The sequence below is a fragment of the Rhizobium sp. P44RR-XXIV genome, assembly GCF_001999485.2.
Lineage (GTDB): Bacteria > Pseudomonadota > Alphaproteobacteria > Rhizobiales > Rhizobiaceae > Rhizobium.
The window spans coordinates 57,475-112,606 of the sequence record NZ_MPVZ02000025.1 but is presented as its reverse complement, the minus strand read 5'-3'; the positions used below and the strand labels follow the sequence as shown (position 1 = coordinate 112,606).

At 60.6% G+C, this 55,132-nt stretch carries 54 protein-coding genes and 5 pseudogenes (2 of these 59 running past the window's edge); 32 read left to right on the top strand and 27 right to left on the bottom strand.

What is annotated here, in order from left to right; translation table 11 throughout:
• Both BSK43_RS05910 and BSK43_RS05905 read right to left on the bottom strand, forming a co-directional pair.
• Nucleotides 1–67, bottom strand: the 5' end (the start) of a protein-coding gene (locus BSK43_RS05910) for an isoprenylcysteine carboxylmethyltransferase family protein (RefSeq protein ID WP_077471446.1). 431 nt of this gene lie to the left of the window's left edge; 67 of the gene's 498 nt are visible here — the first part of the coding sequence; the start codon lies at nt 65–67; its stop codon lies off the left edge, out of view.
• On the bottom strand, nt 67–1,119 hold the full coding sequence (locus BSK43_RS05905) for a 3-oxoacyl-[acyl-carrier-protein] synthase III C-terminal domain-containing protein (protein ID WP_077471365.1): 1,053 nt from the start codon (nt 1,117–1,119) through the stop codon (nt 67–69). The genes BSK43_RS05910 and BSK43_RS05905 overlap by 1 nt, the downstream gene beginning before the upstream one ends.
• A 196-nt stretch (nt 1,120–1,315) precedes the next feature.
• On the opposite strand from BSK43_RS05905, the gene BSK43_RS05900 reads away from it, so the two are divergent.
• Genes BSK43_RS05900 through BSK43_RS05890 form a run of 3 tightly spaced genes read left to right on the top strand, consistent with a single transcriptional unit; the run spans nt 1,316 to nt 3,358 of the window.
• Nucleotides 1,316–1,858 carry a hypothetical protein gene (locus BSK43_RS05900; RefSeq protein WP_077471366.1) on the top strand — a complete coding sequence of 181 codons (543 nt, stop codon included), beginning with the start codon at nt 1,316–1,318 and terminating at the stop codon, nt 1,856–1,858.
• Between the two features lie 59 nt (nt 1,859–1,917).
• Complete coding sequence (locus tag BSK43_RS05895; RefSeq protein ID WP_077471367.1) at nt 1,918–2,562, top strand: RNA polymerase sigma factor; 645 nt, start codon at nt 1,918–1,920, stop codon at nt 2,560–2,562.
• Nucleotides 2,555–3,358 (top strand): anti-sigma factor, encoded by an 804-nt coding sequence (locus BSK43_RS05890; protein ID WP_205910592.1) that lies wholly within the window; start codon nt 2,555–2,557, stop codon nt 3,356–3,358. The genes BSK43_RS05895 and BSK43_RS05890 overlap by 8 nt, the downstream gene beginning before the upstream one ends.
• Nucleotides 3,359–3,442: 84 nt before the next feature.
• Here BSK43_RS05890 and BSK43_RS05885 read toward each other — a convergent pair whose 3' ends face one another.
• Nucleotides 3,443–3,796 carry an antibiotic biosynthesis monooxygenase gene (locus BSK43_RS05885; protein ID WP_077471368.1) on the bottom strand — a complete coding sequence of 118 codons (354 nt, stop codon included), beginning with the start codon at nt 3,794–3,796 and terminating at the stop codon, nt 3,443–3,445.
• A gap of 126 nt (nt 3,797–3,922) precedes the next feature.
• On the opposite strand from BSK43_RS05885, the gene BSK43_RS05880 reads away from it, so the two are divergent.
• The 4 genes and pseudogenes from BSK43_RS05880 to BSK43_RS05870 all read left to right on the top strand — a co-directional run bounded on the left by BSK43_RS05880 (nt 3,923) and on the right by BSK43_RS05870 (nt 7,731).
• Nucleotides 3,923–4,810 (top strand): LysR family transcriptional regulator, encoded by an 888-nt coding sequence (locus tag BSK43_RS05880; RefSeq protein WP_077471369.1) that lies wholly within the window; start codon nt 3,923–3,925, stop codon nt 4,808–4,810.
• Between the two features lie 177 nt (nt 4,811–4,987).
• Nucleotides 4,988–6,566 (top strand): annotated as a pseudogene (locus BSK43_RS05875) (Ppx/GppA phosphatase family protein).
• Complete coding sequence (locus BSK43_RS35595) at nt 6,563–7,282, top strand: RlmE family RNA methyltransferase (protein WP_077471370.1); 720 nt, start codon at nt 6,563–6,565, stop codon at nt 7,280–7,282. Before BSK43_RS05875 ends, BSK43_RS35595 begins: the two are co-directional and overlap by 4 nt.
• Before the next feature lie 65 nt (nt 7,283–7,347).
• Complete coding sequence (locus BSK43_RS05870; protein WP_077471448.1) at nt 7,348–7,731, top strand: VOC family protein; 384 nt, start codon at nt 7,348–7,350, stop codon at nt 7,729–7,731.
• A 22-nt stretch (nt 7,732–7,753) separates the two neighbouring features.
• Here BSK43_RS05870 and BSK43_RS05865 read toward each other — a convergent pair whose 3' ends face one another.
• Nucleotides 7,754–9,178 carry a DHA2 family efflux MFS transporter permease subunit gene (locus BSK43_RS05865; protein WP_077471371.1) on the bottom strand — a complete coding sequence of 475 codons (1,425 nt, stop codon included), beginning with the start codon at nt 9,176–9,178 and terminating at the stop codon, nt 7,754–7,756.
• A gap of 346 nt (nt 9,179–9,524) precedes the next feature.
• Here BSK43_RS05865 and BSK43_RS05860 point away from each other — a divergent pair, with 346 nt between their 5' ends.
• Complete coding sequence (locus BSK43_RS05860) at nt 9,525–10,397, top strand: MBL fold metallo-hydrolase (RefSeq protein WP_136686769.1); 873 nt, start codon at nt 9,525–9,527, stop codon at nt 10,395–10,397.
• A 48-nt stretch (nt 10,398–10,445) separates the two neighbouring features.
• Here BSK43_RS05860 and plsY read toward each other — a convergent pair whose 3' ends face one another.
• A complete protein-coding gene (plsY, locus tag BSK43_RS05855) occupies nt 10,446–11,126 on the bottom strand; it encodes a glycerol-3-phosphate 1-O-acyltransferase PlsY (protein WP_077471373.1) in 681 nt (226 codons plus the stop codon).
• Between the two features lie 83 nt (nt 11,127–11,209).
• Nucleotides 11,210–12,238 (bottom strand): phosphotransferase, encoded by a 1,029-nt coding sequence (locus BSK43_RS05850; RefSeq protein ID WP_077471374.1) that lies wholly within the window; start codon nt 12,236–12,238, stop codon nt 11,210–11,212.
• A gap of 161 nt (nt 12,239–12,399) precedes the next feature.
• On the opposite strand from BSK43_RS05850, the gene guaB reads away from it, so the two are divergent.
• The 6 genes and pseudogenes from guaB (at nt 12,400) to BSK43_RS05825 (ending at nt 16,812) form a co-directional block, all read left to right on the top strand.
• Nucleotides 12,400–13,884 (top strand): IMP dehydrogenase, encoded by a 1,485-nt coding sequence (gene guaB, locus BSK43_RS05845; protein WP_077471375.1) that lies wholly within the window; start codon nt 12,400–12,402, stop codon nt 13,882–13,884.
• A 3-nt stretch (nt 13,885–13,887) separates the two neighbouring features.
• A complete protein-coding gene (locus tag BSK43_RS35590; protein ID WP_246662504.1) occupies nt 13,888–14,088 on the top strand; it encodes a hypothetical protein in 201 nt (66 codons plus the stop codon).
• Nucleotides 14,073–14,477 (top strand): hypothetical protein, encoded by a 405-nt coding sequence (locus tag BSK43_RS05840; RefSeq protein ID WP_246662503.1) that lies wholly within the window; start codon nt 14,073–14,075, stop codon nt 14,475–14,477. The genes BSK43_RS35590 and BSK43_RS05840 overlap by 16 nt, the downstream gene beginning before the upstream one ends.
• Before the next feature lie 42 nt (nt 14,478–14,519).
• Nucleotides 14,520–14,942, top strand: a complete 423-nt coding sequence (locus BSK43_RS05835) for an MAPEG family protein (protein ID WP_077471449.1) — start codon at nt 14,520–14,522, stop codon at nt 14,940–14,942.
• A 146-nt stretch (nt 14,943–15,088) separates the two neighbouring features.
• A pseudogene (locus BSK43_RS05830) lies at nt 15,089–15,969 on the top strand (dienelactone hydrolase family protein).
• Between the two features lie 210 nt (nt 15,970–16,179).
• Nucleotides 16,180–16,812 (top strand): TetR/AcrR family transcriptional regulator, encoded by a 633-nt coding sequence (locus BSK43_RS05825; protein ID WP_077471377.1) that lies wholly within the window; start codon nt 16,180–16,182, stop codon nt 16,810–16,812.
• A 34-nt stretch (nt 16,813–16,846) separates the two neighbouring features.
• Here the strand turns inward: BSK43_RS05825 and BSK43_RS05820 are convergent, their stop codons facing one another.
• On the bottom strand, nt 16,847–17,800 hold the full coding sequence (locus BSK43_RS05820; RefSeq protein ID WP_068396924.1) for a LysR substrate-binding domain-containing protein: 954 nt from the start codon (nt 17,798–17,800) through the stop codon (nt 16,847–16,849).
• A 200-nt stretch (nt 17,801–18,000) separates the two neighbouring features.
• On the opposite strand from BSK43_RS05820, the gene BSK43_RS05815 reads away from it, so the two are divergent.
• The 3 genes from BSK43_RS05815 (at nt 18,001) to BSK43_RS05805 (ending at nt 20,822) form a co-directional block, all read left to right on the top strand.
• Nucleotides 18,001–18,300 (top strand): DUF1127 domain-containing protein, encoded by a 300-nt coding sequence (locus tag BSK43_RS05815; RefSeq protein WP_077471378.1) that lies wholly within the window; start codon nt 18,001–18,003, stop codon nt 18,298–18,300.
• 189 nt (nt 18,301–18,489) lie between these two features.
• Nucleotides 18,490–19,068: a dienelactone hydrolase family protein gene (locus BSK43_RS05810; protein ID WP_077471379.1), complete on the top strand. Its 579-nt coding sequence runs from the start codon at nt 18,490–18,492 to the stop codon at nt 19,066–19,068.
• A 149-nt stretch (nt 19,069–19,217) separates the two neighbouring features.
• Nucleotides 19,218–20,822 carry an ABC-F family ATP-binding cassette domain-containing protein gene (locus tag BSK43_RS05805; protein WP_077471380.1) on the top strand — a complete coding sequence of 535 codons (1,605 nt, stop codon included), beginning with the start codon at nt 19,218–19,220 and terminating at the stop codon, nt 20,820–20,822.
• Between the two features lie 94 nt (nt 20,823–20,916).
• Here BSK43_RS05805 and BSK43_RS05800 read toward each other — a convergent pair whose 3' ends face one another.
• From BSK43_RS05800 to BSK43_RS05790, 3 genes are all read right to left on the bottom strand, one after another.
• Nucleotides 20,917–21,795, bottom strand: coding sequence for an aldo/keto reductase family oxidoreductase (locus BSK43_RS05800; protein ID WP_077471381.1), 879 nt, complete (start codon nt 21,793–21,795; stop codon nt 20,917–20,919).
• 148 nt (nt 21,796–21,943) lie between these two features.
• Nucleotides 21,944–22,813, bottom strand: coding sequence for a DUF937 domain-containing protein (locus tag BSK43_RS05795; RefSeq protein ID WP_077471382.1), 870 nt, complete (start codon nt 22,811–22,813; stop codon nt 21,944–21,946).
• Between the two features lie 137 nt (nt 22,814–22,950).
• Nucleotides 22,951–24,324, bottom strand: a complete 1,374-nt coding sequence (locus BSK43_RS05790; RefSeq protein WP_077471383.1) for a glutamate--cysteine ligase — start codon at nt 24,322–24,324, stop codon at nt 22,951–22,953.
• A 244-nt stretch (nt 24,325–24,568) separates the two neighbouring features.
• On the opposite strand from BSK43_RS05790, the gene BSK43_RS05785 reads away from it, so the two are divergent.
• On the top strand, nt 24,569–25,183 hold the full coding sequence (locus tag BSK43_RS05785; protein ID WP_077471450.1) for a LysE family transporter: 615 nt from the start codon (nt 24,569–24,571) through the stop codon (nt 25,181–25,183).
• Nucleotides 25,184–25,187: 4 nt separating this feature from the next.
• On the opposite strand, the gene BSK43_RS05780 is transcribed toward BSK43_RS05785, so the two are convergent.
• The 3 genes from BSK43_RS05780 to BSK43_RS05770 all read right to left on the bottom strand — a co-directional run bounded on the left by BSK43_RS05780 (nt 25,188) and on the right by BSK43_RS05770 (nt 28,165).
• Complete coding sequence (locus tag BSK43_RS05780; protein WP_077471384.1) at nt 25,188–25,925, bottom strand: 16S rRNA (uracil(1498)-N(3))-methyltransferase; 738 nt, start codon at nt 25,923–25,925, stop codon at nt 25,188–25,190.
• A 109-nt stretch (nt 25,926–26,034) separates the two neighbouring features.
• On the bottom strand, nt 26,035–27,570 hold the full coding sequence (locus tag BSK43_RS05775) for an inorganic phosphate transporter (RefSeq protein ID WP_077471385.1): 1,536 nt from the start codon (nt 27,568–27,570) through the stop codon (nt 26,035–26,037).
• Nucleotides 27,571–27,667: 97 nt separating this feature from the next.
• A complete protein-coding gene (locus BSK43_RS05770) occupies nt 27,668–28,165 on the bottom strand; it encodes an NUDIX hydrolase (protein ID WP_136686767.1) in 498 nt (165 codons plus the stop codon).
• A gap of 264 nt (nt 28,166–28,429) precedes the next feature.
• Here BSK43_RS05770 and BSK43_RS05765 point away from each other — a divergent pair, with 264 nt between their 5' ends.
• Entirely contained in the window at nt 28,430–29,332 is a 903-nt protein-coding gene (locus tag BSK43_RS05765) for a LysR substrate-binding domain-containing protein (RefSeq protein WP_136686765.1), read from the top strand.
• Between the two features lie 141 nt (nt 29,333–29,473).
• Nucleotides 29,474–30,637, top strand: coding sequence for an adenosylhomocysteinase (locus BSK43_RS05760; RefSeq protein ID WP_077471387.1), 1,164 nt, complete (start codon nt 29,474–29,476; stop codon nt 30,635–30,637).
• Between the two features lie 14 nt (nt 30,638–30,651).
• Here BSK43_RS05760 and BSK43_RS05755 read toward each other — a convergent pair whose 3' ends face one another.
• Nucleotides 30,652–31,548, bottom strand: a complete 897-nt coding sequence (locus tag BSK43_RS05755) for a LysR family transcriptional regulator (RefSeq protein WP_077471388.1) — start codon at nt 31,546–31,548, stop codon at nt 30,652–30,654.
• Between the two features lie 121 nt (nt 31,549–31,669).
• Here BSK43_RS05755 and BSK43_RS05750 point away from each other — a divergent pair, with 121 nt between their 5' ends.
• From BSK43_RS05750 to glcF, 3 genes and pseudogenes are all read left to right on the top strand, one after another.
• On the top strand, nt 31,670–33,109 hold the full coding sequence (locus BSK43_RS05750) for an FAD-linked oxidase C-terminal domain-containing protein (protein ID WP_077471451.1): 1,440 nt from the start codon (nt 31,670–31,672) through the stop codon (nt 33,107–33,109).
• Nucleotides 33,106–34,308 carry a glycolate oxidase subunit GlcE gene (gene glcE / locus BSK43_RS05745; RefSeq protein WP_077471389.1) on the top strand — a complete coding sequence of 401 codons (1,203 nt, stop codon included), beginning with the start codon at nt 33,106–33,108 and terminating at the stop codon, nt 34,306–34,308. Before BSK43_RS05750 ends, glcE begins: the two co-directional genes overlap by 4 nt.
• A gap of 16 nt (nt 34,309–34,324) precedes the next feature.
• Nucleotides 34,325–35,649, top strand: a pseudogene (gene glcF / locus BSK43_RS05740) (glycolate oxidase subunit GlcF).
• Here the strand turns inward: glcF and BSK43_RS05735 are convergent.
• The 4 genes from BSK43_RS05735 to BSK43_RS05720 form a co-directional block, all read right to left on the bottom strand.
• Nucleotides 35,641–35,988 carry a hypothetical protein gene (locus tag BSK43_RS05735; RefSeq protein ID WP_077471390.1) on the bottom strand — a complete coding sequence of 116 codons (348 nt, stop codon included), beginning with the start codon at nt 35,986–35,988 and terminating at the stop codon, nt 35,641–35,643. The pseudogene glcF and the gene BSK43_RS05735 overlap by 9 nt on opposite strands.
• Nucleotides 35,989–36,065: 77 nt before the next feature.
• Nucleotides 36,066–36,737: a porin family protein gene (locus BSK43_RS05730; protein ID WP_077471391.1), complete on the bottom strand. Its 672-nt coding sequence runs from the start codon at nt 36,735–36,737 to the stop codon at nt 36,066–36,068.
• 313 nt (nt 36,738–37,050) lie between these two features.
• Nucleotides 37,051–37,749 carry a L,D-transpeptidase gene (locus tag BSK43_RS05725; RefSeq protein WP_077471392.1) on the bottom strand — a complete coding sequence of 233 codons (699 nt, stop codon included), beginning with the start codon at nt 37,747–37,749 and terminating at the stop codon, nt 37,051–37,053.
• Nucleotides 37,750–37,972: 223 nt separating this feature from the next.
• On the bottom strand, nt 37,973–38,755 hold the full coding sequence (locus tag BSK43_RS05720) for a L,D-transpeptidase (protein WP_077471393.1): 783 nt from the start codon (nt 38,753–38,755) through the stop codon (nt 37,973–37,975).
• Nucleotides 38,756–39,057: 302 nt separating this feature from the next.
• Here BSK43_RS05720 and BSK43_RS05715 point away from each other — a divergent pair, with 302 nt between their 5' ends.
• Both BSK43_RS05715 and BSK43_RS05710 read left to right on the top strand, forming a co-directional pair.
• Entirely contained in the window at nt 39,058–39,687 is a 630-nt protein-coding gene (locus BSK43_RS05715; protein WP_068396867.1) for a DNA-3-methyladenine glycosylase I, read from the top strand.
• Entirely contained in the window at nt 39,684–40,205 is a 522-nt protein-coding gene (locus BSK43_RS05710; RefSeq protein ID WP_077471394.1) for a hypothetical protein, read from the top strand. The genes BSK43_RS05715 and BSK43_RS05710 overlap by 4 nt, the downstream gene beginning before the upstream one ends.
• 3 nt (nt 40,206–40,208) lie before the next feature.
• Here the strand turns inward: BSK43_RS05710 and BSK43_RS05705 are convergent, their stop codons facing one another.
• On the bottom strand, nt 40,209–40,913 hold the full coding sequence (locus BSK43_RS05705) for an HAD family hydrolase (RefSeq protein ID WP_077471395.1): 705 nt from the start codon (nt 40,911–40,913) through the stop codon (nt 40,209–40,211).
• Between the two features lie 307 nt (nt 40,914–41,220).
• Here BSK43_RS05705 and BSK43_RS05700 point away from each other — a divergent pair, with 307 nt between their 5' ends.
• Nucleotides 41,221–42,270 (top strand): aldo/keto reductase, encoded by a 1,050-nt coding sequence (locus BSK43_RS05700; protein WP_077471396.1) that lies wholly within the window; start codon nt 41,221–41,223, stop codon nt 42,268–42,270.
• A 49-nt stretch (nt 42,271–42,319) separates the two neighbouring features.
• On the opposite strand, the gene BSK43_RS05695 is transcribed toward BSK43_RS05700, so the two are convergent.
• Nucleotides 42,320–43,348, bottom strand: coding sequence for an NAD(P)-dependent alcohol dehydrogenase (locus BSK43_RS05695; RefSeq protein WP_077471397.1), 1,029 nt, complete (start codon nt 43,346–43,348; stop codon nt 42,320–42,322).
• Nucleotides 43,349–43,457: 109 nt separating this feature from the next.
• Between BSK43_RS05695 and BSK43_RS05690 the strand changes: the two are divergent.
• Nucleotides 43,458–44,359: pseudogene (locus BSK43_RS05690) on the top strand (LysR family transcriptional regulator).
• Between the two features lie 86 nt (nt 44,360–44,445).
• On the opposite strand, the gene BSK43_RS05685 reads toward BSK43_RS05690, so the two are convergent.
• From BSK43_RS05685 to BSK43_RS05675, 3 genes are all read right to left on the bottom strand, one after another.
• Nucleotides 44,446–44,814, bottom strand: a complete 369-nt coding sequence (locus BSK43_RS05685; RefSeq protein ID WP_068396853.1) for a DUF305 domain-containing protein — start codon at nt 44,812–44,814, stop codon at nt 44,446–44,448.
• 73 nt (nt 44,815–44,887) lie between these two features.
• Nucleotides 44,888–45,265, bottom strand: coding sequence for a hypothetical protein (locus BSK43_RS05680; RefSeq protein WP_077471452.1), 378 nt, complete (start codon nt 45,263–45,265; stop codon nt 44,888–44,890).
• A gap of 69 nt (nt 45,266–45,334) precedes the next feature.
• On the bottom strand, nt 45,335–45,862 hold the full coding sequence (locus BSK43_RS05675; protein WP_077471398.1) for a 2'-5' RNA ligase family protein: 528 nt from the start codon (nt 45,860–45,862) through the stop codon (nt 45,335–45,337).
• A gap of 125 nt (nt 45,863–45,987) precedes the next feature.
• Here BSK43_RS05675 and hisS point away from each other — a divergent pair.
• From hisS to hisG, 3 genes and pseudogenes are all read left to right on the top strand, one after another.
• Nucleotides 45,988–47,500: pseudogene (gene hisS, locus BSK43_RS05670) on the top strand (histidine--tRNA ligase).
• Entirely contained in the window at nt 47,500–48,618 is a 1,119-nt protein-coding gene (locus BSK43_RS05665; RefSeq protein ID WP_077471399.1) for an ATP phosphoribosyltransferase regulatory subunit, read from the top strand. The pseudogene hisS and the gene BSK43_RS05665 overlap by 1 nt, the downstream one beginning before the upstream one ends.
• Complete coding sequence (gene hisG, locus BSK43_RS05660; protein ID WP_077471400.1) at nt 48,618–49,313, top strand: ATP phosphoribosyltransferase; 696 nt, start codon at nt 48,618–48,620, stop codon at nt 49,311–49,313. Before BSK43_RS05665 ends, hisG begins: the two co-directional genes overlap by 1 nt.
• 72 nt (nt 49,314–49,385) lie before the next feature.
• On the opposite strand, the gene BSK43_RS05655 is transcribed toward hisG, so the two are convergent.
• Nucleotides 49,386–49,829 carry a DoxX family protein gene (locus BSK43_RS05655; RefSeq protein ID WP_077471401.1) on the bottom strand — a complete coding sequence of 148 codons (444 nt, stop codon included), beginning with the start codon at nt 49,827–49,829 and terminating at the stop codon, nt 49,386–49,388.
• A 212-nt stretch (nt 49,830–50,041) separates the two neighbouring features.
• Between BSK43_RS05655 and BSK43_RS05650 the strand changes: the two genes are divergently transcribed.
• Nucleotides 50,042–50,749: a glutathione binding-like protein gene (locus tag BSK43_RS05650; RefSeq protein WP_077471402.1), complete on the top strand. Its 708-nt coding sequence runs from the start codon at nt 50,042–50,044 to the stop codon at nt 50,747–50,749.
• A 263-nt stretch (nt 50,750–51,012) separates the two neighbouring features.
• Here BSK43_RS05650 and BSK43_RS05645 read toward each other — a convergent pair whose 3' ends face one another.
• The 3 genes from BSK43_RS05645 to groES all read right to left on the bottom strand — a co-directional run bounded on the left by BSK43_RS05645 (nt 51,013) and on the right by groES (nt 53,944).
• Nucleotides 51,013–51,513: a hypothetical protein gene (locus BSK43_RS05645; protein WP_077471453.1), complete on the bottom strand. Its 501-nt coding sequence runs from the start codon at nt 51,511–51,513 to the stop codon at nt 51,013–51,015.
• A gap of 423 nt (nt 51,514–51,936) precedes the next feature.
• On the bottom strand, nt 51,937–53,574 hold the full coding sequence (gene groL / locus BSK43_RS05640) for a chaperonin GroEL (protein ID WP_077471403.1): 1,638 nt from the start codon (nt 53,572–53,574) through the stop codon (nt 51,937–51,939).
• Nucleotides 53,575–53,650: 76 nt separating this feature from the next.
• Nucleotides 53,651–53,944 carry a co-chaperone GroES gene (gene groES, locus BSK43_RS05635; protein ID WP_034488329.1) on the bottom strand — a complete coding sequence of 98 codons (294 nt, stop codon included), beginning with the start codon at nt 53,942–53,944 and terminating at the stop codon, nt 53,651–53,653.
• Between the two features lie 433 nt (nt 53,945–54,377).
• Between groES and BSK43_RS05630 the strand changes: the two genes are divergently transcribed.
• Nucleotides 54,378–55,132: the 5' portion of a TIGR01459 family HAD-type hydrolase gene (locus tag BSK43_RS05630; RefSeq protein ID WP_077471404.1), read on the top strand. The gene runs 94 nt beyond the window's last position; 755 of the gene's 849 nt are visible here — the first part of the coding sequence; it begins with the start codon at nt 54,378–54,380; the stop codon falls past the right edge of the window.

Here is a 55,132-nt window from a genome sequence, read left to right as displayed (position 1 = left end):
CATAGACCAGTTCGGCGAGCCGCTGCAGCGTGACGAAACTCAGAAGCGCGATCGATGGCCACAGCATCATGCGACCCTCCTCAGGGTGATGCAGCTCGCCGTGAACCCCGGGCCCATCGCAAGCAATGCCGAGCGCGCCGGCAATCCGGCGGCGATCGCCCGCTCCAGCACGAACAGCACCGTCGGCGACGACATGTTGCCGTAGTCGCCGATCACGTCGCGTTCGATATCGAGCAAGCCGGGCTCAAGACTGAGTGCACTTTCCAGCGCTGCAAGCACCTTGGCGCCGCCGGGATGGCAGATGAAACGATCGACGTCGGAAAGCAAAAGCCCGGCGCGGTCGAGAATGCCCGTGATGGCGGCTCTCAGATGCGTCTCGGCAAAGACCGGCAGGGATTGTTCGAGGATGATGCCGAAGCCCGTATCGTCGATCTTCCAACCCATGATGCCGAGGCTGTCGGGGAAGAGATGTTCGCCCGTCGATTCGATCTCGGCGATGCCGCCGTCTCCCGCTCTCAGGACGCAGGCAGCCGCCCCATCGCCGAACAGGGCCGTGGCGATGATGTTGGGCCTCGTCAGCTCATCCAGACGGAAGGCCAGCGAGCAAAGCTCAATCGCAACGAAGAGAACCACGGCGCCCGGCCGGCTCCTTGCCATCTTCGAGGCAATGGCAAGACCTGAGACGCCAGCCGCGCAGCCGAGCCCGAAGACCGGCACCCGCTCGATATCGCAGCGAAAGCCCATCTCGCCGGCGAGCCTCGCTTCAAGGCTGGGTGTCGCAACGCCTGTCGAAGACGCGGTGACGATGCAATCCACCTGATGGGCTTCCAGGCCGGCGCGTTTGAGCGCTCTTGTCGCGGTCTGCCGGAAGAGATCGGATGCGACTTCGGTATAGGCGCTCATGCGGTCCTGCCAGCCATGCGGCTGTTCGAACCAGGAAAGCGGCCGTGCCGCGTGACGCTTGCGGATGCCGGCGCTGTCGAACACACGGGCCAGATATTTGAAGTCGCGAAAGCGCTCGGAAAACAATCGGCCGGCCGTCTCCGCGGCGTCCGATTGGAGGATGATGTTGTCCGGGGTGGCGACGGCGAGGCTTAGAAGTTTGACGGTATCGATCACGGGTTTCTCCTGCGGCCCTTGGAGGGCATGCGGAGTGAAACACGCAACGATCGATATCTATTCGATGCACGGGCGTCACGAAAGAGTGACGGTAGCCGGGGATGTGCGCGCAGAAAATATTATTGGGCAATTCGAATAAAAGCGGCAGACGGTGTGTTCTCTCCTCGCAACGTCCATTTTGCCAAGGAGACATTCCATGACCACCAATGCATTCCGCCTGGCTTCCATCGCCCTCGGCGCAGGCCTTGCCTTCAGCGCGTTCGCCGTTCCGGTCTTTGCAGCCGGCGACGATTCGAGCACGACGCCGACCTGCAAGAAAGGCGAGATCTACGACCAGAAGTCCAAGAAATGCGTGAAGCAGCAGGGCGCCAATATCACCGACGAAAACCGCGCCGATTATGCCTATTCGCTGGCCAAGAAGGATCATCGCTACCAGGAAGCGTTGGCGGTTCTCGATACCATGAAGAACCCGAACACGGCTGAAGCGCTGAACTATCGCGGTTATGCCACCCGCAAGCTTGGCCGCACGGATGAGGGTATTTCCTACTACACCAAGTCCGTCGCCATGGACCCGAAATACTCGCTGGTGCGCGAATATCTCGGCGAAGCCTATGTCATCAAGGGCCAGATGGACCTTGCCAAGGATCAGCTGAACACGATCAAGGCGCTCTGCGGCAACACGACGTGCGAGGAATACCGTGACCTCCACGCCGCGATCCTGAATCCGTCGAGCCTTTGAGGCCCGGTTCGGTTCACCGCTGACGACAAGCAGGGAGCTTTGCGAGGGATATGGGAGTGATGCCGGTCGCTCGTGGCGCGATTTCTGCTTATAGTCCGATAGCATCGGAGCCGCCGAAAAGGTCGGCGGCTTCCCGAAACGCTGAAGTCGCGGAGGATGCCATAGCGAGCGAAGAGGATATCAGGGCAGGCCTGTCCCAACATCTGACGCGGCTGTGGCGCTATGGCGTCGTGCTGTCGCGCCAGCGCGATGTGGCTGATGACCTCGTTCAGGCGACCTGTGTCAGGGCGCTGGAGCGAGCAGCGCAGTTTACAGCGGGCACGCGTCTGGATCGCTGGCTGTTTGCGATCCTGCATTCGATCTGGCTGAACGAGGTCCGCTCGCGCAAGGTGCGCATGGGGCAAGGCTTCGTCGATGCCGACGAGACGCTGGTCTTCGACGGTGCGCGCGAGACCGAGACGCATATTCTCGCCGGCCAGGTGTTGCAGCAGGTGCAGGCGCTGCCGGAAGCGCAGCGCACCGCGGTGTTCCTCGCCTATGTCGAAGGGCTATCCTATCGTGAGGTGGCGGACGTCCTGGATGTGCCGATTGGCACCGTCATGAGCCGGCTGGCGGCGGCGCGGGCAAAGCTTGCGGAAGGCATGGGGGTGACGGCGGACGGACGGTCTGCCGGAGGCGGACGACTGGGGAACGGAAATGACTGAATTGGACAAAGGACAGATGCCCTCGGACGAACTGCTCACCGCCTTCATCGATGGCGAGTTGAGCGCGGCCGACCGCGAAAGGATCGAACGACTGATCGCCGGCGACGAGCGCGTGGCGGAGCGTTTTGATTTCCTGTCACGCAGTTCCTTGGCCTTCAGCGAGGCATTCGCGCCGATGCTTGCCGAGGCGCCTGCTGCGAAACTGGATGCCATGCTCGCAGCTATTCCCGCCGCGGGCGAACAGAAGGTTGGCGCCGCCGGTATCGGCCGTCGCGGTTTCCTTGCGGCTGTTGCCGCGAGCTTCGTGGCCGCCATTGCCATCGACCGCGCCGTCACGGCCATCGGCCATCGCCTGGCCAAGCCGGATGAGGATAGCGAATGGCGTGCCGTGGTTGCCGAATATCTCTCGCTCTATACGACGGATACCCTGAGCGCGCCGGCCGGTGACCGCACGCAGCAGGTAGCACAGTTGAACCAGGTCGGTTCCAAGCTTGGCCTGTCGCTGGCGCCGGAAACGGTCGCCATACCCGGTGTCGAATTCAAGCGCGCCCAGATCCTGAACTATGACAGCAAGCCGCTTGCACAGATCGCTTATCTCGATCCCGAGAGCGGTCCCATGGCGCTTTGCATCGTCCAATCCGCAAAGGGCACGGCCGCGCCGGACATGGAAAGTCGCCGCGGCATGAATGTCGTCTACTGGTCGAGCGCCACCCATGCCTTCATGCTGATCGGTCACGCGCCGATCGACCGTATGCAGCAACTTGCAGCCGATGTGCGGAATAGGTTGGTGGCCTGAGCTGCCATCGGCGCAATCGTCACCGTTGCGCTGATGGCTTCGACCCTTACGATCGTCAGTGCTTAATCGAAAAGGCGAGAATACCTATCCTGTAATCTGACCCGGAAGCACGAGGTCGGAAACCTTATAGATGTGGAATTCGCTGTCCGAGACGGTATCGAGCTTCTTGAATTTTTCGAGAAAGGCCGGATCGGAGAAGAATTCGTCGACATTGTTCTCGTCGCGGATCGCCTCGATATTTACGACGGTCTTGCCATCAGTGCTCTTCGACAGGTTGCTCCATAGGAATCCTTCTTTCCGTTCAGCAACATAGTGCACGACATCCTGGATGATTTTGAATGCTTCCTCCTGCTTGCCCGGATGTGCGTGAATGACGTTCACGACGAACACGGTGGGCTCGGGAGCAAATTGGAATTCGGCTTTATGGGACTGGGTCATGCGATCTCCGTTCAAATGTCAGGCGGAATTTGCCGCCGCTGCGGGAGATAGCCGGCGACAAAGGCCGAAAAAATAGGCTAGTACTCCGCAGATAACGGACATTGGCGTCCGCAATTGGATCCTGCCATGGACAATATCGCTGCGTTGAATGTGTTCGTGATTGCCGCAGAAACCCGTAGTTTCGTGCGGGCTGGAGAGATGCTCGGGGTTTCCTCATCGGCCGTCGGCAAGACCATGGCTCGCTTGGAGAAAAGGCTCGGCGTACGTCTGTTTCATCGAAATACCCGCAACATCGCGATCACGGCCGAGGGCATCATGTTCCTAGAGCGTTGCCGGCGCATTTTCTCCGAGATCGAGGCAGCGGAACAGGAGTTATCGCAAACCATCGCCGCGCCTCGTGGCTGGCTCCGCGTGAGCCTGCCTCTCGCCGGCATGCTTTTCATGCCGACGATTACCAAATTCATGTGCGCCTTTCCGGAGATCATGATCGATCTCGATTTTACCGATCGGTTGGTCGATGTCATCGAAGAGGGATTCGACGCCGTGGTGCGAACGGGCGACATTGCCGATAGTCGCTTGATGGTGCGAACCCTGGGACGATTTTCCCACCGTGTCGTCGGGTCAAAGGAGTATTTCGACCGCTTCGGGATTCCCCAGAAGCCGGAGGATCTTTCCGCGCACAGATGTCTTCATCACAAATACCCGTCAACTGGCAGGCTGGAGCGTTGGGCATTGCGCTATGATAGCGGGGTGGGAAAATTGGAATTGCCTGTAGCGTCGATGGCAAGCACGCTTGAGCCGCTGATAAATATGGCCGAAGCCGGGCTTGGCATTGCCTGTCTGCCGCTCTTCACCATCGATCGCCAAATCGCGGATGGGAAGCTGATCTCCATTCTGGGAGATTATGTCGAGGACGTCGGTGAATTTCGCATACTTTGGCCCTCAAGCCGTCAATTGTCTCCCAAAATACAGGCCTTTGTGAAGTTCATGGCGGAGAATTTGTTTCGGGCCTGACGGTGGTCATTTGCAGTGAGAAGAGCGTCGGCAGCGGCGCAGCCGGATAGCCTAAAATGGCGCTTTTCAAAAAGAATTTGGCGAAAACCCATCCTGCTGGTATTCTCCACCCAACGAAAATCAAATGAGCGCCTGCAGCATGCCGATCGGCGTCGCGCGGTGCGGTGGAAAAGATACGTGAGTGACCCCGACAGCGGCAAAGCGCCGCAGGCAGACGGGGCGTCGGAAGCAGAGCGCAGGAAGGCTAAATCCTCCCGGCGCGCGAAGCGTAAGCGCAGCCATGGCCGCCCGAACGCTCATTCTGCAGAGGCCGGTCAGGCAAACAAGCCCGACCCGGCGGCGACGCGCCCAGCAGAGGATGAGGCCGGTTCTCCGGCGAAGAAACGTAAGCGCCGACGCCGTGCGCGTGGCGGAGCCCAGAGCGGTGGGCAGCATCCTTCCACAACACAACAGCAGGCCCAGTCCGCGCCGGAACTTCGCGCTGCGGCAGATCATGGTCATGTCTCATCGCACAAGAGCGGCAAGAACCGGCGCAAGCACCGCAGCAAGCGCGGTCTGCAGGGCCGGCCGCTGGCGCATGAGAAAACGCCCCATATTGCCGCTCCCGCCAATGCCGCCGAGGCTGGTCAGCCGCAAATCCACGGCGATCATCGCCACGATCGTCAAATGCCGCCGCAACGTGAGGGACATGCGCACCAGCAGCGCGGTGAAGCCGAGTTCCGGCCTGCCGACCTCTATGCGGCGCTTGATCTGGGCACAAACAACTGCCGTCTGTTAATTGCGCAACCGACACGTCCGGGCCAGTTTCGGGTGATCGATGCGTTTTCGCGCATCGTGCGGCTGGGCGAGGGCCTTGGCGCCAGCGGACGGCTGTCGGGCGATGCCATGGACCGGGCGGTCGAGGCGCTGCGCATCTGCGCCGCCAAGCTGAAGACACGCGAGATCCGCCGCATGCGGCTGATCGCGACCGAGGCTTGCCGTGCGGCCGATAACGGCGAGGCGTTTCTTGAGCGCGTGATTGCCGAAACGGGATTGCAGCTTGAGATCATCGATCGCGAGACCGAAGCACGGCTTGCCGTCTCCGGCTGCTCGTCGCTTGTCGGGCCGGAAGCGCGTTCGGTTGTGCTGTTCGATATTGGCGGCGGCTCTTCGGAGATTGCCGTCATCCGCATCGGCGAAAATCGCTCCAGCCGGCTTGCCAACCACATCACCCATTGGACCTCGCTGCCGGTCGGCGTCGTGACGCTTTCCGAACGCCACGGCGGACGTGACGTGACGCCGGAGCTGTTCGAAACCATGGTCTGCGAAGTTCAGCGAATGCTCGAGCATTTCGATTGCCCGCCTGTACAGGGCGCTGCGCGCGACAGTGCCGATTTCCATTTGATCGGCACCTCAGGCACCGTGACGACGCTCGCCGGTGTCCATCTCGACCTGCCGCGCTATGACCGGCGCCGGGTCGACGGCGTCTGGCTGTCGGATGACGAGGTGAGCGCAATGCAGGCCAAGCTGCTGTCGTGGGATTTTGCCGGCCGTGCCGCCAATCCCTGCATCGGGCCTGATCGTGCCGATCTCGTGCTGGCCGGCTGTGCCATTCTGGAGGCAATCCGCCGCCGGTGGCCGAGCCCGCGTATGCGCGTTGCCGATCGTGGCCTGCGTGAGGGGCTGCTGACTGACATGATGGCGGATGATGGCGTTTGGCGGCGGGCGCTCGCGTCGCGGCCATCGACCGAGAGACATAAAGGGACCGCAGGCATGACCAAGCCAACCATCGCGGGCAACCGCACAGGCCGCAAGCTCGGCCAGCGCGTCAAGAAAAAGAAGCTCAAGGCCTCCTCGCGGCAGTGGCTGCATCGGCACATCAACGATCCCTATGTGCAGCGCGCCCAGCTCGAAGGTTATCGCGCCCGCGCCGCCTTCAAGCTGCTGGAGATCGACGAGAAGCACGATATTCTGAAGGGCGCCCGCCGCATCATCGATCTGGGCGCTGCACCCGGCAGCTGGTCGCAGATCGCCGCCAAGGTGACCGGATCGACCGAGGATGACATTCGCGTTGCCGCCATCGACTTTCTGGAAATGACGCCTCTGCCCGGCGTTACCGTTCTCCAGCTCGACTTCCTGGAGCCGGATGCGCCGCAGCGGCTGATCGATGCCGTCGGCGGTGCGCCTGATGTTGTCCTCTCGGATATGGCCGCGCCGACGACGGGTCATCACCGCACGGACCATCTGCGCACGATGCATCTCTGCGAAGTTGCCGCGCATTTCGCCGTCGAAGTGCTGGCGGAAGGCGGGCATTTCCTTGCCAAGACCTTCCAGGGGGGCACCGAGCGCGATCTTTTGACATTCCTGAAGCAGAATTTCCGCCAGGTCGTTCACATGAAGCCGGGCGCATCCCGAGCCGAATCGGTCGAAATGTTCCTGCTGGCAAAGGGCTTCAAGGGACGCAAGGCCGAAGAGGAAGTAACCGAGGCTTGATCTGGCTGTCTTTTTCGTCGGATGATGCCCGCTCCCAAGGCATCGCAGACGAAAAAGACTCAATCATGCTCCTCTACGTAACGCTCGGTTCTAACGACATTCCACGCGCGCAAGCGTTTTATGACGCTGTTCTGCCCGTGCTCGGCTACCGACGCCAGCGCGAATCGGATGAGGAAATCGGCTATGCCGCCGATGGCGATACTCGTTGCCGGTTCTGGGTGGTCGTGCCCTACAATCATCGGGCGGCAACGATCGGCAATGGCTCGATGGTTGCCTTGCATGCGGAAAGCCGCGCCGATGTCGACGCCTTCCATGCTGCGGCCTTGGCCCACGGCGGCACGGATGAGGGCAAGCCCGGCCTACGCTCGTTCCACGCCAATTTCTATGCGGCTTACATCCGCGATCCCGATGGCAACAAGCTGAGCGCCGTCTGCGAGAGACCGGAATAGGTCCGGTTGCTCTACGGCATCATCATTTGACGACGGGCTGCTGCACCTGCGGTGTGGCCACGCGCTTCAGGCCAGCTTTGTGACCCGAGACCATGGCGCCGGCGTTGCGATCCATCCGGATGAAGGGAATGGTGGCAATCACGGTCAGCGCCGAGATGCAGAAGAAGGCAATGTGGAAATCGATGACCTGCAATTCCGCGCCGCGGAAGAAGGTGGAGGTTTCCAGGATCATGGCGGCAACCGCCACGCCGAGCGCCAGGCTGATCTGCTGCATGACGGAGCTCATCGACGTCGCCTGGCTGGCCTGCTTGTCACTGATATCGGCAAAGGCGAGCGCATTGACGCCGGTGAAGAAGAATGATCGCGAGAAGCCGCCGACCAACAGCACGGCAATGATGATGAGATGCGGCGTCCACGGCTGGAAGAGCCCGGTGGAGATCGTGGTAATCGTCGTTACGGCCGCGGCCGAAAGCAGCGCGGTCTTGAAGCCGACGGCGGTAAAGACCCGGCGTGCGATGAATTTGGTGCTGATCGCGCCGATCGCGCCGGCAAAGGTGATCAGCCCCGACTGGAACGGGTTGAGGCCGAAGCCGAGCTGTAGCATCAGCGGCGTCAGGAACGGCATGGCGCCGATGCAGATGCGGAAGAGCGTACCGCCCGTCACCGAGGCGCGGAAGGTTGCGTTTTTCAGAAGCGACAGATCGAGGATCGGCGCCGGGTGGCGGCGCGCATGGCCAATATAAAGGAAGCCGCAGATGAAGCCGGTGACGACAGCCGAGATACCGATATAGGGCGGCAGCGCCGGCAGGCTGATGACGGACATGCCGAAGACCACGCCCGCCGCCGCGAAGGACGTCAGCAGAAAGCCGACGACATCGAGCTTCGGCGGCCTGGTTGCCTCGACTTCCGGCAGAAATATCGTGGACAGGATGACGCCAAGAATGCCGACCGGCACGTTGATCAGGAAGATCCAGTGCCAGGAGGCATAGGTGGTGATGAAGCCGCCGAGCGGTGGGCCGGCAAGCGGGCCGACAAGTGCAGGAATGGACAGCAGTGCCATCGCCGAGACCAGATCACTCTTTTGCGTGGTGCGCACCAGCACAAGTCGTCCGACCGGCGTCATCATCGAGCCGCCGACGCCCTGCAGGAAGCGGGCGAAGACGAACTCCAGCAGGCCGCCGGAGAAAGCGCACATAATGGAACCGATGACGAAGACGCAGATGGCGATGCGGAAAATGTTCTTCGCGCCGAAGCGGTCCGCCATCCAGCCGCTGATCGGGATGAACACCGCCAGCGACACCATGTAGGAGGTGAGAGCCAGTTTCAGGGTGATCGGGCCGACATGGAGATCGTTGGCAATTGCGGGCAGCGCCGTCGCAATGACCGTGGAATCCATCTGTTCCATGAAGAGGGCTACGGCGAGGATCAAAGGAACGATGCGGTTCATAGGCGCTTGCCCTGATGGCTTTTATCTTCGGGAAGGCTTCCGTCCTTCGGGCGGTTAGCCGCTCTGTAGTCCTATGCGAGGCCGCTGCCAATCCCGGATTCTGCTCCGTGCGCGCCTGAAGATCACGTCTTCGTGATACCTGTCGACGCACGCAGTGGAAAGCAGGATTTGACATATGCTAAGAGCATGGAAATGCTAAACGCATAAAACGTTGCCGGTGTATTAGCGGAATTGGATAGCATTGTCATGATCAAATTATCTGTCGGGCAGGATCATATTCCCTGCCGTTGCTGCCGGCTGCGATGATAGGCGCAGCTTACGCTGCCCCAATACAAGGAGTGAGACTATGACCGCTGTTCTGCCCCCGGACACGCATCAGTTCAAATTGGGATCCTGCACTGTCACCGTCGTCAAGGACGGCGCCAATGTCATGGACAACCCCTGGGAAACCTTCGGCACGAACCAGTCGCCCGATACGGTCCGCAAGCTGCTTGAGCAGAATTTCCTGCCGACGGAAAAGTTTGTGAACAGCTATGCACCGGCCATCATCGAAACCGGCTCCGACCTGATCGTCGTCGATACCGGTTTCGGCGCTGCGGGTCGTGCGCGCGGCATGGGCCGCCTTCGTGACGGCTTGAAGGCCGTTGGCTATGCGCCAGAGCAGGTGACGATCGTCGCCTTGACGCATCTGCATGGAGATCATATCGGCGGTATGCTGGAAGACGGCGCTCCCGCCTTTCCGAACGCCCGCTACGTGACCGGCGAGATCGAATATGGCTTCTGGACGGACAAGGCGCGCGAAGGCACGCCGGCAGAAGGTGGCCACAAGGCCGTGCTCGCCAATGTCGTGCCTTTCGCCGAGAAGATGACCTTCCTCAAGGACGGTGATCAGATCGTCAGCGGCATGACCGCCATGCTGGCTCCGGGCCATACGCCTGGTCATCTCGTCTTTCACCTCGAATCGGATGGCAAGCAGCTTGTCATGACCGGCGATACCGCCAATCATTATATCCTGTCGATCGGCCGTCCGGATTGGGAAGTTCGTTTCGATGTGGACAAGGCACAGGGCGCCAAAACCCGCCGGCGGATCTTCGACATGATTGCCGCCGACCGCATTCCCTTCCTCGGCTTCCACATGCCTTTCCCGGCCGTGGGCTTCGTCGAAAAGCAACAGGAAGGCTTCCGCTACATTCCGAAAAGCTATCAGTTCGATCTGTGAGCTAGTCGAGGCAGCAGGGGTCGCACATGCTAAGAGTGCGGCCTCGTTTTAATTCCGAGCCACCGCACTTTGCCCAAGGCGAGGTTCTGTTCCCGCCAACAGCCGCTGAATGTTGGCGCGATGGCGTATTATGACATAGAGGCCGCCCGCAATGACCAGCAACCGGTAAGGCAACGGTTGCTCCAAGCTGCTGATGAGGGCGATGGCAGTCAATGCAGCCAGGATTGACCCTAGAGAAACGATCCGAAATATGGCGAGCATAATCCCAAAAACCGCGAGGGCGCCCAAGCCGACCGGCCAAGCGATCGCCAGCAACAGGCCCAATCCGGTCGCGACGGACTTGCCGCCCCTAAAATTCAACCAGATCGGCCGGCTATGCCCCAGCAATACGGCGAGCCCGGCCAAGCAAACCGCCCAAGGCACCCAGGCTTGTAAATTTTGAGGATCAAGCGCAGTCGGCAACGAGACGAATGAAAACGTGTCGAGCCAAGGATAGAACCAACGGGCAAAGATGATCGCTCCGGCGCCCTTCAATATGTCGATCAAGAGCACCACCAATGCGGGCCATTTCCCGAGGATTCGCAACACATTTGTTGCGCCGGTGGATTTGGAGCCATGCTCGCGAAGATCGATGCCTTTAAGCAGTTTTCCCGCCAGATAGCCTGTTGGCAGGGAGCCGAAGAGATAGGCGACCGCCAATCCAATCATGCTCGCTATCCAGAACGTCATAGATGTCACCTCGTCTATGTCTCTAACGGTTGGCGATCACGTGCCGGAATCGCGATGTCGCAAATTCTTCAATTGCGCAACGATCACGACCGCACAAGCTTGAGAGTGCATTCGAGCGCACTCTGCATCGTTGCCCGTAACCTTAATGTGGACGGAGTTTCGTTACCGTTGAGGGCGTGACCATGCCCGGACATCAGGTCCAACAGAAGGACGCTTGTGTAAAGGCGAAAAAGCTGGTCGTCGGCATGCCCAGCGTGCCGAAGCCATGCAGAGACATAACTCACAGGGCCGCCATAAGCCATCAAAGCGGCCAGCGTCAAAGCGGCGGGATAACGTGGATCGCCAAAGCAAAGATCATCTACATCGACAATGCCGCTAAACACACCTTCCGGCGTCACAATCACATTCTTTGTCGTGGTGTCATGCAGGAAAGGCGTTGCTTTAATCCTGTCGATTTCTCCCAGTCTGGCAGTGACTTCATTTTGCACCACATCAACCAACTCAACGTCAAACAGTCCAGTAGACTGAATTCGCGCGCGAGAACGGGCAAGGTTGGCAAATATCACCTGCGACCATCTGTCGTGTGGCGCTTGCTCCGGGCGCGCGGCATAGCCGTAGCGCCCTGCGGAAACCGTTTTTGCGGTGATGACCTGAGCATGCGCCACTCTCGAAGCTATACCGTTCAGCGTTTCCTCCGTCAGACCCGAGATGACTGAACCCAGGTCCGTTCCGCGAAAACGCTCTAGCAGAAGCCAAGGAAACTCCGCGTCAATATCCACGGCTAGAATGGAGGGAAGTGGCACACCTTGGGGTCGCAGGAGTCCGGAAAGATAAATTGCTCCAGCCATCTCCGCTCGGGCGACCGGATCACCGATGCGCACGACGGCTGGTGGACGGTCGGCAAACTGAAGGTCGAAAACATAGTGCTGTGTCCCGGTCTTGAACCGCCGGACGGCAACCGGGATGCAGCCAAGGGCTTGCGCCGCGATTGCCGCGGCAAGTTGGGCATTCGGTGTTTGCTTTTGGACCATCGCGAAACAAGCCTTTCCAGGCGATCGTGCTTCAGAACAATGTGCATGAAAATATTTCAAAGCGAAGATCCGATTCATCATTGAGGCTGAGGGTCAGCATATCTGCCCTTCGCTTTTAGCTATTCCCTTCCTGTCATGAACGTGTTACCAGCCCTCGCCAACTTCCAAGCAACACTTGCAAGATCGCCCGGTAGACGATTCGTTCCGGGCCTTCCTGTTTTTCACAGACGAAGGAATTGGCCATGGCTCGCATTATTGAAACGCCAACCGGGTTGGATGCTCTGACATTCGACGACGTGCTCCTGCAGCCGGGACACTCCGAGGTCATGCCCGGCCAGACGAATGTCGCCACCCGGATCGCCCAGGATATCGATCTCAACCTGCCGATCATTTCAGCGGCAATGGATACGGTGACCGAAAGCCGTTTGGCGATCGCCATGGCCCAGGCCGGCGGTATCGGTGTTATCCACCGTAACCTGACGCCGGTGCAGCAGGCCGAAGAGGTTCGCCAGGTCAAGAAGTTCGAAAGCGGCATGGTGGTCAATCCGGTCACCATCGGCCCGGACGCTACGCTTGCCGAAGCACTCGCCTTGATGAAGGCGCACGGCATCTCCGGCATTCCGGTCGTCGAGAAGAGCCATCGCCTCGTCGGCATCCTCACCAATCGCGACGTACGCTTTGCGTCTGACCCCTCGCAGAAAATCTACGAACTGATGACCCGCGAGAATCTCGTGACGGTCAAGGATGGCGTACAGCAGCAGGAAGCCAAGCGCCTGCTCCACACGCATCGTATCGAAAAGCTGCTCGTCGTCGACGGCGATAGCCGTCTGGTCGGCCTGATCACCGTCAAGGACATCGAGAAGTCGCAGCTCAATCCGAACGCTTCCAAGGATGCGCAGGGCCGCCTGCGCGCTGCCGCCGCCATCAATGTCGGCGACGATGGCTTCGAGCGTGCCGAACGCCTGATCGAGGCCGGAGTCGATCTCCTGGTCGTCGACACCGCCCACGGCCATTCGCAGCGCGTTCTCGATGCCGTCGCCCGCGTCAAGAAGCTTTCCAATTCCGTCCGTATCATGGCCGGCAACGTTGCCACCTATGACGGCACGCGCGCGCTGATCGATGCCGGCGCCGACGCCGTCAAGGTCGGTATAGGCCCCGGTTCGATTTGCACCACCCGCATCGTTGCCGGTGTTGGCGTGCCGCAGCTTGCCGCTATCATGTCGGCGGTCGAAGCGGCGCGGGAACAGAATATCCCTGTCATCGCCGATGGCGGCATCAAATTCTCCGGCGACCTTGCCAAGGCGATCGCCGCCGGAGCATCGGCTGTCATGATCGGCTCGCTGCTTGCCGGCACGGACGAAAGCCCCGGCGAAGTCTTTCTTTACCAGGGCCGCTCCTTCAAGGCCTATCGCGGGATGGGCTCCGTCGGCGCCATGGCGCGCGGCTCGGCCGACCGCTATTTCCAGGCCGAGGTTCGCGACACGTTGAAGCTCGTTCCGGAAGGCATCGAAGGCCAGGTTCCCTACAAGGGGCCTGTCGCGGGTGTGCTGCATCAGCTCGCAGGCGGCCTCAAGGCGGCCATGGGTTATGTCGGCGGCGCCGATCTCAAGCAGTTCCAGGAGCGCGCAACCTTTGTGCGCATCTCCGGCGCGGGCCTGCGCGAAAGCCACGCCCATGACGTCACCATCACCCGCGAAAGCCCGAACTATCCGGGCGCAGGCGCCTGATCGATGGACGATCGCGCTCAGGGCAATGCCAGGTCCTTGCAGGGCCTGGCGGCGATCCTTGCGGCTCTCTGCCTGGCATTGTTTGCCTGGATCCAGGCCGGCTTCGTCGCCGCCTTCAGCAATGCCGCGGCCGGGCAGCGGATGCTCGACGTCCGCATCGAGGGCTATGAGCAGGCTGATATCATCGCATGCTGGGTTACCTGAAGGATCATCCCGATCCGGCGATGATCCTTCATTCCATGTATCTCGGGCCAGAGCTGGTGTTTCCGCTGATGTTGGCGGGCCTGCTGTTCTGCCTGCTGCGGCTGGTCGGCCCCGGCGGCGCCTTTTTCGGCCGGCCGATCCCACCGGGCGCGACAATCGTCATTTTCTGCCTGCCGATCCTCTATGGGATTGTCGACTATGCAGAGAATATCGCCGGCCTGATGCTGTATCCACCGGCCACGCCGTCGGATGCCACGGTGACGCTGCTGTCGAGCGCGCTGCCGATCATCGTAAGGCTGAAGTTTCTGACATTGATTGTCATTGTTATTCTTCTGGCCCGGTTCGCGATTTTTCGCTACCTCTCGCGGGACGGCTCCGAGCCGTCCTGATTGACCGTTTCGGCTTTCGGAAATTCCAAAGGAGTTGATGGCGTGACAGGCTATGAAATGTTCTGGCCCATGGTGGCGCATGCGGTGCTTGTCTTCGTTCTCTACGCACTTTTGGGATGGCGCCGCAATACGATGGTAAAGGCCGGCCGGATCAGGATCTCGCAATTTCGCGAGAACCACGCCGCCAACGAGCCGGCGGAAAGCCTGGTGGTGCGCAACAGCATTGCCAATCAGTTCGAACTGCCCTTGCTCTTCCATGCCTGCTGCATCGTCCTCTATGTCACCCAGGCGGATAACCTGCCGGCGGTAATCCTTGCCTGGCTTTTCGTCGCAACGCGCTATGCGCATGCCTTCGTGCATGTGACCAGCAATAACCTGCGCTATCGCAGTTCGCTTTTTGCCCTCGGCTTCATAGTGCTCGCCTGCATGTGGATCTGGCTTGGCGTCTGGCTCGCCTTCTCCTGACCGGCGTGCGTTTCCGCGGGGAGCAACCTGCAGTAACGTAATCGTGTTCTTCCTTTACCCCGCCCTGCGCCCCTTTGACCTATCTTGTCTGCGGGTGGTCTGGCGCATGGCGTGGGCTGCCGGGGAAAAATGGGGAGAGCAACATCATGAGCACGGAAAAGCCAATCGTGACGCAGGCGATGATCAACGCCTATGACGAATATACGCACCTGACGCTCGATCGTCGGGGTTTCATGGAAAAGCTGACGAAGCTTGCGGGTTCGGCGGGAGCCGCTGCCGCCATCGCGCCGCTGCTTGCGGCCAACACGGCCAGCGCGGAAGTCATTGCCGCCGATGACGGCCGGGTGGAGGCAAAGGATGTCACCTATGCCGGCAGCAAGGGCGAGATGAAGGGCTACCTTGCCCGTCCCAAGGATGCGGCCGGCAAGCTCGGTGGCGTCATCATCATCCACGAAAACCGAGGGCTCAATCCTCATATTCGCGATGTCGCCCGCCGGGTAGCGCTGGAAGGCTTCGTCGCCCTGGCACCGGATTTCCTGTCGCCGCTCGGAGGCACGCCTGGTGATGAGGACAAGGCGCGCGATATGTTCACCAATCTCGACCCTACATTGACGGCTGAGAATGCGAGGCGAGTCTCTCCTTTCTTGCCAAGCTCGACGGGACCAACGGCAAGGTTGGTGCAATCGGCTTCTGCTGGGGCGGCGGTCTTGTCAATCGTTTCGCGACCATCTCGCCCGAGTTGAAGGCAGGCGTCGCCTATTACGGCGCGCAGCCGCAGGCGAGTGCTGTTCCCAATATCAAGGCGGCGCTGCTGTTGCACTATGCCGGCCTCGACGATCGCATCAACGCCGGTACCGATGCCTATCGCAAGGAGTTGCAGGCGGGTGGCAAGACCTTTGAAATTTTCGTCTATGACGGCGTCAACCATGCCTTCAACAACGACACATCCGCTGCCCGCTATGACAAGAAGGCGGCCGATCTTGCCTGGGGCAGGACCGTGGAATTCTTGAAGAAGTACGTGTCCTGAAACGATACAAACCAGCATCTCCAGCGCGTCGGCCATGTGGTTGATTACGGGGCCGAAACTATGTTTCGGCCCTATTTGCGGAGTTCGTTGCCGGCTCCTAAGTAATGATTAAAATTGAACTTTTCCCGTTTACGCGCATTGAACGCGTCTAGTGTCATAGCGTCTCCCGCGCTTGAGCGCCGTTCAGTATGATAATGAAACGGGAAGAGAATGAATCCGGAAAAGCCTGATCGCGTCACGTTCCGAAAACGACCACAGCAGGAGCGCAGCATCCAACGTGTCGATGCGATCCTCTCGGTTGCCGCTGCGCTGATCGCCGAGAAGGGCGTGAGCGCGATGAAGATGACGGAGCTCGCCGCGGTCGCGGGAATTCCCATCGGCTCGGTCTATCAATATTTTCCGGACAAGGCCGCTATCGTCGGTGCCCTGCTCGACCGGCATTCCAGGCGTATCCAGCAAAAAGTAGAAGAAGCCTTTTCCACGGTGACGTCGCTCAATGATGCCATCGAACTCGCCTGCGGTATGATCGATTGGTATTACAGCGAATTTCGCAGCGATCCGGCCTATCTCGGCGTCTGGCTCGGGACGGATATAGACAGGGATATCCTGCGGCTCAACATCCAGCACAGCAATCGCGTCGCCGAAATATTCCTCGCGAGCATTCAATCCTTCCTGCCGGCCGAAAGCCGCATCGACCTGAAAGCGCGCACGCAACTCTTCAGCCATCTGATCGGCGCGTCGGTGCGTTTTGCCATCATGAGCGATGACGACATGGCACGGCGGATGCTGCACGAATGGAAGCAGGTGATCCGCGTCACACTGCTGGCTGAGCCTGCGCCATAAGCACGGCGAGGGTGATTGACCTCGAGGTGGCGGCTTACCAGCCGGGCAGGATATGCCCGGCACGCAGCCGCGGATATTGGCGCGTATAGGTCTTCACCTCGCCATCGAGATCGTCATCCACGGCAGCCGGCGTGATGTTGTCAAGGCACGCCGAGATATGAGCGGTGATAGCGTTCATCAGCGACGCAGACAGGCCCGCGCGCTTCATGATGCCGATCTGCACCGGGGGCAGGGGCGGGAAACCGTCGGCCTGGGTCAGCACCTTCATGCCAGTTCGGAGCGCCGATTCAGGCATGACCGAAACCGCCATGCCGGCCAGCACGGCTGCTGCGACAACGGTACAGGACCAGCTGGTGAAGAGGATCTGATAGTCGCGGCCGCCGGCATCAAGCGCTGAACAGGCAAGCTGGCGCCACTGGCAGTCGCGTCGCCCAACGGCGAGCGGAATGGGGGCATCGTCGCGCAGAGGATGGTTGGCCGAGCCGACCCAGCAGAGCGGCTCGGTCCGAACGACATCAGACATTCTCTCGCGCGGATTGTGGGTGACGAGCGCGATATCGAGCTCGCCGCGATGCATGCGCTCGGCAAGATCGACGGAGGGCTCGCAGACGATATAAAGCTCGACATTCGGATGCGTTTTGGCGAAGCGGCCGATGATCTCGGGCATATAGCGATCGGCATAATCGTCCGGCGTACCGATGCGCAACGTGCCCTCGAGGCGGTTGTCATCGAAGGCGGCCATCGCCTCGTTGTTCAGGCGGATGATGCGGCGGGCATAGTTCAGCAGCTTTTCGCCTTCGGCCGTCAGGCGGTTGCCGCGGCCATCCTTGATGAAAAGCTGTTTGCCGACGCGCTCTTCCAGCCGGCGCATTTGCATGGAAACGGCAGACTGCGTCTTGAATACCCGGTCGGCGGCCTTGGTGAAGCTGCCGGAATCCACGATTGCGATGAAGGTCTGCAATTGATCGAGGTCAAGCGGGGCTGACATGAGCTCACCTATAAAAGAGTTTGATAGTTATCATTAGAAACATTCGTTGGACTGATCAATAGGGCTTTGGCATCTTCTGGATGCAATTCAGCATACCAATCGAACAGACACTCCAGTCGAACTCCTCCCGGCTTCGCCCCTTCTCCGGAATACCGGAAAGGGGCTTGGCTCACGTGTGCCTCAAGGAAAGGACTACGGAAATGCGCACGACAGATCGGACCCTTGATCTTTGCATTGCAACGCCAGCGCCGTCGCTAACGACACGCATGATGCTTGCCGTCGCAAATGTGGCCTCCATCTGGCGCGCAATCCGAAATCGCCAGGAGATCCACTATCTGAATGAGCTGAACGACAGCCAGCTGCGGGACATCGGCCTGAGCCGCCAGGATGTGAACGCCGCGTTGACCACCTCGACCTTCTTCGAGGATCCGTCCAGCCATCTGACCAATTCCGCGCGTCGCCGCACGCGCCCCTCCGCCTTCAGCAGCTTCCGAGGCTGATGTCGGACAACAGTTTCCCCGCAGGGTGATAGCCAATAAGCCCTGCCTCTTTCCCGGTGTTCGGCCCAAGGGCCAACACCGGGTTTTTTCTTTTTAGGAACGTCGGCCGGCGGGCAGATCACGCGCGGACAAGTTGCCTAAGGCGGCAATTGGCTTATCTTAGCCTGGCGAAAACGTGGGGATTCGACGATGGCAACAGTAATCTTCTTCCACTCCGTCTATGGCTTGCGTGCTCTTGAAAACGAGGCGGTCGAGCGTGTGCAGGCGGCTGGGCATAGGGCTTTCGCACCGGATCTCTACGAAGGGTTGATTGCCCGATCAATCGAAGAAGGCTTCGAATTCAAGGATGAGGTCGGCTGGCAGACGATTTGCGAGCGGGCGGAATGGGCGCTCGCTGGCCTACCAGCTTCCACCGTTCTGGCCGGCTTTTCGATGGGCGCCGGCGTCGCCGCGAGCCTTTGGCCGAAGCGGCAGAAGACGGCCGGTATTCTTTTCCTGCATGGCATTGCCACCATTGCCGACAATGCCCGCAAGGGCTTGCCGCTGCAGCTTCATCTGGCCGATCCGGACCCGTTCGAGCCGGCGGAAGAAGTCGCCAGCTGGCGGCAGGCGGTTGATCGATCCGGGATATCGGCTGATATCTTTACCTATCCCGGTGGCCGCCATCTTTATACCGATGCCAGCCTGCCCGACTATGATGCCAAGGCGGCCGATCTTACCTGGAAGCGTGTCATCAGTTTCCTTGATATGATCGATGCCAGCGCCTGAAATATCAGCACTGCAACTTGCAGGACTTGAACTCAAGCCGCTCGTCGCCTAGTTTACCGTTATTCGCAATGCCAACAGGATGTGTGCCGCAATGAAAATGAACCCGACTGCAATGCCGCTTAGCCTTGCCATCGGGGAAATTCTTGCTCATGCCCATATCCATCACTCTCTCCAATCTTTCGTGGTCCACGCCTGACGGCCGGCCGCTTCTCTCCAAACTTGATCTGAGCTTCGGTGCCGAGCGCACCGGCCTTGTCGGACGCAATGGCGTCGGCAAGACGACGCTGATCAAGCTTGTCTCGGGCGAACTGCAGCCGCAGTCCGGAACCGTATCCTTCAACGCCAAACTTGGTATCCTGCGCCAGAGCGTTCAGGTGGAGGCCGGAGAAACCGTCGCCGATCTCTTCGGGGCCAGCGAAGCGCTGGCCGTGCTGAAGCGTGCAGAGGCCGGCGAGGCAACAAATGAAGAACTCGCTTCGGCGGACTGGACGCTGGAGGTGCGCATAGCCTCGGCACTTTCTCGCGTAGGGCTCGGCGTATCGCCAGAGACCCGCCTTGTCACCCTGTCTGGCGGTCAGCGCACACGCTGTGGCCTTGCGGCTCTCATTGTCGATGATCCCGACTTCCTCATTCTGGACGAGCCGACCAACAATCTCGACCGCGATGGCCGTCTTGCGGTGATCGATCTGCTTGCTGGCTGGAAGGCAGGCGCGATCGTCATAAGCCATGACAGGGAGCTGCTGGATACCATGGACGCCATCGTTGAGCTGACCTCGCTCGGCGCGACACGCTACGGCGGCAACTGGACGCAATATCGCGAACGCAAGGCGTTGGAGCTGGCGGCGGCGGAACACGATTTCACCGAAGCCGAAAAGCGCGTCGCCGAGGCTGCGAGAAGCGCGCAGGCGACGGTCGAGCGGCAGGCGCGGCGGGACAAGGGGGGCCGGAAGATGGCGGCCAAGGGCGGCACACCGCGTATCATGCTGGGCGCGATGAAAGAACGAAGCGAGACGACGAGCGCCGAGAATACCCGCCTTGCCGAGCGCCGGCGCGCCCAGGCCTTGCAGGAGGCTGCGGCTGCCCGCGAAAAGATCGAGATCCTGCAGCCCCTGACGGTCAAGCTTCCGACATCGGGACTGCCGGCCAATCGTATCGTCCTGAAGATGGAAAAGGTCACCGCCGGCTATCAGCACGAGCGGCCGGTCATCCGCGATTTTGATTTCGTCATCATGGGGCCTGAGCGGGTCGCAATCACCGGACCGAACGGCTCCGGCAAGACGACGCTGCTGGCTCTGATCTCAGGCGCACTGCAGCCCTGGAGCGGAAAGGTGAAGGTTGTCTCCTCAGCCATTCTGGATCAGCGCGTCAGCCTGCTCGATCCGTCGCTTTCGATCCGCGACAACTTCCGGATCATCAATCCGGATGCGGACGAAACGGCCTGCCGTGCGGCGCTTGCGCGTTTCATGTTCAGGGCCGATGCCGCATTGCAGATCGTTTCCAGTCTGAGCGGCGGACAGCTGCTGCGCGCCGGCCTTGCCTGTGTGCTTGGTGGAACGACCCCACCCGAATTGCTCATCCTCGATGAGCCGACCAATCATTTGGATATCGATTCGATTGCGGCCGTCGAGGCGGGGTTGTGCGCCTATGACGGCGCGCTGCTGGTCGTCAGCCATGACGAGGTCTTCCTGGAAGGTATCGGCATATCGCGACGGCTGGAGATGTCTTCGCTAACGGTCGAAAGACCCACGGAATGAGGAAAGACCACGGCGAGCGGCCAAGCTCCTGATGACGAAGCATCCCGGCTCTGTCACGAGCCGGAATGCTTCGTCACAATCGGATTGGGGCGCCTCAGGCGGCGCCCGCACCTGCGATCCGGTCCAGTTCCGCGATCTCGTCCCTCGACAATAGGAGGCCGCCGGCCGCGAGATTCTGCTCAAGATGCGTCAGAGATGACGTGCCGGGGATCAGCAGAATATTCGGCGCACGATGCAGCAGCCAGGCAAGTGCCACCTGCATCGGCGTTGCGCTCAGGCGCGCGGCGGCATCGGAGAGCGTCGAGGATTGCAGCGGTGAAAATCCGCCGAGCGGAAAGAACGGCACATAGGCGATGCCGTCGCGGGCAAGCTCGTCGATCAGCGTATCGTCGGCCCGGTGCGCGAGATTATAAAGGTTCTGCACGCAGACGATCTCGACAATGCGGCGGCCTTCGGCGATCTGGCTGGACGTGACGTTGCTGAGCCCGATGTGACGCACCAGGCCCTGCCGCTGAAGATCCACCAGGATTGTCAGAGGTTCTTCGATCGAGCCTTCGGCGGGACCATGGGTGCCGAACATGATGCGGAGATTGACGACATCGAGCACATCAAGCCCCAGATTGCGCAGATTGTCATGGACTGCCTTCGTCAGCTCCTCACGGGAGAAGGCCGGCAGCCAGGACGCATCCGCGCCGCGCCGGGCACCGATCTTGGTGACGATAACGAGATCGTCGCGATAGGGGTGAAGCGCTTCGCGGATCAACTGGTTGGTGACGTGCGGGCCGTAGAAATCGCTGGTGTCGATATGGTCGACACCAGCCTCGATCGCTGCACGTAGCACCGCGAGTGCCGCACTATGATCCTTGGGCGGACCGAACACGCCGGGGCCCGCAAGCTGCATCGCACCATAGCCGAGCCGTTTGACGCTAAGGTCGCCGAGGGTAAAGCTGCCAGATTGGTCGAGGTTGGACATCGTTCTCTCCATTCAAGATGGAGCAGAGATATGCGCAGCCTTGCTGTCTGATAACGGGGTACAATCCGCACGGGCTGTGCGGATTGGCGAACAATAGATGTCGAGTATATTCGAAGCTGAGTCGTATCTTGAGGAGCTTTCCCAGACTTCAGCCCTGTTTAGGCGCAGGCTTGTCGTCTGCCTGCGCGTAGCTGTCGAAGATCGCTTCCATGTTCTTCTGATAGTTCTTCTGCACTTCCAGGCCACTGTCGAACATGGCGTTGAGCATGTCTGTATAGGCGGCCATGTCGACCCCGGCGGCAGGCTTTGCCTTGGGCTCTTCCTTCGGCGGTTCGGCCGGCATCGGGAAGTTCCGCATCATGTCCTGAAATGCTTTGGCAAAGGGATTGTCGAGGAAGAGATTGGTCGGCGTTGCCTTACCGTGCTTGACCGGATCGGCGCCGAACATCAGTTCCATCGCCTGGGTAAAGGGATTGTCGAAGATGCTCGCCTGCGGCGTCGGCTGCTGTTTCGGTGCGAAACCGATCGTCTGCAGCCAGCCTTGCATCATCTCGCCCATGGCCGTGTTCAGGAACGGATTGGCCATTGGCGGCATCTGACCACTGGTCTCCTTGAACAAACCGCCCATCAACGTGTCGGCCATGGCGGGCAGCATGCGCTTGTAGATTTCCTGGCCGATGCCGGTCATCTGCGCGGCCTGTGCCGCAACAGCACGCGAGACCTCCTTGGAGCCGAACAGCCGCGCCAGCACATTATTGCCGTCCGCGATGCCTTGCGGCGTGAAGGCCTTGTTCATGTCCTCGAAATATTTGGCGTAGCTGCCTGACGTGATGTCCTGCATTACGCCCATGAAGTTATAGGGGTCGGTCGCGCTGCGCTTGAACCCCGAGGAAAAGGCCGGCATCAGAGCAGCCATCGCCTTGGTCGCCTGTTCCTGCGCGAGGTTGAACTGCTTGGCCATGGCCTCGGTGGCGGCGCCGTTCTGTGCCTGCATCATCATGTCGAAGAGTGGCAGCATCGAAGTCCCTTTCCCCACAATGAGGCCGCTTCGGAATCAGGCGGCGCTTGATTCCGATAGTATAGCGGGAAAAAAGAGAGCGCATACCGGTTTCTGCCGTCATGCCGTCGAGGCAATGAGGGCAGGAATCTCCGCTATCAGTACTGATATTCCTCGAAGATCGGCTCGGCTGACTGGTTCCAGCGGCCGTTGTAGAGCATCAGCAGATCGTCGGCGAGCGTGCCCTTCTTGGCAAGCACTTCGTCGAGCGGCGCGAGGAAGACGGTTTCGTCCTGTCCGTCGCCGTTCAGGCGATTGCGGTTCTTCAGCCCGAGGCGGGAAATGCCGACCGCTTCGCGCGCCACATCAAGCAGGCTGTGCCCCTTGATCGTGGCTTTCAGACCCTGTGCCGGCACGACGGCACGCAGTGCGTCGACCTCTTGGAAGTTCCAGTCCCGGGTCAGTTCGTCGGCGGCCGTCAGTGCCGCATCATCATAGAGCAGGCCGACCCAGAAAGCCGGCAAGGCGCAAATGCGCCGCCACGGACCGCCGTCGGCGCCGCGCATTTCGAGGAAACGCTTCAGACGCACGTCGGGGAAGAGGGTCGAGAGATGGTTCGTCCAGTCGCCCATCGTCGGTTCCCAGTCGGCGATTTCGCCCTTCAGCGCGCCATCCATGAACTGACGGAAGGTGACATGCGTACAGTCGTGGTAGCGACCGTCGCGAACGACGAAATACATGGGAACGTCGAGCGCCCACTTCACATAGTCTTCAAAGCCGAAGTCGTCGCGGAAGGTGAAGTCGAGCAGGCCGCCGCGGCGGTTGTCGGTGTCCTTCCAGATCTCGCCGCGCCAGGAGGAAAGCCCGTTCGGCTTGCTTTCGGTGAAAGGAGAGGAGGCAAAGAGCGCAGTCGCCAGCGACTGCAGCTTCATCGATACGCGCATCTTGCGGCGCATGTCGTCTTCCGACGAAAAGTCGAGGTTAACCTGGATCGTACAGGTGCGGTACATCATGTCGAGACCCTGGGTGCCAACCTTCGGCATGTAGCGGGTCATGATCTCGTAACGCGACTTCGGCATGCGCGGCGTCTCGGCCAGCGTCCATTTCGGGCTGCCGCCAACGCCCAGAAAGCCAATGCCCATCGGCTCGGCGATGCCGCGCAGCGTTGCGAGGTGGTTGTTGGATTCCTTGCAGGTCTCGTGGATGGTTTCGAGCGGCGCGCCCGACAGTTCGAACTGACCGCCCGGCTCGATCGAGATTGCGCCCATCCCGGTGGGTTCGGCGAGCCCGATGATGTTACCGCGGTCCAGGATCGGATCCCAGCCGCTCTTTGCCTGCAGGCCCTTCAGAAGTGCGGAAATGCTCGCATCGCCGTCATAAGGCACGGGGCTGTTGTCAGCGCGGAAGAACACGAATTTCTCATGTTCGGTGCCGATGCGGAACTGGTCTTTGGGCCTGCTGCCGGCGGCCAGATAGGCCGTCATTTCCGAGACCGAGGAGAGCGGAGTCTGGTCGGTGGTGTCGCGCGCCATGGTAGTACCTTAGATCTCGGAAAGAGAACCCGCGCCAGCCGCAGGCCAATAGGAAGGGTGATTGACGCGGAATGAGGTACGGTGCAAGTGAATTTCTTTCAAGGGTCGTTCAAAAAAATAGGATTTTGTGTCCGGAAGGCCACTGCATTAGCGTCATTATGCGGCTTATTTGCACAAGCGTTCAAGACGCACAGATCCTGCTCCGGATAATCTCGCTTCGACTGACAACTGGCGGAGCATGTCGATGTTCGGAGAGAACGGTCTCTATTATCCTATCCTGACATTATTGTTGGCATCACTGGTGATCATGGGAAGCCCCGGTCCGTCGACGATCAGCGCGACGGCGATGGGCGTGGCCTATGGCTTCCGGCGATCGCTCGGCTATGTCTCCGGCCTCATCGTCGGCACCGTCGCGGTATTGTTGGCGGTGGCGGTAGGCGTCGTGGCGGTGTTGCTGTCCGTTCCGCACGGCGCCTTGGTGCTGACGGTGGTTTCTGCCGTCTATATCCTCTATCTGGCTTTCAAGATCGCCACGGCGCCGCCACTCTCGCGCAGCGACGATGCGGCCGCAGCGCCGGCTTTTTCCGGCGGCTTCCTACTGGCCGTCGCCAATCCCAAGGCCTATCTGGCAATCGCAGCGGTCTTTGCCGGCGTCAGCCTGTTCCAGGATCGGCGGCTGCTGGATGCCACCGTCAAGATCGCGCTGCTGACGGCGATGATCATCGCCATCCATATGATCTGGCTTCTGGTCGGCGCTTCCCTCTCGCGCTTCCTGCAGCATCCGACGGTTTCCAGGGTCGTCAACATCTCGCTGGCGATCCTGCTGATCGTTGCAACCATAGTGGCCGTACTGGAGTAAGGCTTTAGTTCCAGTCGCCAATCGCGGCCTGGATCAGCGCCATGGCGGCCACTGCCGCCGTATCGGCGCGCAGGATCCGCGGTCCAAGAGGAATGGCGGTGACGAAATCGAGGCTGCGTAGCAGCGCGCGTTCCTCGTCCGAGAAGCCGCCTTCGGGGCCAACCAGCAATGCCAGATGCTTCTCCTGGACCTTCGCCAGCAGCGGCAGCGGGTTCTGGCCGGCATCGCCTTCGTCGCAATAGATGATACGCCGCTCGCGCGGCCAACGGGCGAGCAGATCGGCAAGCTTCACCGGCTCGGCCACATCGGGAATGCCGAGGATGCCGCATTGTTCGGCCGCCTCGATGACATTGGCTTTGACCTTGTCCAGGTTGGTGATCTTGCCCTGCACATGCTGCGTCATGACCGGCTGCAGCAGGCCCGCGCCCATTTCCACGGCCTTCTGCACGAGATAGTCGAGCCGCCCGACCTTAAGCGGTGCGAAGAGGTAATGCAGGTCGGAAGGGGCGGGCTGCGGTCGTGTTTCCTCGACCGGCGTCAACAGGATGCGCTTGCGCGAGGGAAAGGAGAGGCTGACTTTCCATTCGCCATCGCGGCCGTTGAACACCAACAGTTCCGCCCCGTCCTCCATGCGCAGCACGTTGGCGAGATAGTTGAACTGATCCTGGTCGGCCTCGATGGAAAGACCGGCCTTGATGTCTGAAGTGACGAACAACCGTTGCATGCGGAAATTGGCGCGCATGGATAACCCCCTAAAGCAATTTCAGGAAAAGTGCGCAGCGGTTTTCCTGGAATTGCATAGAAACAAAGAGATAAAGCGGTTCAGAGATTCGGTGGAAAGCTGAACCGCTCTAAATGAAGAGCGCGACCATAACCCAATACACGGCGGCGGCAAGCAGGGCCGCGACCGGAACGGTGATCGCCCAGGCGGCGATGATGGTCATGAAATGTGAGCGGCGGACAAGGCGCCGGCGATGGATCTCATCGGGATTGCGCTCGTCGTTATTGTCGGCCTCGTGCCAGGGAATGCCGGCAGCTTCGGCCTTGCTGCGCATATAGGCAAGCCGTCGCCGCGAATGGCTGGTGTACCATTCGCGGAAGAAGCCGACTCCGAAAACTGCCCCGACGGCAATGTGGGTCGAACTGACAGGGAACCCGAACCAGGCAGCAACGATGACGGTGAGGGCTGCCGAGACCGCCACGCAATAGGCCCGCATCGGATTGAGCTTGGTGATCTGCTCGCCGACGAGCCGAATGAGCCGTGGGCCATAGAGCAGTATGCCGACGGAAATGCCGCATCCACCGATCATGACGACCCAATAGGGCGCCTTATGCGTGGTGGTTTCGGCAATGACGTTGAGAGAGCCGCCGATGCCGATGTCGCGGACGATCGCAGCAAGCGGACCGATGGCATTGGCAACGTCGTTGGCGCCATGCGCAAAGGACATCAGCGCCGCCGAACAGATCAGCGGCAGGCGAAAAAGCTGGCGCAGCGAGCTGTTCTTGTTCTCCAGCCCGGCAGACTGCGCCGCCACCAGCGGCCGCGCGCCGAGCCAGGCGATGATGCCGACGGCGATGCCGATGGCAAGGTTCAAAAGGGGCGGGATCGCATCCTTGGGTTCGAGCTGTACGACGAGATAGGCCGAGAAAGCGCCGGCCATCAGCCCGATCAGGATGGGAATCCAGTATCGGGCGGCTGCAATCTTGTCGTCGCGATAGACGATGAAGGTCTTGATGAAAAACAGCATGCCGGCGGCGATGGTGCCGCCGAGGAAGGGTGTGATGACCCAGCCGGCGGAGATTGCCGCCAGCACATTCCAGTTAATGAGGTCCGGGCCGACTGCTGCGGCCCCTGCGCCGACGACTGCGCCGACGATCGTATGGGTGGTCGAAACAGGTGCTTTCAGCCAGGTAGCAAAGTTGATCCAGAGCGCTGCGGCCAGAAGTGCGGCCATCATCAGCCACGCCAGCTTGCCGATGCTGACGATGCGATCGGTATCGATGATGTGCGTCGAGATGGTGTTTATGACGGGGCCGCCCGCAACCGTCGCGCCGAGGATCTCGAAAATGGCCGCCATGACAAGGGCCTGCGTCATGGTGATCGCACGTGCGCCCACAGCGGCGCCGACATTGTTCGCCACATCCTTGGCGCCGATGTTCATGGCCATGTAGCCGGCAAGTGCGACAGCGGCGAGGATCAGCGTCGCGCGCGGCTGGTCAAGCACATAGATGCCGGCAAAGACCAGGGCGAGACCGAGGAAGATCAGGCCTATGCCCGGCGCCACCAGGCGCTTCGTGACGTGATAGGTCGCGTCCTCGACATAGGTGACTTTGTCGAGGTCCTTGTCGAGCGTCCGTTTTACAGGTGTGGCCGGTCGGTCGGGCATGCAATTCTCTGAAACAAAAACTCTCGTATTGCGCCGCCCGATAGGCCACGCAATATCCACTATCCATCCTGACACAATTTCTTGTGAGTAATATGGCTTACTTCGCCTGTGCGATGGCGCCGGTTTGCGTCATACGCTGTGCGAAGGCAAGGATGAGATCCCGCAGTTCCGGCTCGCGGACACGCTTGACCGCTTCGTCGCAGGAGACCCACTCGATGGAGCGCTCGCCCTTTTCCTTGAAGTTCTTGGCAAGCTCGCTAACTTCGAGCGCATAGACCTGTACGCGGCACGGCACCTGAATGCCGTCCTTCAGTACCTTGTCATAGCCAAAGCTGCCCAGAGCCTCGGTCTCCACCGTTCCGCGCACGCCGGCCTCTTCATAGGCCTCGCGCGCCGCCACCTCATGGGAGAGCTTGCCCGGCATCGGCCATCCCTTCGGAATGACCCATCGGCCGGTGTCGCGGCTGGTCAGCAGCAGCACCTCGAGATCTCCCGTTTTCTTCTTCACCCGATAACAGAGCGCGGCATACTGCTGTCGCGGCGGACGCCGAAACATGAGTTGCACATCATTTGCTATACGGCTGAGTATGGCCAATTGTCGGTTCACCTTTAAGGTTTGGAGTGCAGCGTCGATTCAATCATAACATTGTGTGGAAAAAAATTGCGTCCCATATGCGGCTGTATGGTATTTCCCCACAAATTTATTGAGTGGTGAGTAGATAAAAATGCGAGGGTTTGTCCCCTGATATTCGCCAGTGATTGTGCTGAAAGCGACAGTCAACAGCATTTTGATGCCGCAGATGGCGCAGTTGCTTCGAATCGCCTGCTATTGCCTTGGAAAGAAAGATAAAACCTTGCCATGTCCGACCGCGCTCCGCCCAAACGCCTGCCGCCACTGAACGCATTGCGCGCCTTTGATGCTGTCGCGCGTCGCGGCAGCATTCTGCAGGCAGCCGATGAACTTGGTGTCGTGCGCGGTGCCGTGAGGCAGCAATTGAACCTGCTCGAAGCCCATTTCGGCGTGACCCTGTTCGATCGAGAAGGCGGCCGGCTGGTGTTGACGGCGAAGGGCAGGGCGTTCGCCGATTCCATCGGTGTCGCCTTCGGCATTCTCGCCCGAGCTTCGGTCGAGCTGTCGGAGGGGAGTCGACGGACCATCCGGCTCGGCGTCCCCTCGGCTTTCGCCGTCTGGTGGCTGATGCCGCGCGCCGCCGATCTCCAGGCAGCCCTTGGTGACGTGGACATAGACATCGTACCGATGGCTACAGTCGAGCCTCTGGCCAGGCGCTCCGATCTGGAAGCGGTGATCATGGGCGGCGAATACAGGCCGACCCGCGATATCACGGCTATTCGCTTTATGGAGGATGAGTTCGGCCCCGTCGCTATGCCGGATGTCGCTGATCGTCTCGGCCTTAAGGCCGGCGTCGCGGCTCTGGCTGGCGCAACCGCCTTGGGTAGCCGTTCCGCACCAAGTCTCTGGAATGACTGGTTCGCGGAAAGTGGCCGCGCACCCGTCCGGTTTGCCGGCAGTCGTGAATTCGAGGATTTACTGCTGGCAATCGGCGCCGCCCGGTCCGGCCTTGGGGTTGCCATTGCACCCCGTACGGCCGTTGGTGATGATCTCGAACGCGGTACGCTGATTGCGCCCTACGGCTTCATTCGCCGGCCGGCCGGCTACAGTCTCAGCATCCGCAGCAGCGACACAAAGGATCCGGCACTTGTCCGGCTGGCCGATTGGTTGAGTAAGGCCGGAGCCGAGTGATCTCGGCGCGCTACCTGGCTTGATCACGACAATAGGCGAGTATGGCATATTTTCTGCCATGGGGCGCATTGCAATGTCCATCGACAGCCCGCCGCCCGTCATGCCAGATCGCCGCATCGAACCAGCCGCCAGGAGCGCATCATGGACCAGCCTTCTTCTCTGTCCCGCATCGATTGGGTTGCCGGAAGCTGCCGGTTGCTGGCCGCGACGGCCAAGGAATTTCTCGAGACGAAACCCTTTGCCGGCCTGACCATCGGCACTGGCATTCATCTGGAACCGAAGACGGTGGCGCTGCTGATGACGCTGCGCGCCGGCGGTGCAGGTCTGGTGTGCACCGGCAATCTCAACAGCACCCAGCCGGAAACTGTTGACTATCTCCGCGCCCAGGGCGTCACCGTCTTTGCCACGCAGACACGCGACGCTGGCGAACATGGTGCGAGCCTCGATGCGATCCTTGCCGAAAAGCCGGATCTGCTGCTCGACAATGGTGGCGATCTCTTCGTCCGCGCCGCCGAAAAGCCCTATGCCAATCTTCTTGGCGGCACGGAGGAGACGACGTCAGGCCGCACCCGGCTGTTGCCGATGCGCGACAAGCTCGCCATGCCGATCCTTGTCATCAACGACAGTCCGATCAAGCAATTCGCCGAGAACCGGCATGCTGTCGGACAGAGCCTGTTTGAGAGCTATCTGCGCTTCACCAACCGCTCCACCAATGGCAAACGCGTCACCGTCTTCGGTTATGGTGCCTGCGGCAAGGGCACGGCGGCATGCTTCCGCAATGCCTTTTCCGCCGTCAGCGTCGTCGACATCGATCCGGTGACGACGCTGGAGGCGCATCTCGACGGCTTCTCCACTCCGCTGCGCGAGGCGGCAATCCGTTCCGCCGATATCCTGATCACGGTCACCGGCTATCCCGATATCATCACCACGGCCGATCTGCCGTTGATCAAGGACGGCGCGATCCTGCTCAATGGCGGCCATTTCCCACTTGAGATCGATGTAGACGCGTTCCGCAATAGCCCTGATGTCGCTGGCATCGATCGTTACGCCGCCGAGCACATCGAGACCATCCGCATGCGCGACGGCCGTGTCTTCCACATCCTCGGCAGCGGCCACATGGCCAATCTTGCCGGTCCGCGCCCGCTCGGCAACAGCGTCGAATCCATGGATCTCGGCTTTACCTTGCAGGCGCGCTGCCTGGAGCGTGTCGCCAAGGGCGGCCTTGGCAAGGAAGCCTGCGTCATTCCCGTTCCCAAGGATATCGATGCCATGGTCGCCTCGGCCTATCTGGACCTGGCGCGATAGCAATCAGGCGGCTTCTATCGCTCCCAATAGGGCACGGGACCATAAAGTTCGGTCAGGAAGTCGATAAACACACGGACCTTCGCCGGCAGGAACTGCCGGCTCGGATAGACGGCTGAAAGGGTGACATTGTGCGACCCCTCATAGGCCGGCAGCACCTGAACGAGGCGACCGTCGCGCAGCTCGGGGCCGACGTCCCATGTGGAGCGCAGCGCGATGCCGAGGCCGGCGATCACGGCTTCGCGGATCACTTCGCTGGAATTTGTGATCAGCTTGCCTTCCGGCCGGAAGGTCAGGCTTCCGTTCGGGCCATCCAATCGCCAGGGATCATGATTGTGTGCCGGCAGGCAGGTATGGCGGCGCAGATCGTCGATATCCTTGGGCATGCCATTGATATCGATATAGGCGGGCGAAGCGCAAAGCACCCGGCGCACCGGCGCAAGGCGTCGCGCCACCAGGCTGGAATCGGTGAGTTCGGCAATGCGAATGGCAAGATCAAAGCCGCCGCCGACGATATCGACGAACTCGTCGCTCAGCACCAGATTGATCGCCAGCTCCGGATGAGCCTGCATGAAGGATATCAGGTGCGGGGCGATGTGCAGCCGGCCGAAGGAGGTGGGGGCGGAGATCTTCAATGTGCCCTGCATCTGCGCTGAGCGGCCGGCAATATAGGCCTCCGCCTCTTCCAGCCCGGCAAGGATGGCAAGCACCCGGTCATAGAAGCCCTGGCCGGCTTCGGTCAGCGAAATCTGCCGTGTCGTGCGCTGCAGCAGCCGCGTTCCGAGCCTGTCTTCGAGCCGCTTGATGCGCTTTGAAATGACGGCAGGCGAAAAGCCGAGCGCCCGGCCCGCAAGCGACATGCTGCCCGTAACGACGACGCTGGCGAAGATCTCAAGATCCCCTAAATTGGTCATGCGTGATTATTTCCCGTTTTGGAATAAATGCTTATCATTTGCGCCAATTTTGGGAAAGCGCTAAGCCTGTTATGCGTTAAAAGGAGGCTGCGCCTAAGGGCGGATGCAGGAGGAGGACGGCATGTCCGAGGCTATTTCATTTCTGGAGCCGCGAGCCGACGTTCTCGCCCGCCGCAGCGCCATCGTTGCCGATCTCGCCGATCTTCTCGCGCCCGAATGTCTCGTTCATGAGGCACGAGAGCTCGTGCCGTTCGAAACGGATGCCTTCGTCTCCTATCGCCGCGTGCCGCTGGCCGTTGCGCTGCCGCGTTCGACAGCCGAGGTAGCGGCCGTCATGAAATATTGCCATCGCTATGGCATTCCCGTCGTGCCGCGCGGCGCGGGCACCTCGCTCTCCGGCGGCGCCATTCCGCAGGAAGATGCCGTCGTCCTCGGCCTTTCCAAGATGAACCGGATCCTCGACATCGATTTCGCCAATCGCACGGCGACAGTCCAGGCCGGCGTCACCAACCTGCATGTTTCCGAGAGCGTTTCGGCCGACGGCTTCTTTTACGCGCCCGATCCCAGCTCACAGCTCGCCTGCACCATTGGCGGCAATATCGGCATGAATTCTGGCGGCGCCCACTGTCTGAAATATGGCGTCACGACCAACAATCTGCTCGGCGTCAGACTGGTGCTGACCGACGGCACCGTCATCGATCTCGGCGGCAAGGCCCTGGATGCGGCGGGTTATGATCTGCTCGGCCTCGTTTGCGGCTCCGAAGGCCAGCTCGGTATCGTCACCGAGGCGACGGTGCGGTTGATCGCCAAGCCGGAAGGTGCGCGACCGGTGCTGTTCGGCTTCGACACCTCGGAAGAGGCAGGCGCCTGCGTGGCCGATGTCATCGCGGCCGGCATCATCCCGGTCGCCATCGAATTCATGGACAAGCAGGCGATCGAGATCTGCGAGGCCTTTGCCCATGCCGGATATCCGCTCGATGTCGGGGCGTTGCTGATCGTCGAAGTCGAGGGCTCGGAAGCCGAAATGGACGATATGCTGAAAAGCATCGTCGACATTGCCCGCAGCCATAACGTCAAGACCGTGCGGGAGTGCCAGTCGGCGACGGAGGCGGCGCTGATCTGGAAGGGCCGCAAATCCGCCTTCGGCGCCACCGGACGCATTGCCGACTATATCTGCATGGACGGCACGGTGCCGCTGAGCCAGCTCTCCTATGTCCTGCAGAAGACCACCGAGATCGTCGATCGCTACGGCCTGCGTGTCGCGAATGTCTTCCATGCCGGCGATGGCAACATGCACCCATTGATCCTGTTCGATGCCAATGACCCAGAGGAGGCTGCCAAGGCCGAGGCAGCCGGCAACGATATTCTGCGGCTCTGCGTCGACGCCGGCGGTTGCCTCACCGGCGAACACGGCGTCGGCATCGAGAAGCGCGATCTGATGCGGCATCAATATGCTGAGGTCGATCTCGCCCAGATGATGTCGGTCCGCGCGGCTTTCGACCCAGGCTGGATCCTCAACCCTTCCAAGGTCTTCCCGCTGGACGGACGCAACGCGGCATGAGCGAATTCTATCCGAAAACGGAGGAGGACGCAGCCTCCATCATCAGCGACCACGCGGCGCGCGGCGCAGCGCTGGCCATTGTCGGCGGCAATACCCGCTCCGGCTTCGGCAATGCAGTTGCGGCCGAAGCGACATTGTCTTCGCGCAGCCTTGCCGGCATCGTCGCCTACAATCCGGGTGAGATGGTGATGACCGCGCGGGCGGGTACGCCGGTTGCCGAGATCGAGGCTGCTTTGGCCAATGCTGGCCAGATGATGGCCTTCGAGCCGATGGATCATCGGCCGCTGATGACGACCGAGGGCGAACCAACGATCGGCGGCGTTTTCGCGGCCAATATATCCGGCCCGCGCCGCTTCGTCAGCGGTGCCGCGCGCGACAGCCTGCTCGGCATCCGCTTCGTCAATGGCAAGGGTGAGATCGTCAAGGCCGGCGGCCGGGTGATGAAGAACGTCACCGGCCTAGATCTCGTCAAGCTGATGGCCGGCTCGCACGGCACGCTTGGCCTCTTGACCGAGGTGACCTTCCGCGTGCCGCCGCGACCGAAGACGGAGGAGACCATCGTCGTTTCCGGCCTCAACGATGCGGAAGCCGCAGAAGCCATGGCGGCCGTCATGGCCATGCCGCTCGATGTCTCGGGTGCCGCACACCTGCCGTTGACCGTCAGCTGGAATTTTATCGACGGCAAATTGCCGAGGGCCGAAGCGACCGCTCTGCGCATCGAAGGCTTGCCGGGATCGGTTTCGGTCAGGGCCGAGAAGCTGGCCGCTGCCCTGCTGCACCACCTGGGCCCGGTCACACGGCTCGCCGAAGCGGAAAGCCGCAGGCTTTGGCGGGAGATCCGCGATGTGAAGCCCTATGCTGACAGTACGACGCGGCCCGTCTGGCGCGTCTCGGTCGCGCCCGGCACCGGCCACAAGCTCGTCGCCGCCCTTCGCCTCGAAGCGGGTGTCGATGCCTATTATGATTGGCAGGGTGGTCTTGTCTGGATGCGGATGGAAGCCGAGCCGGAAGGTGATGTGCTGCGCCGCTACATTCACGCACTCGGCGGCGGCCATGCGACGCTGCTGCGCGCGACGCCGGCCCATCGCGCGATGACACCGGCCTTTCAACCGCAGCCGGAAGCCGTGGCGCTGCTTTCGGCACGCGTGAAGGAAAAATTCGATCCGGCAGGGATTCTCAATCCGGGGAAGATCGCGTGATGGGGGAGCCTGCCTGATGCAAACCAACTTCACGCCCGAACAGTTGACCGATCCGCATGTGGCCGAGTCTGAGGCTATCCTACGCAAATGCGTGCATTGCGGCTTCTGCACCGCCACCTGTCCCACCTATGTGACGCTCGGCAACGAGCTCGATAGTCCGCGCGGCCGCATCTATCTCATAAAGGATATGCTGGAGAACGGCCGGCCCGCCGATGCCGAGGTGACGACGCATATAGACCGCTGTCTGTCCTGCCTCGCCTGCACCACGACCTGTCCTTCAGGCGTCGACTACATGCATCTGATCGACCACGCCCGCGCCCATATCGAGAATACCTACAAGCGCCCGCTGATGGATCGATTGATCCGCAATGTGCTGGCCGCCGTCCTGCCTTATCCCGGCCGTTTCCGACTGGCCCTACAACTCGCGCGTCTCGGGCGGCCGCTGAAGGCTGCATTTAGGCGCGTGCCAGCGCTGAAGCCCTTTGCGGCGATGCTCGATCTTGCACCCCGCAGCATTCCCGCGCGTCCCTCTTTGCAAAGCCCGGCCGGCACGCGGCGCAGGCGGAGCAGCGCGGGCGTGTCGCGATCCTGACGGGCTGCGCCCAGCCGGTGCTCGATCCGGGGATCAACGAGGCGACTATCCGCCTGCTGACGCGTCTTGGTGTCGAAGTGGTTGCGCCGCAAGGCGAGGTCTGTTGCGGCTCGCTGGTGCATCACATGGGGCGGGAAGAGCAGGCTCTTGCAGCCGCTCGTGCCAATGTCGATGTGTGGATGCGCGAGATCGAGGCAGGCGGCCTTGATGCGATCATCATCACCGCATCCGGCTGCGGCACGACGATCAAGGACTACGGGCATATGCTGCGTCTCGATCCCGCCTATGCCGAAAAGGCTGCCAGGGTTTCGGCGCTCGCCAAGGACATCACCGAATATCTGGGGAGCTTCGATCTTCCCTCGCACATGCCGCGCGGCATCACGGTCGCCTATCACTCTGCCTGCTCCATGCAGCATGGCCAGAAGATCACCATGGCGCCAAAACTCCTGCTGAAAACTGCGGGCTTTACGGTTCGCGATCCGGCGGAAGGCCATCTCTGCTGCGGCTCGGCCGGCACCTACAATATCATGCAGCCGGAGATCTCGGCCGAGCTGAAGGCGCGCAAGGTGAGGACCCTCGAAGCGACGAAGGCCGATGTCATCGCGACAGGCAATATCGGCTGCATCACGCAGATCGCGACGGGAACGGGCATTCCCATTCTGCATACTGTCGAATTGCTGGATTGGGCCTATGGCGGTGACATGCCGGCCAAGCTCAAAGGGCTGGAGCCGGCGGCAGCGCTAATGTAATTTTTCGGGCTCTCCCGAACGGTGCGCCTGCCATTCGCTCTCGAATTTCTCGGCAGCGATGCGTGTCATGCTGATGCGCTCCTGCCCCTCCTCGAAGAAGAGGCCGTCCACCAGGCCCGCGATGCCGTCGTAGAACGAGCCTTCGACGAGGCTGGTGATGCGCCGCTTGTTAAACCCCAGCAAGGCAACATCGACAACCGCCATGCATTGCCGGCGGCCATCGGCAAAGACATCGATAAGCCGCGGAACGTCGCCGGCGGTATCGACCTCGTAGTAGACGACGACCGGTTCCTCGCTCTCCGGATGGATCCAGTCACACTGATAATAGGAAAAGCTCATGCGCAATTTTATAGCACATGATCCCCTCCGCCTGAACTGGCTTGAGGGGATCGATTGCGCCTGTCAGGGCAATATTTTTAGAAGTTGAAGGAGACGCCGAAGTTGAGGGCATGGGTGAAGACCCGGGTCTTCAGCGTGTCGCCGCTGTCGATCGAGACATCGTTCACGAAGTTGTAGTTGCCCTTATATTCGACGAAGGTCGACCAGTGCTTAGCGAACTGGTAGCTGACGCCGGCCTGTGCCTGCAGCGACGGGCCGCCGAACTGATAATCGAAGGTGGTGCCCGATGCGCGCGTGACTTCGACATGCGGCACGTTGATGCCGGCGCCGAGGCCCACATAGGGCGTCCAGTTGCGGCCCGGGTCCTGAAAGCGATAGAGCGCGTTGAGCGTCAGCATGTTCAGGCCGTCGGTGAACTCGAAATGCGACCAGCCTGGCGTGTTGCCGAGATCGCCGTAGACTTTCGCATGGGTATAATCGAGCGACACGCCCCAGTTCGGCTTGTCGAACTGGTCAAGCCACCAGATGCCGCGGAAGCCGAAATAGGGAGGCATCTTGAAGGATTTGCCCGACCAGTTCGGGTCGAAATTGGCGCCATCCGAGGTGGTTACATTGCCGCCGGTTGCGCCCTGGACGCCGCCATAGGCTGAAAACTGCATTTCCGCCGAGGCTGCGCTGGCGGCAAGTACGAATGCTGACGTGACAATCGCGGCCAAGGCCGGCTGCCTGATACGAAATACGCGATGCATGTGGAATCCCCCGATGCCAAACTGCCGCCATCTAAGCGCGCTTCCATGACACTTCTATTGCGGTCACTGGTCGCCAGAGGTCGGTTAGGCGGGAGAACTGACATTCAACTGAATGCAAACGGCCATTTTCGGACAGACCAGCACAAGAAGTTTCAAGCTGTAACAACGGTGCAACAGTGCACGTCGCCAGCCAGCCAGTTGGTCGGGGCGGTAAGGCAACGAAAGCGCCTCAATGAGCCGGCTGTGCCGAATCATGGGTTCGAGGCGCTTTTTGATCGTCGAATTCGATCGGGATTGGCGGATCAGTCTGCCGTCAGCCGCCGAACAAGGTTCTCAGCACATCGACACCGCGATCCTGATAGCTGACCTCGCCCTGCTTGTTGCCGGGACCGACGACGATGACCTTGGTGCCGATCGGAACCCGATCGTAGAGATCCGTGACATCCTTGTTCATCATGCGGATGCAGCCGGAAGACATGTTAAGGCCGATGCTCCAGGGCTGGTTGGTGCCGTGGATGCGGAAGGCCGTGTCATTGCCGTTGCGATAGAGATACATGGCGCGCGCACCGAGCGGATTATCCTCTCCGCCTTCCTGATAGGCCGGCAGCTTGTGGCCCTTCTTGGCCTCGCGGATGCGCATTTCCGGCGGCGGCGTCCAGCCAGGCCATTCTGCCTTGCGGCCGACCTTGACCACGCCGGACCATCCAAAGCCCTCGCGGCCGACGCCGATGCCATAGCGTCTCGCGCGGTTATTGCCTTCGACGAGATAGAGATACTTGTTGTTGGTATCGATGATGACGGTGCCCGGCGCCTCGCTGGTCGCCAGCCTGACCAGCCGCCGCTGGAACTGCGGCTTGACCTGGCCTTGCGGCTCCATCGCGACCCGGATCACATCGCTGCGCGTGGCCGGCGCTGTGGAGGGCGCGGAAGCGGTAAAGGCAGCGGCGTTCGAGGCCGCAAGAAGACACGCCGCTGCGACGCCTGTCGCCACGACCGATAGTACTGTTTTCATATGACATTCCCCTCGCTCATTTCAGGGGGAAATTACCGGAACCTGCGAGGGGATCAAGATCAAACTGGCCGCCGCAAAGACCGACCCAGAAATGTGCCCCTCTCTTCTATCGGAGAGCGGGCTATAGTCGCGACAATGGTGCGGACGAAGAGGGGATTGGCGCGGCGCGGTCTGAGGTCGTAATCGCCCATGCCCGCCGCACCTTTTTCGGTTTGCGTGCCGATCACATCACGATGACGCGGGTGCCGACCTTCACGCGGTTATAGAGATCGGTGACGTCTTCGTTGCGCAGGCGGATGCAGCCTGAGGAGACGGCGCTGCCGATCGTCCAGGGCGCATTGGTGCCGTGGATGCGGTAGAGGGTGGAGCCGAGATACATGGCGCGCGCGCCGAGCGGATTGGCTTCGCCGCCTTCCATGTGTGCCGGCAGATAGTGTCCCTTTGCCGCTTCGCGTGCCACCATTTCGGATGGCGGTGTCCAATCCGGCCATTCCTGCTTGCGGGTGACGGTATGGGCGCCTGCCCATTCGAAGCCGGGCTTGCCAACGCCGACGCCATAGCGCCGCGCCTTGCCGCCGTCCATCACCAGGTAGAGGAAGCGGTTGTTGGTATCGATAACGATGCTGCCGGGCTTTTCCTTGGTCTGGTAGTCGACGATCTGCGGCAGGAATTGCGGGTCGATCTGGCCGCGGATTGCCGGATATTGTGGACGCACCATGGCGACTTGCTGGACGGGGCGCGAGAACAGCCCACGCGGCTGCACGACCTGACGAACCTGCGGGTTGGCCTGCTGCTCGACTGCCGGATTGGCGACGCGCCGTCCACCCGGGCGAACGGGATAGACGACCGGCTGCACATTGCCGCCGCCGAGCTGCATGACCCAGGGAGCAGTCAGATCGGGGCTGACGATAACGGGCGGGCGCGTCTGGTAGCGGTCGTCGGCGAAGGCGGTTGAGGCGAGCAGGCTCAAGGCGCCGGCGGCGCATAGAATGGCGTGTTTCATCATCGGACAAACTCTCTACACATGGGCCGAAGATGGGCGCGACAGCGCCCGTTCACGACCATGGTGCCACTTGGGCGCGAGCGAATGGTAAACATCTGTTCATCAAAATGCCGGGAAGCCGATAAACCTTTGTCAGGGTTACCGCCTGGTTTGGAAAGATGGTTTGCAAGTGGTAAATCATGAATCGGAATGCGCGATCGTCCGAATGCGCCTACGATTTTAAATGTTTGATGGATCTGGTTTTATCCGATAATTGCTTACCAGCTTCCAGTGGTATGCGCTGAAATGGGAGACGAATCGCAAAAATGGCCGAAACGGGCATCATCACCGGTGAGGATGGCAAGGACCGCTGCTTCTGGCACGGCAATCTCCCGGAATATCAGCGCTATCACGATGAGGAATGGGGTCGTCCCGTTGTCAGCGATATCAGGCTGTTCGAAAAGATCTGCCTGGAGGGTTTCCAATCTGGTCTGTCGTGGCTGACCATCCTGCGCAAGCGCGAGAATTTCCGCGCGGCCTTCGCCGGTTTCGATTTCGAGAAGGTCGCCAAATTCGACGAGGCGGATATCGAGCGTTGCGTCGCCGATGCCGGCATTATTCGCCATCGCGGCAAGATCGTTTCCACCATCAACAATGCCCGCCGCGCCATCGAGCTGCGTTCGGAATTCGGATCGCTCGCCCGCTATTTCTGGAGCCAGGAGCCGACCGCTGCCGAGCGCCCGGAGATCTTCGATCTTGCGCATCTGCGTGCCAACCCGACGTCGCCGGCCTCCGTGCGCATTTCGAAGGATCTGAAGAAGCGCGGCTGGACATTCGTCGGCCCGACGACGGTCTATGCCTTCATGCAGGCCATGGGTCTCGTCAACGATCACATAGAGGGTTGCTTCTGCCGCAAGGAAGTCGAGGCGCTGCGTTGCGCATTGGTGCGGCCATGAGAGTTCTCGGTATCTCGCTGATTGTCCTGACGCTTCTTGGCGGCAGGGCCGTCTATGCGCAGGATGCTCAACCGCAATTGCAGATGCCGGAACTCGACCGGGGAGAGAAGGTCGAGAAGATCGCTCTGCCGGCGGTGCTGGAGAAGCTGACGGGCTGGACGAAGTTTGGCAAGGGCAAGGTTTACATGCTGCCGCTGAAGAAGGGCCAGCATGTGCGGATCACCTTCAGCTCGAAGAGCAAATATACCTATATGGCGATCTTCGATCTGTCCTCGAACGACGATGAATCCTTCTTCGGCACGGACGAGGACGGCAACACCGCCGATGTCACGGTCAACGAAGACACGACCTGGCTGATCAAGCCCTATTACTCCCGCGTCACCCGCCGTCGCGGGCTCGGCGCTCCCTATGAGATCCTCATCGATCCCAATCCGCCGGCCGCACAGCAGGTGCCTGCCGATCAGCAGAAGGATCAGGGACCGATGCTTTTCCCGCCGCGCTCCAAGCAGGGGCAGTAAAGCTTAAAACAGGCTTTCGATGACCGCCGCCAATTCCCCGAGATGCCCGATCTTGCGGAAGCGCGGGGCTTCCGTTGGTTCCTCGACATGCTCGTAGGACCAGGTGAGCTCGTGCGGCACGAAGACGCCGTAGCTGCCGGCGGCAAGCGCCGGCACGATGTCCGACTTCAGCGAATTGCCGATCATCATCGCCCGCTCAGGCCCGTCGCCCACCTTGGAAAAGATACGGCGATAGGTCGACGCGTTCTTGTCGGAGACGATCTCGACCGCATCGAAAAGGTCGCCGAGACCGGATTGGGCAAGCTTGCGCTCCTGATCGAAAAGATCGCCCTTGGTGATCAGCACCAGCAGATAGGTGCCGGACAGCGCTGTCAGCGTCTCGCGGACATGCGGCATTGTCTCGACGGGATGGGCCAGGAGGTCGCGGCCGATGTCGAGGATCTGGGCGATCACGGTCGCCGGCACTTCGCCCTCGGTAATCTCGATGGCCGTCTCGATCATCGAGAGCGTGAAGCCTTTGATGCCGAAGCCGTAATGGCGCAGGTTGCGTTTTTCCGCCTCCAGCAGGCGCGCCGAAATACGGTTGCTATCGGCGTGGTCGGCCAGCAGATCGGTGAACTGCACTTCCGTGAGCCGGTAAAACTGTTCGTTCTGCCAGAGCGTGTCGTCGGCATCGAAACCGATCGTTGTCAGCGGGCGTTGCGTCATCGGTATGTCCGTTCTGCGTATGGGATGAATGCTGGAATCTATCCTGTGCCGGATCGGAAGCAAGAGCGAGTGCCTGGTAACCGCATCGTGATCGGTCGAAGGTCTCGCGTTGAAATCGGATTCCGGTGCATTATGTCGATGCTGTCTCGATCGCAACGGCGCAGCGCCGTGCCTCGACGACTGTCTTCTGACCTCTCCACGGCGGCGCGGACAAATGGCTGCCATGCCGGGGCCAATTATATAGCCAAGAGATAAGAACTCACAGACTGGAAGTCTCTTCCGGCTGACCACAAGGGAATTTTCTCCTATGCGTTACAATCAACTCGGTAATACTGGCCTGTTCGTCTCCGAGCTTTGCCTGGGCACGATGACCTTCGGTGAAGCCGTCGCCAACAGCATGTGGGGCTCGATCGCCGATGTCGACCAGTCGCTCGCCGACAAGATCGTCGAAAGCTCGCTCGCCGCCGGCATCAATTTCATTGATACGGCCGACGTCTATTCGCAGGGCAACTCCGAAAAGCTGCTCGGCCAGGCGCTGAAGAACCTCGGCGTTCCCCGCAAGGATGTCGTCATCGCCACCAAGGTTTATGGTGTCATGGGCGACAAGCCGAACGATCGCGGCGCATCGCGCGGCCATATCATGGACTCGGTGCAGGCAAGTCTTGACCGCCTGCAAACTGACCATATTGACCTCTACCAGATCCACGCGACCGATACAGTCACTCCTATCGAGGAAACACTGCGGGCGCTGGATGATCTCGTGTCGCGCGGCCTCGTGCGTTATGTCGGCGTCTCAAACTGGCAGGCTTGGCGCATCGCCAAGGCGCTCGGCCTGTCGGAGCGTCGCGGCTTTGCCCGCTTCGAGACGGTTCAGGCCTATTATTCCATCGCCGGACGCGATCTGGAGCGCGAGATAGTGCCGCTGATGGCGGAGGAAAAGCTCGGCCTCATGGTTTGGTCGCCGCTCGCCGGCGGCCTGCTGTCCGGTAAGTATGGTCCGGGGGCTCCCGGCAATGGCGAGGGACGCCGCGCCAGCTTCGATTTCCCGCCTGTCGACAAGGACCGTGCCTGGGCCTGCGTCGCCGCCATGCGCGACGTCGCCGAGAAGCATGGTGCAAGCGTCGCGACCGTGGCACTCGCCTGGATCCTGGCAAAGCCCTTCGTCACATCAATCATCATCGGTGCCAAGCGTCTCGACCAGCTCGACCAGAATCTCGCCGCCGTCAAGCTGAAGCTCGATGCCGAGGATATGGCCAAGCTGGATGAAGTCAGCGCGCTCACGCCAGAGTATCCCGGCTGGATGCTTTCCCGTCAGGGAGCCCAGCGCGTGCCGCAGCCGTTCGAACCGAAGGCTTGATTTACGCAGAGACCGAGCCGCCGTCAGTCTGGCGGCGGCTCAGCCGTCATCATAGTTCGATGACGATCTTGCCGAAGGCGCCGCGATCGAGGTGATCGAAGGCGGCCGGAACTTCGCCAAAGGCATAGCGATGGTCGATGACCGGCTTCAGCCCGATCGTGTCGACGGCGCGCACGAGATCCTCCAGCGCCCGGCGATGGCCGACGCCGATGCCCTGGACGACGGGGGATTTCAGCAGCAGCGGACCCACCGGGCCGGAAATGTCGAAACCTTCCAGCACGCCGATGACGGAAATGCGGCCATGCGGCACTACCGCCTTCAGCGATTGGGCGAAATTCGCTCCACCGGCAATTTCAAAGATGTGGTCGACGCCGCGATCGTTGGTAAGGCGGTAGACCTCCTCCACCCAGTCGCCGGCATTGCGGTCGATGCCGTGATGGGCGCCTAGCGCCTTTGCGCGGGCGAGCTTTTCCGGACCCGAGGAAGTTACGAACACCTCGGCTCCCTGCGCGGCGGCAATCTGCAGGCCGAACAGCGCTACCCCACCCGTTCCCTGCACCAGCACTCGATCACCGGCCTTGACGTTGCCGCGTTCCACCAGTGCGAACCACGCGGTCAGGCCGGCGCAGGGCAGGGTGCTGGCCTCGCCATGGTCGAGGCTTTTCGGTGCGGCGACCAGCCAATCCTCAGAAAGCGCGACATATTCGGAGAGCATGCCGGCATAAAAGCCACCAAGCGTACGATAGGGCGGATTGCGAGCTGTGCCGTGCGGCGGCTTGCCGTCGATCCAGCCCGGATTGAAGGTCGAGATGACCCGATCTCCGACCGAAAACCGGGTGACATCGTCTCCCACCGCCTCAACGACGCCCGCCATGTCGGAGGCCGGCACGAAGGGAAACTGAATATCCAGCCCCATGCCGGTCTCACGAACGAGCTTGTCGCGATAGTTCAGCGAAACGGCTTTGACCCGCACGAGCACTTCGCCGCGCGCCGGCGCCGGCACCGCCGTTTCAGTCAGGTTCAAGGGAGCGCCGACACGGATCGTATCGAGGGTCCAGTGCTTCATGCTTTTCGTCATCATGATCTCCTGAGAAGAAAGCCAACAAGAGCATGACTATATCGTTGCCTATTGGTCGCCAGTGGCGATATTAATTCCACTAACTGGTTCCCGTAAGGAAGCAATCGCGATGAATGACATGCTCAACGGTATCCCGGAATTTGTGGAGGCAGTCGAAGCCGGCGGCTTCTCAGCGGCTGCGGCGCGCATGAACTTGTCGCGTTCGGCCATCGGCAAGACCATTGCCAGGCTGGAGAAGCGGCTGAACGTTCGCCTGTTTCACCGCACCACCGCATGCAGAGCCTGACGGACGAAGGTCAGGCCTTCTATGAGCGCTGCCGCCGGGCGCTGGACGAGATACAGTCCGGCGAGGCCATGCTGGAATCAGGCAAGCGTGAGGTCACGGGACGCCTGCGCATCTCCATGCCGGTTCTGTTTGGTCGTTGCTGCGCCGCACCGCTGCTGTTGGAACTGGCCCGCATTCACCCCAAGCTCGAACTGGACCTGTCCTTCAGCGACCGTGTCGTCGATCTGTTCGAAGAGGGCTTCGATCTAGCCGTTCGCAATGGCGTGCTGCGCGACGAGGCGGGTCTTGCCGCCCGCAAGATCACTTCAACTCGCATGGTGCTTTGCGCGTCTCCCGACTATCTCGCCGCCAGAGGCGCGCCCCAGACCATCGCCGATCTCGCCGGTCACGAGCTGATTGCTTATGGCCGGTCCGGCGAGGCGAAGAAATGGATCTTCCTGCAGGAGGACGGCTCGGCCGTCGAATATTTTCCGGCAACGCGCCTGCGCTTCGATGATTTGGAGGTCCTTGCACAGGCGGCGGCATCTGGAATGGGAATCACCTGGCTGCCCTGCTGGCTGGTGCGTGACCACATATCGGCCGGTAGCCTCGTGCCGGCGTTGAACAATGCTTCCAGCCGGGCGGTGAACATCTATCTGGTCTGGCCGCAGACGCCGCAGCTTCCGTTGAAGATGCGGGTGGTGATCGACCTGCTCGCCGAGCGCCTGCCGCAGATCATGGATTGAGCGGTTTACGAGAGCCGTCCGTTTCCAGCCACGTGTGAACGCTCGAAAGAAGGGAGGTGGATAGCCACCTCCCTTCGTTGCTAAAATTACTTGCCGTGCTTCTTCAGCCAGGCGTTCATTTCCTTGATCTCGGCTTCCTGTGCGGTGACGACGGCCTGCGCCAGTTTGCGCAGTTCCGGATCCTTGCCATATTTCAGCTCGATCTTGGCCATGTCGATCGCACCCTGATGATGCGGGATCATGCCGCGGACGAAATCCGCATCGGCATCGCCGCTATAGGTGATCATCATGTCCTTGTGCATCTTGCCCATGGCGTCGTTGAACGCCTTGCTGGAGGCGCCCTGGTCGCCCATCGGCTTGCTCATGTCCATGCCCGACATATCGTCGGCAAGGGCTGGCAGGGTAAGAGCGAAGGCGAAAGCTCCGGCGAGGATGAGAGTTCTTGAGATAGACATAGGTGTCCTTTCCGTTTCTGGACGGTATCTGAAAGTGAGCGGAAAGCCGCTCCTGCGATAAAACAGAGGATCGTCAGACGAAACGGGGAGGCGGAGCCATCGGCTCCGGGCGAGAGCCTGCAAGGCGTTGGCCAAGCGCTGGCACCGGATAGGAGAACAGATGCTTGCCGCCGGCAATTGCAAGCGTTGGCGTCAGGGCGAGACAGGCGGCACAGGACGCCACATGCGCCATGCCGCCGGCACAAGGGTTCTCCGGCTTCTTGTCCGGGTGCTGCACCATGTCGCCATGGCCGGCCATGCCAGGCATATCGGCCATTCCATCATGCATGCCCATGGTCGATGCGGCGGCCATGGTGGCGGCGGAATCGCAGACGGGACAGTTCGCCAGCGCCGGCATGGCGCCGTAGAACAGCCAGGCAATCACCATCGTCAGGATCGCAAAGAACCGCATGCCCAAGAACCTAGCTGCGCTCGCCGCGAAGGCAAGCGCAAATTGCATCATCCGAACATTGAAAGCGGATCAAGGCAGCAGTTTGACTTCTCTCAGAATTTCGACTGGAGGAAAGCTTATGCAATCCACCGCATCGAAGGTGAGTGTAAATCGAGCTTCTGTTCCCGCCGCCCATTCCAGCGCCTGCTCCGCGGCGCTTGCTTTAATCTTCATCGCGATCGTGCAATGCGGCTGCCAGCGATCCGGGCGCGAATGTTCATGGCAGAGGGCAGGGTCGATTTCCTCGTGAATGGCATGGTGCATTTGTCTTAAGACACGATCGTCCGCGGGCCGCGCCCACAACACCAGCATATCGTTTGGAAAATGATCGATACCGGAGAATTCGACCAATAGGGGCGGCGTGTTGCCGAAGGCCTTTTGCGCGGTCGCGAAAAGCAGGGGCACATCGATATCCTGATAGACCGCAAAGGTCAGATGCGGCGGATAATGCAGCGCCGCCATCGAAGGAGTTGTTTCGAACCGGCTGGCCTCCCGCCAGAGATCCGTGACGGGAGTGGCAGAGGCATTCGAACATTTCAAGACAATCGCGTATGGCATGGCGTCCCTGTCGCTCTCTCGGGCTTTTATCGGCTTTGATGGCCGTTAACATATAACAATCCTTGCCGCATTCCGCCCAATCCGCTAGTTAACCGCCACTGTTCCCGTACCGGATTACCCTACAGATGAGCGACAAGCAGAAGAAACCACAGAAGCTCAAGGCCCGCCTGCCGCGCGGCTTTGTCGATCGTTCCGCCAGCGACATTCGCGCGGTCAACGAAATGACCGCAAAGATCCGTGCGGTTTACGAGCATTATGGTTTCGATCCCGTCGAAACACCGCTGTTCGAATATACCGATGCGCTCGGCAAATTCCTGCCGGACAGCGACCGGCCGAACGAAGGCGTGTTCTCGCTTCAGGATGAAGACGAGCAGTGGATGTCGCTGCGTTACGACCTGACGGCGCCGCTTGCCCGTCATGTCGCAGAGAATTTCAACGAGATCCAGCTTCCCTACCGCACCTATCGCGCCGGCTATGTCTTCCGCAACGAGAAGCCGGGCCCGGGTCGTTTCCGTCAGTTCATGCAGTTCGATGCCGATACCGTCGGTGCGCCGGGCGTGCAGGCCGATGCCGAAATGTGCATGATGATGGCCGACACGCTGGAAGCCCTCGGCATCAAGCGCGGCGACTATGTGATCCGCGTCAACAACCGCAAGGTTCTGGACGGCGTGCTTGAAGCGATTGGCCTCGGCGGTGACGACAAGGCCGTCCAGCGCCTGAATGTGCTGCGCGCCATCGATAAGCTCGACAAGTTCGGCCCGGAAGGCGTGGCATTGCTGCTCGGTCCCGGCCGCAAGGATGAATCCGGCGACTTCACCAAGGGTGCCGGCCTTGATGCCGATCAGATCGACAAGGTGCTCTTCTTCGTCGGCATCAAGGATTACGCCGAAAGTGCTGCCCAGCTCGCCGAGCTGCGCCGGGACCTCGAATGGCGGCGAGGGCGTCGAGGAATTGAATTTCATCGGCAGCCTCGTCACCAGCGCCGGTTATCAGTCGGATCGCATCAAGATCGATCCTTCCGTCGTGCGCGGCCTCGAATATTACACCGGCCCGGTCTATGAGGCCGAGTTGCTGTTCGACGTCACCAACGAGAAGGGCGAGAAGGTCGTCTTCGGCTCCGTCGGCGGCGGCGGTCGTTATGATGGGCTCGTCTCGCGCTTCATGGGGCAGCCGGTGCCGGCCACAGGCTTCTCCATCGGCGTCTCCCGCTTGATGACGGCTTTGAAGAATCTCGGCAAGCTCGGCGTGGAAGAGGTGATCGAGCCCGTGCTCGTCACTGTCATGGACGGTGATGTCGAGGCGATGGGCCGCTATCAGCGCTTCACGCAGCAATTGCGCGCCGCTGGCATTCGCGCCGAAATGTTCCAGGGCAACTGGAAGAAGTTCGGCAACCAGCTGAAATATGCCGACCGTCGCGGCTGCCCGATCGCCATCATCCAGGGCGGCGATGAGCGCGCCCAGGGCGTCGTTCAGCTCAAGGACCTGATCGAGGGCAAACGCCTCTCCGGCGAGATCGAGGACAATGCCAGCTGGCGTGAGGCGCGCGTGGCCCAGGACGTTGTGCCGGAGGCAGAATTGGTTGCCAAGGTACTGGAAATACTGGCGGCACAGGCGGAAGATCGCAAGAGGGCAGGCTGATGCCCCTCATCAATCTTCCGGATTTTGCCGGCGATCTTCTTGCCGAATTTACCGGCCGACGGACGGAGCGGGTGGACACGCCCATCATCCAGCCGGCCGAGCCGTTTCTCGATATGGCCGGCGAAGATCTGCGCCGTCGCATCTTCATGACCGAAAGCGAGACCGGCGCCAGCCTTTGCCTGCGCCCGGAATTCACCATTCCCGTCTGCCTGCGCCATATCGAAACCGCCACCGGCACGCCGAAGCGCTATTCCTACTTGGGCGAAATCTTTCGCCAGCGCCGCGAAGGCGGCCATGAATTCTATCAGGCCGGCATCGAGGATCTTGGCGACCGTGATACGGCAAGCGCCGATGCCCGCGCCATTGGCGACGCCATCGCCATTCTCAGCCGCGTCGTGCCCGGCAAGGCATTGTCCGTGACCCTGGGTGATCAGGCCGTGTTCGAAGCCGTCGTGCAGGCACTTGGGCTGCCTTCTGGCTGGCAGAAACGCCTGATCCACGCTTTCGGCAACATGATGCAGCTTGAGGCCATGCTGGCGCGGCTGGCAAGCCCGCAACCGGTGACCGGCCTCGACCCGCATGTGCTTGACTACCTCAATCGCGGCGACGAGCAGGGGCTGGTGACGCACATCGACAGCACCATGCAGGCGACCGGCTATTCCACCAATGCCAGCCGTTCGCCGCAGGAGATCGCCCGTCGTCTTCGCGAGAAGCTGGTTCTTTCGGAAACCCATCTCGACGACGCTGCCTTCGGCGTGCTGGAGGAGTTTCTGTCGCTGAGCGTGCCACTGGCGGATGCCTCGGCGGCGCTGGCAGGCTTTGCCGATGCGGCGGGCCTCGAGCTGAAAACGGCGCTGAAGGGGTTCGACACGCGTGTCGCGGCTCTTGCCGATGCCGGCGTCGATACATCGATCATCGACTATCGTGCCGCCTTCGGCCGCCCGCTCGACTACTATACCGGCCTCGTCTTCGAAGTGACGGTGGAGGGATCGACGGCGGTGCTCGCCGGCGGCGGCCGCTTCGACCGGCTGATGACCCTGCTCGGCGCTAAGGACCATATTCCGGCAGTCGGCTTCGCGCTCTGGCTCGACCGCATCGAAACAGCGAGGGCAGCCTGATGACCATCACCATCGCGCTTCCCTCCAAGGGCCGTATGAAGGATGATTGCTCCGCGATCTTCGAGCGCGCCGGCATGCCCATCGTCGCCGTCGGCAATGACCGTTCCTATCGCGGCCGTGTCGAGGGCTGGGACAATATCGAGATTGCCTTCCTGTCGGCTTCGGAAATCTCTCGTGAGATCGGCAATGGCAGCGTCGATTTCGGCGTCACCGGCGAAGACCTCGTGCGCGAGGGCATGGCGGAGGCGGATCGCCGCGTCGAGTTCTCTGCCCGCCTCGGCTTCGGCCATGCCGATGTCGTGGTCGCCGTGCCGGATATCTGGCTCGACGTCGACACCATGGCCGATCTTGGCGATGTCGCTGCCGATTTCCGTGCCCGTCATGGCCGCAGGCTGACGGTCGCCACCAAATATTGGCGGCTGACGCAGCAGTTCTTTTCGAGCCAGCACGGCATCCAGCTCTATCGCATCGTCGAAAGCCTTGGTGCGACCGAAGGTGCGCCGGCCGCCGGCTCTGCTGACATCATCGTCGATATCACCTCGACCGGCTCCACTCTGCGGGCGAACCATCTGAAGGTGCTGTCGGATGGCACGATCCTGCGTTCCGAGGCCTGCCTGGTTCGCGCCCGCAAGCCGAGCCACGAAGGCGATCCTATGATTGCGCGCATCGTCGCTGCCGTGCGCGCCGCGCTCTGATTTTTATAAGGCTCAACATGAAAAAGCCCGCCGGAGTTCCGGCGGGCTTTTTCTTTTGGAAGAGGTGGTAGATCAGGCCGTGGCGTAGGCACCCCGACGTGCGTCGAGCGAATAGACGCCTGCGCCGTTGGTGGCGAGCGAGATGTAGGCGCCGGCCAGCGTGATGTTCTTCAGGAAGTTCACGAAGTTCAGGCCGTTGATCCAGCCGTTGGCAGCGGCCGGGAAATCCGGAACGTTGACGGTCGGCAGGTGGAAGATGATGCCCGTGAACACGCAGAAGGCAGCGAGCAGCCAGCCGACGATGCGGACCTGGAAGCCGATGAGAACGCAGACGCCGGTGACGAATTCGAAGGTGCCGGCGAGATAGGTGAGCAGCGTTGCATAGGGCATGCCGGCGCCGGCGATCATGCCGGCAGTGCCTGCAGGGTCGGTCAGCTTGCCGAAGCCGGCGAAGATGAACATGAAAGCGAGCAGGATGCGCGCCACAAGGATGATGATGTTATTGGTGTTGGACATGACAGTCTCCGATGAAAGCGGTTAAGTCGGTGGCGACAATTTCTGGAGACAGATATTCGTGATTTTTGGGGAGTTGAAAAGATAAACAACTGCGCACGATTAGTTCACAATCATTGAACAATCACGTTCCCTGATCGCTCTTCCCATATGCGCCGTATCGGTTATGGTAACGCCAATTCACTCGCCAAATCATAGTCTTCAGGAGCAGCCCCATGGCAGATCTGTCGTCCTTTCCGATCACGAAGCGCTGGCCCGCCAGCAATTCCGATATCATCCAGCTCTATTCGCTGCCGACGCCCAATGGCGTAAAAGTCTCCATCGCGCTTGAGGAACTGGGTCTTCCCTATGAGCCGCATCTCGTTTCCTTTGGCACCAACGACCAGAAGTCGCCTGAGTTCGTTTCGCTGAATCCGAACGGCCGCATCCCCGCAATCATCGATCCCAATGGGCCGGACGGCAAGCCGATCGGCCTGTTCGAATCCGGCGCGATCCTGGTTTATCTCGCCGAGAAGACCGGCAAGCTCATGCCCAAGGACGCGGCCGGCCGTTACGAGGTGCTGCAATGGGTGTTCTTCCAGATGGCCGGTGTCGGCCCGATGTTCGGCCAGTTCGGCCATTTCTTCAAATTCGCTGCCGACAAGGTTGCCAACAACCCCTATCCAGTGGAGCGCTATCGTGATGAGGCCAAGCGCCTGCTCGGCATTCTGGAAGAGCGCCTGACCGGGCGTCAGTGGATCATGGGCGATGAATATACCATTGCCGATATCACGACCTTCCCCTGGGTTCGCGGTGTCGACGTCTTCTATGGTGGTCGCGAGGTTCTCGAGTTCGAAAAATTCCCTGCTGCCATGGCCTGGCTGGAGCGCGCCGTTGCGCGCCCCGCGAGCCAGCGTGGCCTGAACGTTCCGAAGCGGGATTGATTGGTTCCGATCTCTTGGGGAGCAGGTCAGGCGGGTACGTTTTGGCGGCATCTATGTGCCTGGCCCCTCACCCCAGCCCTCTCCCCGCAGACGGGGCGAGCGGGCCGGTCCCACGTTTGTGGCGGGTTCGTGCCCAGCAACTAAAGCACCGATTTTAAAGCGGGAGACTCCCTCTCCCTGCGCGCGGGGAGAGGGCTGGGGTGAGGGGCCAGGCACGCAAGTGCGGCGACGATGAATTCATCCGACCATCATCAGCAATGCTTTTACTGCCGGGTTGCCAGCTGGCTGCCCGGCTCCAGCTTGAAGCGCGGAAAGAGAAAGACACCGGCCATGCTGCCGGCATGTTTTCCTTCTGCGGCGATGGACTCGCCGACGCAGAAGATCGGCTGGCGATGACCGTTGGTGCCCAGGGTCATGGTGGAATAGCAGAAGCTGGACGTTGCCGTCGCCGCCTGTTCGAAAAGATCGAGGATGCGTACGCGATCTTGCGCATCGTAGCTGTGCATCAGGCTCAGCAGGCCGCATTCCGAAGAGCTGAGCCCATGCAGCATGGTGCTCCATTGTCCAAGCCTGATGATCCCGCTCGAAAGTTCGCCGGTCCAGCCCTCGGACACGCAGAATTGCGCGAGGAGTTCGGGGTTATGACTATCAAATGCCAGCGAACCGGGCGCAAACGGTGCGGCAAAATTTGCTTTGGCAATCTTGAACAAGCTGATCCCCACTTGGGCGCACGGGTCCCCTGCGCGCTTCGTTTGAATTCCCATGCCATCCGATGGAAGGTCTGCCGCCTGTCGCATCGTCATGAGCAAAAACGGAGCCGCATCTCCGCGATTGTCATTTTCAACGATGCATTCGGATGGTGATCCGACCGGTTAAGTCATTTTCAAGTAATAAATTCGGGCAACCCTAATACCTACGGTTATGGTCATACCAATGCGTAGGTTAAGCCTGGCCAAAAGAAGTAAAATTTGCGTGCATTGCAGCTAATTCCCCAAAATCGCTGCGTTGCGAGTTATAGGGGCTTTTTTGAAAACGGCAATGGGCGAGTTGCATGAATTTGCATTGATCGGAATGCTCGCCAAGCTTGTTGCCGGGTCATCATGATACAATAAAAAGGGCGGCCCGAGAGCCGCCCTTCGTCAATTCCGGATGTCGGAATGAACAATCGTAATAAGGCGAAGGCCTTATTACATCATGTCCATTCCACCCATGCCGCCCATGCCGCCAGGCATAGCCGGAGCGTCCTTCTTCGGCAGCTCGGCGATCATGGCTTCCGTGGTGATCAGCAGCGAAGCAACCGAAGCTGCGTTCTGCAGAGCCGTACGGACAACCTTGACCGGGTCGACGATGCCCATGGCGATCATGTCGCCATATTCAGACGTCTGGGCGTTGTAGCCGTAGTTGTCTTCGTTCTTGTCGAGAACCTTGCCAACAACGATCGAAGCTTCGTCACCAGCGTTTTCAGCGATCTGGCGAACCAGAGCCTGCAGCGCACGACGAATGATGTTGATGCCGGCTTCCTGGTCCTGGTTCTCGCCCTTGGCCGAGATCTTCGTGGAAGAGCGCAGCAGAGCGATACCACCGCCCGGTACGATACCTTCCTGAACAGCAGCGCGCGTCGCGTTCAGAGCGTCGTCGATACGGTCCTTCTTTTCCTTGACTTCGATTTCCGTCGAACCGCCAACGCGGATAACGGCAACGCCGCCAGCGAGCTTGGCAAGACGTTCCTGCAGCTTTTCGCGGTCGTAGTCAGAGGTGGTTTCTTCGATCTGAGCCTTGATCTGGGCAACACGGCCTTCGATGTCGGACTTCTGGCCAGCGCCGTCGACGATCGTGGTGTTTTCCTTGGAGATCGAAACCTTCTTGGAACGGCCGAGCATGTCGAGCGTAACCGACTCGAGTTTGATGCCGAGGTCTTCGGAGATGACAGTGCCGCCCGTCAGGATGGCGATGTCTTCCAGCATGGCCTTGCGGCGATCGCCGAAGCCAGGAGCCTTGACGGCAGCAATCTTCAGGCCACCGCGCAGCTTGTTGACGACGAGGGTCGCAAGAGCTTCGCCTTCGACGTCTTCAGCGATGATGAGGAGCGGCTTGCCGGTCTGAACGACAGCTTCGAGAACCGGAAGCATGGCCTGCAGGTTCGAGAGCTTCTTCTCGTGGAGCAGGATGAACGCGTCTTCGAGATCGGCGATCATCTTTTCCGGGTTGGTCACGAAGTAGGGGCTGAGGTAGCCGCGGTCGAACTGCATGCCTTCGACGACTTCGAGTTCGGTTTCGGCGGTCTTGGCTTCTTCAACCGTGATGACGCCTTCGTTGCCGACCTTCTGCATGGCTTCAGCAATATCGAGACCGATCTGCTTTTCGCCGTTTGCCGAGATCGTGCCGACCTGGGCAACTTCTTCCGACGTGTTGATCTTCTTGGCCTTGGCCTGGAGATCCTTGACGACTTCAGAAACAGCGAGGTCGATACCGCGCTTCAGGTCCATCGGGTTCATGCCGGCTGCAACTGCCTTGGCGCCTTCGCGAACGATGGCCTGGGCGAGAACGGTTGCAGTGGTCGTGCCGTCGCCGGCGATGTCGTTGGTCTTCGAAGCAACTTCGCGGACCATCTGGGCGCCCATGTTTTCGAACTTGTCTTCGAGTTCGATTTCCTTGGCGACGGTGACGCCGTCCTTGGTGATGCGCGGAGCGCCGAAGGACTTGTCGATAACGACGTTACGACCCTTCGGGCCGAGCGTTACCTTGACTGCATCGGCGAGGATGTCGACGCCACGAAGCATCTTTTCGCGGGCGTTGCGGCCGAATTTTACTTCTTTAGCTGCCATGTCTAAAAACTCCTGAATTCGCATTGTCCGGGTTTATGGCCCGTCAGCTGTATCGGAAAAGGGGAACCCGGCTGGATTAGCCGATGATACCCATGATGTCGGCTTCCTTCATGATGAGAAGGTCTTCGCCGTCAAGCTTGACTTCAGTGCCCGACCACTTGCCGAACAGGATGCGGTCGCCGGCCTTGACGTCGAGCGGGATGACCTTGCCGGATTCATCACGAACGCCGGAGCCTACGGCGACGATTTCGCCTTCCTGCGGCTTTTCCTTGGCGGTATCGGGAATGATGATACCACCCTTGGTCTTTGCTTCGGATTCAACGCGACGAACAACGACGCGGTCATGAAGGGGGCGGAAATTGGTTGCCATTGTCTAATCCCTCGATCAAATGACTTCACGGATCAGCGGGGGATCCGTATGGGCTTTGTTAGCACTCAGCATAGGCGAGTGCTAGCGACGCTGATTTAGGGGTGGGTAGCAGGCGAGTCAAGAACAGCACTGTGAAATTTTTGCGGCGTGCCGTGGCTTGTTTCGAGGATGTTTAACGGCGTTGATCGCCCTGTGTAGCATGCTATTGCAAGGTTTACCCGCTTTACCCTATCACATTTGAAGGCTCCCCGGTCCTTTAGGCCGACGGTTTCCCCGATCTGCCGATGGCTCCGCCACTTCATTTGCCGCCTCGTCCGGCGTTGCTTCGTCTGGTTGCCGAAGGCGGGTGCAATGCAAAAACCTGCATGGCGCTCTTGTAATTTGCCGGCCGGTTTGCAATGTCAGCCCGTGATTTATCTGAGGTGAGGACTGCATGGGCAAACGTATCGAAAGCTTTCGCGAGATCGGCGGACTTTATGATGTTGCGCTCTGCGATGTCTGGGGTGTGCTGCACAACGGCGTTTCCGCCTACAAGGAGGCGTCCGTCGCGCTGGAAGCAGCCCGCGGCGAGGGCCTGACCGTCGTGCTCATCACCAATTCCCCGCGCATCGCTCCAAGGGTGGTCGAGCAGCTGCGGGCGATCGGCGTTCCCGACAGCGTTTACGATCGCATCATCACCTCGGGTGATGTGACGCGCAAACTGATCGCGGAAGGACCGAAGAAGGTCTTCCTGCTTGGCCCCGAGCGCGACATCGGCATCCTTGAAGGGCTTGATGTGCAGCGTGTCGAGGCGAATGAAGCCGAAAGCATCGTCTGCACCGGTTTCTTCGATGACGAGACCGAGACGCCGGACGATTACACCGACATGCTCACGGCCTGGTCTGCTCGCAACGTGCCACTCATCTGCGCCAATCCCGACCTCGTGGTCGAGCGCGGCCACCGGATGATCCCCTGCGCCGGCGCGATGGCCGCCTATTATGAACGCCTCGGCGGCCAGACACGCATCGCCGGCAAGCCGCACCAGCCGATTTATGACGCGGCGATTGCCGCTGCTCGTGAAGTGCGAAGCGAGTTCCCGCTGTCGCGCGTCGTCGCCATCGGCGATGGCATGCCGACCGACGTGCGCGGCGCGCTCGATTACGGGCTCGATCTTCTCTACATCAGCCACGGCATCCACGCTCGCGAGTA

Bases quoted from the DNA above. Each gene is read 5' to 3' on its own strand.
- BSK43_RS05890 (WP_205910592.1), top strand. From the start codon at position 2,555: ATGACTGAATTGGACAAAGGACAGATGCCCTCGGACGAACTGCTCACC.
- BSK43_RS05645 (WP_077471453.1), bottom strand. From the start codon at position 51,513: ATGGGAATTCAAACGAAGCGCGCAGGGGACCCGTGCGCCCAAGTGGGG.
- BSK43_RS05705 (WP_077471395.1), bottom strand. From the start codon at position 40,913: ATGACGCAACGCCCGCTGACAACGATCGGTTTCGATGCCGACGACACG.
- BSK43_RS05805 (WP_077471380.1), top strand. From the start codon at position 19,218: ATGCCCATATCCATCACTCTCTCCAATCTTTCGTGGTCCACGCCTGAC.
- BSK43_RS05725 (WP_077471392.1), bottom strand. From the start codon at position 37,749: ATGAAAACAGTACTATCGGTCGTGGCGACAGGCGTCGCAGCGGCGTGT.
- BSK43_RS05730 (WP_077471391.1), bottom strand. From the start codon at position 36,737: ATGCATCGCGTATTTCGTATCAGGCAGCCGGCCTTGGCCGCGATTGTC.
- BSK43_RS05780 (WP_077471384.1), bottom strand. From the start codon at position 25,925: ATGCGCGCCAATTTCCGCATGCAACGGTTGTTCGTCACTTCAGACATC.
- glcE (WP_077471389.1), top strand. From the start codon at position 33,106: ATGAGCGAATTCTATCCGAAAACGGAGGAGGACGCAGCCTCCATCATC.
- BSK43_RS05665 (WP_077471399.1), top strand. From the start codon at position 47,500: ATGCCCCTCATCAATCTTCCGGATTTTGCCGGCGATCTTCTTGCCGAA.
- BSK43_RS05650 (WP_077471402.1), top strand. From the start codon at position 50,042: ATGGCAGATCTGTCGTCCTTTCCGATCACGAAGCGCTGGCCCGCCAGC.
- BSK43_RS05790 (WP_077471383.1), bottom strand. From the start codon at position 24,324: ATGGCGCGCGACACCACCGACCAGACTCCGCTCTCCTCGGTCTCGGAA.
- BSK43_RS05685 (WP_068396853.1), bottom strand. From the start codon at position 44,814: ATGTCTATCTCAAGAACTCTCATCCTCGCCGGAGCTTTCGCCTTCGCT.
- BSK43_RS05865 (WP_077471371.1), bottom strand. From the start codon at position 9,178: ATGAACCGCATCGTTCCTTTGATCCTCGCCGTAGCCCTCTTCATGGAA.
- BSK43_RS05815 (WP_077471378.1), top strand. From the start codon at position 18,001: ATGCGCACGACAGATCGGACCCTTGATCTTTGCATTGCAACGCCAGCG.
- BSK43_RS05785 (WP_077471450.1), top strand. From the start codon at position 24,569: ATGTTCGGAGAGAACGGTCTCTATTATCCTATCCTGACATTATTGTTG.
- guaB (WP_077471375.1), top strand. From the start codon at position 12,400: ATGGCTCGCATTATTGAAACGCCAACCGGGTTGGATGCTCTGACATTC.
- groES (WP_034488329.1), bottom strand. From the start codon at position 53,944: ATGGCAACCAATTTCCGCCCCCTTCATGACCGCGTCGTTGTTCGTCGC.
- BSK43_RS05695 (WP_077471397.1), bottom strand. From the start codon at position 43,348: ATGACGAAAAGCATGAAGCACTGGACCCTCGATACGATCCGTGTCGGC.
- BSK43_RS05655 (WP_077471401.1), bottom strand. From the start codon at position 49,829: ATGTCCAACACCAATAACATCATCATCCTTGTGGCGCGCATCCTGCTC.
- BSK43_RS05710 (WP_077471394.1), top strand. From the start codon at position 39,684: ATGAGAGTTCTCGGTATCTCGCTGATTGTCCTGACGCTTCTTGGCGGC.
- BSK43_RS05735 (WP_077471390.1), bottom strand. From the start codon at position 35,988: ATGAGCTTTTCCTATTATCAGTGTGACTGGATCCATCCGGAGAGCGAG.
- BSK43_RS05750 (WP_077471451.1), top strand. From the start codon at position 31,670: ATGTCCGAGGCTATTTCATTTCTGGAGCCGCGAGCCGACGTTCTCGCC.
- BSK43_RS05765 (WP_136686765.1), top strand. From the start codon at position 28,430: ATGTCCGACCGCGCTCCGCCCAAACGCCTGCCGCCACTGAACGCATTG.
- BSK43_RS05755 (WP_077471388.1), bottom strand. From the start codon at position 31,548: ATGACCAATTTAGGGGATCTTGAGATCTTCGCCAGCGTCGTCGTTACG.
- BSK43_RS05885 (WP_077471368.1), bottom strand. From the start codon at position 3,796: ATGACCCAGTCCCATAAAGCCGAATTCCAATTTGCTCCCGAGCCCACC.
- groL (WP_077471403.1), bottom strand. From the start codon at position 53,574: ATGGCAGCTAAAGAAGTAAAATTCGGCCGCAACGCCCGCGAAAAGATG.
- BSK43_RS35595 (WP_077471370.1), top strand. From the start codon at position 6,563: ATGACCAAGCCAACCATCGCGGGCAACCGCACAGGCCGCAAGCTCGGC.
- BSK43_RS05680 (WP_077471452.1), bottom strand. From the start codon at position 45,265: ATGCGGTTCTTTGCGATCCTGACGATGGTGATTGCCTGGCTGTTCTAC.
- BSK43_RS05825 (WP_077471377.1), top strand. From the start codon at position 16,180: ATGAATCCGGAAAAGCCTGATCGCGTCACGTTCCGAAAACGACCACAG.
- hisG (WP_077471400.1), top strand. From the start codon at position 48,618: ATGACCATCACCATCGCGCTTCCCTCCAAGGGCCGTATGAAGGATGAT.
- BSK43_RS05810 (WP_077471379.1), top strand. From the start codon at position 18,490: ATGGCAACAGTAATCTTCTTCCACTCCGTCTATGGCTTGCGTGCTCTT.
- BSK43_RS05775 (WP_077471385.1), bottom strand. From the start codon at position 27,570: ATGCCCGACCGACCGGCCACACCTGTAAAACGGACGCTCGACAAGGAC.
- BSK43_RS05700 (WP_077471396.1), top strand. From the start codon at position 41,221: ATGCGTTACAATCAACTCGGTAATACTGGCCTGTTCGTCTCCGAGCTT.
- BSK43_RS05870 (WP_077471448.1), top strand. From the start codon at position 7,348: ATGCTCCTCTACGTAACGCTCGGTTCTAACGACATTCCACGCGCGCAA.
- BSK43_RS05850 (WP_077471374.1), bottom strand. From the start codon at position 12,238: ATGATGAATCGGATCTTCGCTTTGAAATATTTTCATGCACATTGTTCT.
- BSK43_RS05795 (WP_077471382.1), bottom strand. From the start codon at position 22,813: ATGCTGCCACTCTTCGACATGATGATGCAGGCACAGAACGGCGCCGCC.
- BSK43_RS05720 (WP_077471393.1), bottom strand. From the start codon at position 38,755: ATGATGAAACACGCCATTCTATGCGCCGCCGGCGCCTTGAGCCTGCTC.
- BSK43_RS05895 (WP_077471367.1), top strand. From the start codon at position 1,918: ATGCCGGTCGCTCGTGGCGCGATTTCTGCTTATAGTCCGATAGCATCG.
- BSK43_RS05675 (WP_077471398.1), bottom strand. From the start codon at position 45,862: ATGCCATACGCGATTGTCTTGAAATGTTCGAATGCCTCTGCCACTCCC.
- BSK43_RS05715 (WP_068396867.1), top strand. From the start codon at position 39,058: ATGGCCGAAACGGGCATCATCACCGGTGAGGATGGCAAGGACCGCTGC.
- BSK43_RS05760 (WP_077471387.1), top strand. From the start codon at position 29,474: ATGGACCAGCCTTCTTCTCTGTCCCGCATCGATTGGGTTGCCGGAAGC.
- plsY (WP_077471373.1), bottom strand. From the start codon at position 11,126: ATGACGTTCTGGATAGCGAGCATGATTGGATTGGCGGTCGCCTATCTC.
- BSK43_RS05840 (WP_246662503.1), top strand. From the start codon at position 14,073: ATGCTGGGTTACCTGAAGGATCATCCCGATCCGGCGATGATCCTTCAT.
- BSK43_RS05900 (WP_077471366.1), top strand. From the start codon at position 1,316: ATGACCACCAATGCATTCCGCCTGGCTTCCATCGCCCTCGGCGCAGGC.
- BSK43_RS05820 (WP_068396924.1), bottom strand. From the start codon at position 17,800: ATGTCAGCCCCGCTTGACCTCGATCAATTGCAGACCTTCATCGCAATC.
- BSK43_RS05880 (WP_077471369.1), top strand. From the start codon at position 3,923: ATGGACAATATCGCTGCGTTGAATGTGTTCGTGATTGCCGCAGAAACC.
- BSK43_RS05860 (WP_136686769.1), top strand. From the start codon at position 9,525: ATGACCGCTGTTCTGCCCCCGGACACGCATCAGTTCAAATTGGGATCC.
- BSK43_RS05800 (WP_077471381.1), bottom strand. From the start codon at position 21,795: ATGTCCAACCTCGACCAATCTGGCAGCTTTACCCTCGGCGACCTTAGC.
- BSK43_RS35590 (WP_246662504.1), top strand. From the start codon at position 13,888: ATGGACGATCGCGCTCAGGGCAATGCCAGGTCCTTGCAGGGCCTGGCG.